At 64.3% G+C, this 54,912-nt stretch carries 56 protein-coding genes and 1 pseudogene (1 of these 57 cut by a window edge); 33 read left to right on the top strand and 24 right to left on the bottom strand.

Going from position 1 to position 54,912, the window contains the following annotated elements:
• Window positions 1–256, bottom strand: the 5' portion of a protein-coding gene (locus tag RFN28_RS17465; protein ID WP_320288542.1) for an elongation factor G. It extends 1,796 nt beyond the left edge of the window; the window shows 256 of its 2,052 coding nt (coding positions 1–256); it begins with the start codon at window positions 254–256; the stop codon falls past the left edge of the window.
• Between the two features lie 169 nt (window positions 257–425).
• Window positions 426–1,955, bottom strand: a complete 1,530-nt coding sequence (locus RFN28_RS17460; RefSeq protein ID WP_320288541.1) for a putative bifunctional diguanylate cyclase/phosphodiesterase — start codon at window positions 1,953–1,955, stop codon at window positions 426–428.
• A 309-nt stretch (window positions 1,956–2,264) separates the two neighbouring features.
• Between RFN28_RS17460 and RFN28_RS17455 the strand changes: the two genes are divergently transcribed.
• Window positions 2,265–2,660 carry a (R)-mandelonitrile lyase gene (locus RFN28_RS17455; RefSeq protein ID WP_320288540.1) on the top strand — a complete coding sequence of 132 codons (396 nt, stop codon included), beginning with the start codon at window positions 2,265–2,267 and terminating at the stop codon, window positions 2,658–2,660.
• A gap of 66 nt (window positions 2,661–2,726) precedes the next feature.
• Here RFN28_RS17455 and RFN28_RS17450 read toward each other — a convergent pair whose 3' ends face one another.
• Complete coding sequence (locus RFN28_RS17450; protein ID WP_320288539.1) at window positions 2,727–3,929, bottom strand: pyridoxal phosphate-dependent aminotransferase; 1,203 nt, start codon at window positions 3,927–3,929, stop codon at window positions 2,727–2,729.
• Window positions 3,930–4,134: 205 nt separating this feature from the next.
• Between RFN28_RS17450 and RFN28_RS17445 the strand changes: the two genes are divergently transcribed.
• The 3 genes from RFN28_RS17445 (at window position 4,135) to RFN28_RS17435 (ending at window position 6,598) form a co-directional block, all read left to right on the top strand.
• A complete protein-coding gene (locus RFN28_RS17445) occupies window positions 4,135–5,034 on the top strand; it encodes an EAL domain-containing protein (protein ID WP_320288538.1) in 900 nt (299 codons plus the stop codon).
• A complete protein-coding gene (locus tag RFN28_RS17440; RefSeq protein WP_320288537.1) occupies window positions 5,031–5,906 on the top strand; it encodes an EAL domain-containing protein in 876 nt (291 codons plus the stop codon). The genes RFN28_RS17445 and RFN28_RS17440 overlap by 4 nt, the downstream gene beginning before the upstream one ends.
• An 83-nt stretch (window positions 5,907–5,989) precedes the next feature.
• Window positions 5,990–6,598, top strand: coding sequence for a glutathione S-transferase family protein (locus RFN28_RS17435; RefSeq protein WP_320288536.1), 609 nt, complete (start codon window positions 5,990–5,992; stop codon window positions 6,596–6,598).
• A gap of 301 nt (window positions 6,599–6,899) precedes the next feature.
• Here the strand turns inward: RFN28_RS17435 and RFN28_RS17430 are convergent, their stop codons facing one another.
• Both RFN28_RS17430 and RFN28_RS17425 read right to left on the bottom strand, forming a co-directional pair.
• Window positions 6,900–7,100: a hypothetical protein gene (locus RFN28_RS17430; protein WP_320288535.1), complete on the bottom strand. Its 201-nt coding sequence runs from the start codon at window positions 7,098–7,100 to the stop codon at window positions 6,900–6,902.
• 338 nt (window positions 7,101–7,438) lie between these two features.
• On the bottom strand, window positions 7,439–7,651 hold the full coding sequence (locus RFN28_RS17425; protein WP_040970890.1) for a cold-shock protein: 213 nt from the start codon (window positions 7,649–7,651) through the stop codon (window positions 7,439–7,441).
• Between the two features lie 316 nt (window positions 7,652–7,967).
• Between RFN28_RS17425 and RFN28_RS17420 the strand changes: the two genes are divergently transcribed.
• Entirely contained in the window at window positions 7,968–8,297 is a 330-nt protein-coding gene (locus tag RFN28_RS17420; protein WP_320288534.1) for a hypothetical protein, read from the top strand.
• Between the two features lie 151 nt (window positions 8,298–8,448).
• Complete coding sequence (locus tag RFN28_RS17415; protein WP_320288533.1) at window positions 8,449–8,889, top strand: lipid-binding SYLF domain-containing protein; 441 nt, start codon at window positions 8,449–8,451, stop codon at window positions 8,887–8,889.
• Window positions 8,890–8,931: 42 nt separating this feature from the next.
• On the opposite strand, the gene RFN28_RS17410 is transcribed toward RFN28_RS17415, so the two are convergent.
• A complete protein-coding gene (locus RFN28_RS17410; RefSeq protein WP_320288532.1) occupies window positions 8,932–9,501 on the bottom strand; it encodes a methylated-DNA--[protein]-cysteine S-methyltransferase in 570 nt (189 codons plus the stop codon).
• 175 nt (window positions 9,502–9,676) lie between these two features.
• On the opposite strand from RFN28_RS17410, the gene RFN28_RS17405 reads away from it, so the two are divergent.
• The 7 genes from RFN28_RS17405 to RFN28_RS17375 all read left to right on the top strand — a co-directional run bounded on the left by RFN28_RS17405 (window position 9,677) and on the right by RFN28_RS17375 (window position 16,249).
• Complete coding sequence (locus tag RFN28_RS17405; protein WP_320288530.1) at window positions 9,677–10,636, top strand: transglycosylase SLT domain-containing protein; 960 nt, start codon at window positions 9,677–9,679, stop codon at window positions 10,634–10,636.
• A gap of 43 nt (window positions 10,637–10,679) precedes the next feature.
• A complete protein-coding gene (locus RFN28_RS17400) occupies window positions 10,680–11,177 on the top strand; it encodes a GNAT family N-acetyltransferase (protein ID WP_320288529.1) in 498 nt (165 codons plus the stop codon).
• A 500-nt stretch (window positions 11,178–11,677) separates the two neighbouring features.
• Window positions 11,678–12,946, top strand: coding sequence for an ABC transporter substrate-binding protein (locus tag RFN28_RS17395; protein WP_320288528.1), 1,269 nt, complete (start codon window positions 11,678–11,680; stop codon window positions 12,944–12,946).
• Window positions 12,947–13,029: 83 nt separating this feature from the next.
• The gene (locus RFN28_RS17390) at window positions 13,030–13,980 is read left to right on the top strand and encodes a carbohydrate ABC transporter permease (RefSeq protein ID WP_320288527.1); all 951 of its coding nucleotides are present in this window, start codon (window positions 13,030–13,032) and stop codon (window positions 13,978–13,980) included.
• A 1-nt stretch (window position 13,981) separates the two neighbouring features.
• Complete coding sequence (locus RFN28_RS17385; RefSeq protein ID WP_320288526.1) at window positions 13,982–14,806, top strand: carbohydrate ABC transporter permease; 825 nt, start codon at window positions 13,982–13,984, stop codon at window positions 14,804–14,806.
• A 159-nt stretch (window positions 14,807–14,965) separates the two neighbouring features.
• A complete protein-coding gene (locus RFN28_RS17380; protein WP_320288525.1) occupies window positions 14,966–15,529 on the top strand; it encodes a DUF4142 domain-containing protein in 564 nt (187 codons plus the stop codon).
• Between the two features lie 255 nt (window positions 15,530–15,784).
• On the top strand, window positions 15,785–16,249 hold the full coding sequence (locus tag RFN28_RS17375) for a cupin domain-containing protein (RefSeq protein WP_320288524.1): 465 nt from the start codon (window positions 15,785–15,787) through the stop codon (window positions 16,247–16,249).
• Window positions 16,250–16,414: 165 nt separating this feature from the next.
• On the opposite strand, the gene carB is transcribed toward RFN28_RS17375, so the two are convergent.
• From carB to RFN28_RS17355, 4 genes are all read right to left on the bottom strand, one after another.
• On the bottom strand, window positions 16,415–19,918 hold the full coding sequence (carB, locus tag RFN28_RS17370; RefSeq protein WP_320288523.1) for a carbamoyl-phosphate synthase large subunit: 3,504 nt from the start codon (window positions 19,916–19,918) through the stop codon (window positions 16,415–16,417).
• A gap of 216 nt (window positions 19,919–20,134) precedes the next feature.
• A complete protein-coding gene (locus tag RFN28_RS17365; protein ID WP_320288522.1) occupies window positions 20,135–20,944 on the bottom strand; it encodes an SH3 domain-containing protein in 810 nt (269 codons plus the stop codon).
• A 378-nt stretch (window positions 20,945–21,322) separates the two neighbouring features.
• Window positions 21,323–22,081: a metallophosphoesterase family protein gene (locus RFN28_RS17360; RefSeq protein WP_320288521.1), complete on the bottom strand. Its 759-nt coding sequence runs from the start codon at window positions 22,079–22,081 to the stop codon at window positions 21,323–21,325.
• Window positions 22,081–22,437 (bottom strand): ArsR/SmtB family transcription factor, encoded by a 357-nt coding sequence (locus tag RFN28_RS17355; RefSeq protein ID WP_320288520.1) that lies wholly within the window; start codon window positions 22,435–22,437, stop codon window positions 22,081–22,083. Before RFN28_RS17355 ends, RFN28_RS17360 begins: the two co-directional genes overlap by 1 nt.
• Before the next feature lie 203 nt (window positions 22,438–22,640).
• Here RFN28_RS17355 and RFN28_RS17350 point away from each other — a divergent pair, with 203 nt between their 5' ends.
• Window positions 22,641–23,819, top strand: coding sequence for an MFS transporter (locus RFN28_RS17350; RefSeq protein WP_320288519.1), 1,179 nt, complete (start codon window positions 22,641–22,643; stop codon window positions 23,817–23,819).
• Window positions 23,820–23,850: 31 nt separating this feature from the next.
• Here RFN28_RS17350 and RFN28_RS17345 read toward each other — a convergent pair whose 3' ends face one another.
• Window positions 23,851–24,315 (bottom strand): MarR family winged helix-turn-helix transcriptional regulator, encoded by a 465-nt coding sequence (locus RFN28_RS17345; protein ID WP_320288518.1) that lies wholly within the window; start codon window positions 24,313–24,315, stop codon window positions 23,851–23,853.
• Between the two features lie 182 nt (window positions 24,316–24,497).
• Between RFN28_RS17345 and RFN28_RS17340 the strand changes: the two genes are divergently transcribed.
• Window positions 24,498–25,292, top strand: coding sequence for an SDR family NAD(P)-dependent oxidoreductase (locus tag RFN28_RS17340; protein WP_320288517.1), 795 nt, complete (start codon window positions 24,498–24,500; stop codon window positions 25,290–25,292).
• Window positions 25,293–25,297: 5 nt separating this feature from the next.
• On the opposite strand, the gene RFN28_RS17335 is transcribed toward RFN28_RS17340, so the two are convergent.
• Window positions 25,298–25,897: a LysE family translocator gene (locus RFN28_RS17335; protein WP_320288516.1), complete on the bottom strand. Its 600-nt coding sequence runs from the start codon at window positions 25,895–25,897 to the stop codon at window positions 25,298–25,300.
• A 99-nt stretch (window positions 25,898–25,996) separates the two neighbouring features.
• Here RFN28_RS17335 and RFN28_RS17330 point away from each other — a divergent pair, with 99 nt between their 5' ends.
• Window positions 25,997–26,863, top strand: a complete 867-nt coding sequence (locus RFN28_RS17330; protein WP_320288556.1) for a LysR family transcriptional regulator — start codon at window positions 25,997–25,999, stop codon at window positions 26,861–26,863.
• A gap of 230 nt (window positions 26,864–27,093) precedes the next feature.
• Here the strand turns inward: RFN28_RS17330 and RFN28_RS17325 are convergent, their stop codons facing one another.
• From RFN28_RS17325 to RFN28_RS17315, 3 genes are all read right to left on the bottom strand, one after another.
• Complete coding sequence (locus RFN28_RS17325) at window positions 27,094–27,744, bottom strand: dihydrofolate reductase family protein (protein ID WP_320288515.1); 651 nt, start codon at window positions 27,742–27,744, stop codon at window positions 27,094–27,096.
• A gap of 95 nt (window positions 27,745–27,839) precedes the next feature.
• A complete protein-coding gene (locus RFN28_RS17320; RefSeq protein WP_430678233.1) occupies window positions 27,840–28,634 on the bottom strand; it encodes a protein-L-isoaspartate O-methyltransferase family protein in 795 nt (264 codons plus the stop codon).
• Between the two features lie 87 nt (window positions 28,635–28,721).
• Window positions 28,722–30,083 (bottom strand): Nramp family divalent metal transporter, encoded by a 1,362-nt coding sequence (locus tag RFN28_RS17315; protein WP_320288513.1) that lies wholly within the window; start codon window positions 30,081–30,083, stop codon window positions 28,722–28,724.
• A gap of 213 nt (window positions 30,084–30,296) precedes the next feature.
• Between RFN28_RS17315 and mntR the strand changes: the two genes are divergently transcribed.
• The 3 genes from mntR to RFN28_RS17300 all read left to right on the top strand — a co-directional run bounded on the left by mntR (window position 30,297) and on the right by RFN28_RS17300 (window position 33,236).
• The gene (gene mntR, locus RFN28_RS17310) at window positions 30,297–30,752 is read left to right on the top strand and encodes a manganese-binding transcriptional regulator MntR (protein WP_320288512.1); all 456 of its coding nucleotides are present in this window, start codon (window positions 30,297–30,299) and stop codon (window positions 30,750–30,752) included.
• A gap of 156 nt (window positions 30,753–30,908) precedes the next feature.
• Window positions 30,909–31,817, top strand: a complete 909-nt coding sequence (ypfJ, locus tag RFN28_RS17305; protein ID WP_320288511.1) for a KPN_02809 family neutral zinc metallopeptidase — start codon at window positions 30,909–30,911, stop codon at window positions 31,815–31,817.
• Between the two features lie 150 nt (window positions 31,818–31,967).
• On the top strand, window positions 31,968–33,236 hold the full coding sequence (locus RFN28_RS17300) for a TCR/Tet family MFS transporter (RefSeq protein WP_320288510.1): 1,269 nt from the start codon (window positions 31,968–31,970) through the stop codon (window positions 33,234–33,236).
• Between the two features lie 15 nt (window positions 33,237–33,251).
• Here RFN28_RS17300 and carA read toward each other — a convergent pair whose 3' ends face one another.
• Window positions 33,252–34,457, bottom strand: a complete 1,206-nt coding sequence (gene carA, locus RFN28_RS17295) for a glutamine-hydrolyzing carbamoyl-phosphate synthase small subunit (RefSeq protein ID WP_320288509.1) — start codon at window positions 34,455–34,457, stop codon at window positions 33,252–33,254.
• A gap of 270 nt (window positions 34,458–34,727) precedes the next feature.
• On the opposite strand from carA, the gene RFN28_RS17290 reads away from it, so the two are divergent.
• A complete protein-coding gene (locus tag RFN28_RS17290; RefSeq protein WP_320288508.1) occupies window positions 34,728–35,177 on the top strand; it encodes a GatB/YqeY domain-containing protein in 450 nt (149 codons plus the stop codon).
• Between the two features lie 58 nt (window positions 35,178–35,235).
• On the opposite strand, the gene RFN28_RS17285 is transcribed toward RFN28_RS17290, so the two are convergent.
• Window positions 35,236–36,237, bottom strand: a complete 1,002-nt coding sequence (locus RFN28_RS17285) for a hypothetical protein (RefSeq protein ID WP_320288507.1) — start codon at window positions 36,235–36,237, stop codon at window positions 35,236–35,238.
• A 205-nt stretch (window positions 36,238–36,442) separates the two neighbouring features.
• On the opposite strand from RFN28_RS17285, the gene RFN28_RS17280 reads away from it, so the two are divergent.
• Complete coding sequence (locus RFN28_RS17280; protein ID WP_320288506.1) at window positions 36,443–37,000, top strand: GNAT family N-acetyltransferase; 558 nt, start codon at window positions 36,443–36,445, stop codon at window positions 36,998–37,000.
• Window positions 37,001–37,033: 33 nt separating this feature from the next.
• Here the strand turns inward: RFN28_RS17280 and RFN28_RS17275 are convergent, their stop codons facing one another.
• Window positions 37,034–37,420 carry a DUF983 domain-containing protein gene (locus RFN28_RS17275; protein ID WP_320288505.1) on the bottom strand — a complete coding sequence of 129 codons (387 nt, stop codon included), beginning with the start codon at window positions 37,418–37,420 and terminating at the stop codon, window positions 37,034–37,036.
• Between the two features lie 112 nt (window positions 37,421–37,532).
• Between RFN28_RS17275 and RFN28_RS17270 the strand changes: the two genes are divergently transcribed.
• Window positions 37,533–38,909, top strand: a complete 1,377-nt coding sequence (locus tag RFN28_RS17270; protein WP_320288504.1) for an aminotransferase-like domain-containing protein — start codon at window positions 37,533–37,535, stop codon at window positions 38,907–38,909.
• 32 nt (window positions 38,910–38,941) lie between these two features.
• Here the strand turns inward: RFN28_RS17270 and RFN28_RS17265 are convergent, their stop codons facing one another.
• The 3 genes from RFN28_RS17265 to RFN28_RS17255 form a co-directional block, all read right to left on the bottom strand.
• A complete protein-coding gene (locus tag RFN28_RS17265; RefSeq protein ID WP_320288503.1) occupies window positions 38,942–40,123 on the bottom strand; it encodes an MFS transporter in 1,182 nt (393 codons plus the stop codon).
• A gap of 80 nt (window positions 40,124–40,203) precedes the next feature.
• Window positions 40,204–40,461 carry a DUF2061 domain-containing protein gene (locus tag RFN28_RS17260; protein ID WP_320288502.1) on the bottom strand — a complete coding sequence of 86 codons (258 nt, stop codon included), beginning with the start codon at window positions 40,459–40,461 and terminating at the stop codon, window positions 40,204–40,206.
• A 110-nt stretch (window positions 40,462–40,571) separates the two neighbouring features.
• A complete protein-coding gene (locus RFN28_RS17255) occupies window positions 40,572–42,236 on the bottom strand; it encodes a Na/Pi cotransporter family protein (RefSeq protein ID WP_320288500.1) in 1,665 nt (554 codons plus the stop codon).
• A gap of 362 nt (window positions 42,237–42,598) precedes the next feature.
• Between RFN28_RS17255 and RFN28_RS17250 the strand changes: the two genes are divergently transcribed.
• From RFN28_RS17250 to RFN28_RS17225, 6 genes are all read left to right on the top strand, one after another.
• Window positions 42,599–42,841, top strand: coding sequence for a hypothetical protein (locus tag RFN28_RS17250; RefSeq protein WP_320288499.1), 243 nt, complete (start codon window positions 42,599–42,601; stop codon window positions 42,839–42,841).
• Window positions 42,831–42,962 carry an RcnB family protein gene (locus RFN28_RS17245; RefSeq protein WP_320288498.1) on the top strand — a complete coding sequence of 44 codons (132 nt, stop codon included), beginning with the start codon at window positions 42,831–42,833 and terminating at the stop codon, window positions 42,960–42,962. Before RFN28_RS17250 ends, RFN28_RS17245 begins: the two co-directional genes overlap by 11 nt.
• A gap of 137 nt (window positions 42,963–43,099) precedes the next feature.
• Window positions 43,100–45,052 (top strand): DNA primase, encoded by a 1,953-nt coding sequence (gene dnaG, locus RFN28_RS17240; RefSeq protein WP_320288497.1) that lies wholly within the window; start codon window positions 43,100–43,102, stop codon window positions 45,050–45,052.
• Between the two features lie 369 nt (window positions 45,053–45,421).
• On the top strand, window positions 45,422–47,452 hold the full coding sequence (gene rpoD / locus RFN28_RS17235) for an RNA polymerase sigma factor RpoD (protein WP_320288496.1): 2,031 nt from the start codon (window positions 45,422–45,424) through the stop codon (window positions 47,450–47,452).
• Window positions 47,453–47,657: 205 nt separating this feature from the next.
• The gene (locus tag RFN28_RS17230; protein ID WP_320288495.1) at window positions 47,658–47,951 is read left to right on the top strand and encodes a GYD domain-containing protein; all 294 of its coding nucleotides are present in this window, start codon (window positions 47,658–47,660) and stop codon (window positions 47,949–47,951) included.
• Between the two features lie 163 nt (window positions 47,952–48,114).
• A complete protein-coding gene (locus tag RFN28_RS17225) occupies window positions 48,115–48,495 on the top strand; it encodes a thiol-disulfide oxidoreductase DCC family protein (RefSeq protein WP_320288494.1) in 381 nt (126 codons plus the stop codon).
• Window positions 48,496–48,555: 60 nt separating this feature from the next.
• Here RFN28_RS17225 and RFN28_RS17220 read toward each other — a convergent pair.
• Window positions 48,556–48,814, bottom strand: a pseudogene (locus RFN28_RS17220) (DUF2798 domain-containing protein).
• A 266-nt stretch (window positions 48,815–49,080) separates the two neighbouring features.
• Between RFN28_RS17220 and RFN28_RS17215 the strand changes: the two are divergent.
• Both RFN28_RS17215 and RFN28_RS17210 read left to right on the top strand, forming a co-directional pair.
• A complete protein-coding gene (locus tag RFN28_RS17215; RefSeq protein ID WP_320288493.1) occupies window positions 49,081–49,752 on the top strand; it encodes a PadR family transcriptional regulator in 672 nt (223 codons plus the stop codon).
• A 204-nt stretch (window positions 49,753–49,956) separates the two neighbouring features.
• Window positions 49,957–50,250: an HlyU family transcriptional regulator gene (locus RFN28_RS17210; RefSeq protein ID WP_320288492.1), complete on the top strand. Its 294-nt coding sequence runs from the start codon at window positions 49,957–49,959 to the stop codon at window positions 50,248–50,250.
• 84 nt (window positions 50,251–50,334) lie between these two features.
• Here the strand turns inward: RFN28_RS17210 and RFN28_RS17205 are convergent, their stop codons facing one another.
• On the bottom strand, window positions 50,335–50,979 hold the full coding sequence (locus RFN28_RS17205) for an FMN-dependent NADH-azoreductase (RefSeq protein ID WP_320288491.1): 645 nt from the start codon (window positions 50,977–50,979) through the stop codon (window positions 50,335–50,337).
• A gap of 111 nt (window positions 50,980–51,090) precedes the next feature.
• On the opposite strand from RFN28_RS17205, the gene RFN28_RS17200 reads away from it, so the two are divergent.
• The gene (locus RFN28_RS17200; protein ID WP_320288490.1) at window positions 51,091–52,038 is read left to right on the top strand and encodes a LysR family transcriptional regulator; all 948 of its coding nucleotides are present in this window, start codon (window positions 51,091–51,093) and stop codon (window positions 52,036–52,038) included.
• Between the two features lie 118 nt (window positions 52,039–52,156).
• Here RFN28_RS17200 and RFN28_RS17195 read toward each other — a convergent pair whose 3' ends face one another.
• Window positions 52,157–53,101: a S1C family serine protease gene (locus RFN28_RS17195; protein ID WP_320288489.1), complete on the bottom strand. Its 945-nt coding sequence runs from the start codon at window positions 53,099–53,101 to the stop codon at window positions 52,157–52,159.
• A gap of 227 nt (window positions 53,102–53,328) precedes the next feature.
• On the opposite strand from RFN28_RS17195, the gene RFN28_RS17190 reads away from it, so the two are divergent.
• Together RFN28_RS17190 and RFN28_RS17185 are read left to right on the top strand one after the other, a co-directional pair.
• On the top strand, window positions 53,329–54,204 hold the full coding sequence (locus RFN28_RS17190; protein WP_320288488.1) for a S1C family serine protease: 876 nt from the start codon (window positions 53,329–53,331) through the stop codon (window positions 54,202–54,204).
• 8 nt (window positions 54,205–54,212) lie between these two features.
• Window positions 54,213–54,860, top strand: coding sequence for a helix-turn-helix transcriptional regulator (locus RFN28_RS17185; protein ID WP_320288487.1), 648 nt, complete (start codon window positions 54,213–54,215; stop codon window positions 54,858–54,860).
• Window positions 54,861–54,912 lie beyond the last annotated feature (52 nt).

The following is a 54,912-nucleotide window of genomic DNA, read 5'->3' as shown; positions in this document are numbered from 1 at the left end:
CGGGGCAATCGACGAAGGTGAGCTGCTCGCCCATGAACTCCGTGGTGGCAAAGGTCGCCTCGACGCTCATGGCGTGGGCACGGGCTTCTGGTGAATAATCGGAAACTGTGTTGCCCGATGAGACGGGATTCTGGCGGGGAATGGCGCCCGTGCGGGCGAGGATTGCTTCGAGAAGTGTCGTCTTACCGCTTGCGAAGGGACCGACTATGGCAATGCATTTCGGTCCCGTGCGTCGTCCTCCGGCGCGATTACCCATGGCTGACCTCCACTCAGGCGTTTCCCTGGGAGCGGCGGCCGGCCTGTTCGACCGTCGCGGGCGGGGTTGTTGCTCACCACCTGCCCAAGGCCATCGTCACACGGGTTCGCGGAGAGGGCAAGGAAAATAGGAAATGCGCCGGCTTCGGTTTCGTCGGGCGCCCGATCCGTCAGGCGATGAGCGCGAGCTGCCGGCTGTCGGTAGCGCAAAGCGTGCTCGCCTTGTCGCGCGGCGCGGGCTTGCCGAAGAAATAGCCCTGGAAGCGGCTGCAGCCGGCCGTGTGGGCAAGGGTGAACTCCTCTGCCGTTTCCACGCCTTCGGCGACGATCGTGATATCCTGGATGCGCGCGATCTGGGCGAGCGCGGACACAAAGATCTGCGCCACCTGGTCGTGAGCGAGGCTGCGTATGTAGGAGCGATCGATCTTGACGCTGTCGATGGGCAAGGTCTTGAGATAGTTGAAACCGCAATGGCCGGTGCCGAAATCGTCGAGCGCGATGTGGAAGCCAAGACCGCGCAACGCTTCCAGGCGCCTGAGGATTTCCGGCGTCGCCGCGGTTGCGACCGTCTCGGTGATCTCAATGATGAACTCGGACGCCGACCTGCCGGTTTCGCGCAAGACGCGCTCGCACATCGTCACGATCTCGTCGCGCTTCAACTGCTCGCCGGAGACGTTGATCGAGATGCGCCGCCCCGGAAAATGCCCGATATCGGCGCAGGCACGCTTGAAGACCCACTCGCCGATCATGTCGATGAGGGTCGAGCGCTCGGCGATCGGGATGAACTCGGCAGGCGATATCAGGCCGCGAACGGGATGCCGCCAGCGGATCAATCCCTCGAGCGCGCCGATGGAACCCTCGGCATTGACGATCGGCTGATAGTGGAGCTCCAGCTCGCCAAGATAGACGGCGGCGCGCAGCTCGCGTTCCACGAGCCGGCGATAGCGTTTGTCCGACTGCATCTCCTCGTCGAAGACAGTGACACGGCCCCGGCCTGCCGCCTTGCTTTCATAGAGCGCGAGGTCGGCAAGCAACATCAGCTCTGTCGGGCTGGAGGCGTGCAGCGGCGCAAGCGCAACCCCTACCGAGATAGACAGCGGGATGATCTTGCCTTCATGGCGCTTTCCGGCCCGCATCGCCTCGAGCAGCTGGCGAACATCCTTGTTGATCGCAGCCGCATCGCCATGCGGGACGATGACGCCGAACTCGTCGCCGCCCAGCCGTCCGATGATGCCGTCGGCAAAGATGCGCTCCGCCTCCTTGACCAGATAAGCCAGGGCGCGGTCGCCGAACTGGTGGCCGAAGGTGTCGTTGAGCTGCTTGAAATGATCGAGGTCGATCAAAAGCAGGCACGCCTGCCGCCGGTTGCGCAAGGTGCCCAGCCTGTCGCTCAACGCTTCGAGGAAATAGCGCCGGGTCATTGCGCCGGTCATTGCGTCGACGCTGAGAAAACGGTGCTTCTCAGCTTCGGCGGCCGCCGCCGACTGCAGGCGCTGGACGACGCTCGAGCGCATATACATCAGCACCAGCAGCGCCAGGCTGGTCGCTGCGACCGACATGGCGAGAGCCGTGGCGCGGGAGGAGTCCTCGGTCAGGCCAAAGGCGGCAATTGCCGTGGCGGCGATGCTCGCGACAAGCAGCGCCTGGATGCCGCGGTAGATCCTGCCGCTATGGTCCTTGATTGTCGCCAAGATGCTCATGTCCGCGCCCCCACAGCACAGGCTATGGCTAGAGCCGAGCCGTTAAAAAGACATTGAGCATGATGGCTGCCTTGCCCAATTCTCCGATGTCTGACTGAGCGCCTCATTTTATGGTTAAAAAGCAACAATTTATGACAGTATTTTAATTGGCTAATAAAATGATCTGCGGCAGCACATGAAGCATGTTCGGCGCCGTCACCGTCGGCAATTGGAAGATCGATTGCACCGGCCCCACGCAAGGATGAAACTAGGCCGCGAGATGCCGCGCTCGCGGCTCGCCGGTTCGTCAGCGAATTGAGGATTTGAACGATGAAGATCATTGCGTGCGGCAGCGTGCCGACGATCACCGCACCGGAGAAGTATTTCACGGGCAAGGTGCTGCAGACGCCGATCATCGAGAAGGAGGCACCGGCGCGGCTCAGGGCGACGCTGGTCAGCTTCGAACCCGGCGCCCGCACCCACTGGCATACGCACCCGCTCGGCCAGACGCTCTATGTCACCTCGGGCGCCGGGCTTGCGCAGACATGGGGCGGGCCGATCGAGGTGATCAGGGCCGGCGACGTCATCTCCTTCGCGCCGGGCGAAAAGCACTGGCACGGCGCTGGGCCGAAAACCGCGATGGCGCATGTCGCCATGCAGGAGGCGCTCGACGGCATCCATGCCGAGTGGCTTGAAGCAGTCTCCGACGAGCAGTATGGCGGCTGATCGCCGCCCAGCAAAAAACCCGGCCTCATCAAGCCGGGTTTTCTTACCGCGCGGCCGCGTCGTCGATCAGGTCAGCGACGCCGTAAAACGCTGGATGCGGGTACAGGCTTCCTCCAGCAGCGCGTCCGATGTCGCGTAAGAGATGCGGAAGTTCGGGCCGAGGCCGAAGGCCGAGCCGAACACCACGGCAACGCCCTCGGCGTCGAGCAACTCCGAGCAGAAGGCCTCGTCGCTGTCGATGACCTTGCCGGCCTTCGTCTTCTTGCCGATCAACTGGGCACAGGAGGGATAGACATAGAAGGCGCCTTCTGGCGACGGACAAGTGATGCCGCGCGCCTGGTTGAGCATCGAGACGACGAGGTCGCGCCGCCCCTGGAAGATCGCCTTGTTCTTCGCGATGAAGTCCTGCGGGCCGTTGAGCGCCTCGACCGAAGCCCATTGCGCGATGGTGCAAGCGCCCGAGGTCTGCTGGCCCTGGATCATGTCCATCGCCTTGATCAGCGGCACAGGGCCGCCGGCGTAGCCGATGCGCCAGCCGGTCATGGCATAGGCTTTCGAAACGCCGTTCATGGTCAGCGTGCGCTCGTAGAGGTTCGGCTCGACCTCGGCGATGGTCTTGAAGACGAAGTCACCATAGGTCAGGTGCTCGTACATGTCGTCGGTCAGCGTCCAGACATGCGGGTGCTTGAGCAAGACGTCGGCGAGCGCCCGAAGCTCGGCTTGCGTGTAGGCGGCGCCCGACGGGTTTGACGGCGAGTTCATCAGCAGCCATTTCGTCTTCGGCGTGATCGCCTTTTCCAGCACCTCCGGCGTCAGCTTGAAGCCGTTGTCGATCGAGGTGTCAGCAAAGACGGAGGTGCCGCCGCAGATCGCCACCATTTCCGGATAGCTCACCCAATACGGGCGGGGAATGATGACCTCGTCGCCGGGGTTCAGGGTCGCCATGAAAGCGTTGAAAAGGATCTGCTTGCCGCCGGTGCCGACGATGGTCTGCTCCGGCCGGTAGTCGAGATTGTTCTCGCGCTTGAACTTTTTCGCGATCGCCTCGCGCAGCGGCGCGATGCCGGAAACCGGCGGATACTTGGTCTCGCCGCGGCGGATCGCCTCGATGGCTGCGTTCTTGATGTTGTCGGGCGTGTCGAAATCCGGTTCGCCGGCGCCGAGGCCGATGACGTCACGGCCGGCATTTTTCAGCTCGCGCGCTTTCTGCGTCACCGCGATGGTCGCGGAAGGCTTCACGCGGGAAAGGGCGTCGGCAAGAAAGGCCATGACAGATCATCTCCAACAGAATGGCACGGCCAGGAGCGGCCGCGGCGCCTCTCATGTCGCATCAATTCGGCAAGCGCAAGCATTGTCGGATGAGCCAGAGGTCAAGCCGGCGTGAGCGGCAACTCAAAATTCATCAACGAGCGGTAAACCCTTGGCTGGCAGGATCGCAGATTGAATTCCGCTTGCTTGGCGGAGCGAGGGACCTTTGTCGCGCAGCATCGGGCTTGCCCATATCATCCGTCATGATGACGGCACCTCCAGCGGTGTCTGGGGCATCTATACGCTGCAGAGCGCCTTCCAGCCGATCTTCGCCTTCAACGAAGGCAAGCTTTCGGCCGTCGCCTTCGAGGGGCTGATCCGGCCGTTCCGCGACGGCGAGCCGCAGTCGCCGATGAGCTTCTTCGGCACCTGCCCGGCGGGCGACCGGCTGCATATCGAGGGGCTGACAAGGACGCTGCATCTGCTCAACGCCGGCGCTTGTCTGCCGCAAGAGGCTTCCATCTTCATAAATTTCGATCCGTCGGTGTTCACCGACCGCTCGATTGCCGACATGGCGCTGCGCGACATGCGCCTGGTGCTGCATGAAGCCGGCATCGATCCGCGCCGAATCGTTTGCGAGGTCACCGAGCAGAAATCGGCCTCGCAGGAGACGCTCTACAGCTTCGTCGAAGCGCTGAGATCCAACGGCTTCCGCATCGCCGTCGACGATTACGGCGCCGACGATTCCGACATCAACCGCATCAAAGAATTGAAACCGGACATCGTCAAGTTCGACGCCCACTGGATCACGCAGCTCATGGAGTCCGGGGCCGGCTTCGCGCTGCTGACCGCGATGGTGACGAGTTTCGAAAGCCAGGGCATCCGCACGGTTTTCGAGGGCATCGAGGAAGGCTGGCAGCTCGAGCTTGCCGAAAAATCCGGAGCCTCGATGGTGCAAGGCTACGTGCTCGCCAGGCCGGAAATCGCCTCGACCAGTTTTCGCGCCTTCGGCAGGAGCATGGAGATGCCTGCGGCTGAGGAGCGCAAGGCCACAGCCGCCACCGGTCCCGCCCCGGTGCCGTCGGCGCGGCCGGTCAAGGCGTTTGGGCGCAAGGTGAAACCATGAATACCCGGCCCGACAGGCGGCGCCCCGAAAGGCGGCGAAATATCGCCGAGGCGATCTTCGCCGACGAGATCGGCCTCCAGTTCGGCGTCTACGGCGAGTTCCGGCTGTGGAGCGCCTATCAGCCGATCTTCGCGCCGCAGGGCAGGATGCTGAAACCTGTCGCCGTCGAAGCGCTGATCGAGCCGCGCCGCGTCGCAAACCCCGTCGCGCCGCAGGTTTTCTTCGACAGCGTTGCGGCATCGGACCGGCTGTTCGTCGAGACGATGTGCCGGATGCTGCATCTCGGCAACTACCGCAACATCGGCATCGACGGGCTTGCGCTGTTCTTCAACTACGATCCGCTGATCAACGATCATCTCGGGCGGGCGCTGGCCGAGATCCGCCTTATGACCCGGCATCTCGGCGATTTCGGCCTCGATCCGGCCATGCTGGTCTGCGAGATCACCGAACAGGCGGCCGACGATCAGGTGCTCGCCAGCCTCGTGCGTGAGATGAGACGTGACGGCATCCGCATCGCCGTCGACGATTTCGGCACCGGGCATTCGACCGAAGAGCGGATCGGCCTGCTGTCGCCCGATATCGTCAAGATCGACGGCGGCTGGTTCGCCGAGTTCTGCCGCCATGCCGCCGCCGAACGCTTCTTCCGGCCGCTGGTCTCGATGCTGCATGACCGCGGCGCCAAGGTGCTGGTCGAAGGAATCGAGCAGGCCACGCATTTGCGCGTCGCACTCGACGGCGGCGTCGACCTCCTGCAAGGATACCGTCTTGCCCGCCCGGCGCTCGCCGGCACGATCTTCAACGAAGAGCCGCTGTCGATCGATGCGCTGCTTGAGCTGGACAATAAGGTCGTGCCTTTGCATCAACGCCGCTGATGCTTTCTGTTAAAAACAAATCACTGGATGAGATCGGCACCGGCGCGCTAGAGCCTTCCCGGTCTACGCGCGCATGAGGACCCATGATACTTTACGACATGATCGACAGCGGCAATTGCTACAAGCCGCGTCTGTTGATGGCAAAGCTCGGCATTCCCTTCACCCGCATCGAGGTGAGCTCGCATGCCGGCGAGACGCGCAAGCCTGACTTTGTCGCCAAGAATCCGAACGCGATGGTGCCGCTGCTCGAGCTCGACGACGGCCGGCGCATCGCCGAATCCAACGCTATCCTGCTCTATCTCGCCGAGGGCACGCGCTTCCTGCCCACCGACAAATACGAGCGGGCGCTGGCCTATCAGTGGCTGTTCTTCGAACAGTACAGCCACGAGCCCTATATCGCGGTGCGCAAGGCGCTGCTCACCTTTCCCGAGCGTGCCAAGGATGCCACGCCGGAACGGCTCGCACAGACGCTGGAACGCGGCAACAAGGCGCTCGGCGTGATGAACAAGCACCTGGAGCAGAACGTCTTCTTCGCCGGCAGCACCTACAGCGTCGCCGACATCGCGCTTTATGCCTACACCCACACCGCCGGGAAGGGCGGCTTCCAGCTCGACGCCTATCCGGCCGTGGTGGAGTGGCTGAAGCGGGTGGAAGCGGATAAGGGGCACGTGCCGCTGGAGTGGCAGCCCTAGCTCTGCTCCACGCCGTCGCCGCTTAGGTTACGGCTGCGATCATGTCACGATCGTTGCAGGCTACTTGAAAAGCCGATCATATTCGGAGTGGGTGCCGACCACATCGTCTTGATCACGGATCGCGACGGCCCGGTAGTTGCGGTCAACTCGCGCCGACCAGTAACGTCCAACCTGTGCTTAAAGTGCACCGATGAATGAAAGGGATCAGCACGCAGTTTGGCAAAGCTGCTGTCCGCCTTCATCCTGATTGCTTCGCGTAATTTGCTGTAAGCCTCCCAGAAAGAAGGGACGGCAAAATGATTCACAGCGGCCGGGTCCGGCCTGCGCGATGGTCGGTCAGAGCCTGCTCTGCAAGCTTGTCCAGCCGACCCGCTTTTGCGTCGGCTTCGATTTGTTTATCCCACAAATCCGCTTGAAGCTCCTCGAACCAGGCGGCAAACGCCTTCAGTTCTTCAGGGCTCAGTTCGGCGACGGATTTTTCGATCTGTTCGAGCTTGGTCATCAATAACTGGTACCACAATTGGGTTAAAAGTACCAAAAGTGGGCCACAGTGGAACCATAGGCCCAGGCAGTGGCCCGCTGCTCCAGGCAACAAAAAAGGCGGGACAATGCCCGCCTTCCTATGCCGGTAGCCTGACCGGGAGCATTGGGGGCCGGGCCGGCAGCAATCTGCTGCTTCGGCTTGTCGGGTCCTTCCGCTCCGGCACGCTTATCGCGCGACCGTCAGTACATCCGTGACTTGCCGCGCGCCCCAGGCTCTCGCCCAGTGCGCGTCGCTAACTAGCCGCATTTGTGCAACGCCAGGCGATTACGCCTTGGCTGCAAAATGCTAGCGCCAAATCAGGCTGCCTTGCTCAGAGATCCAGCAGCGGACTTGCCGGTGCGGCGGTCCTGCTCGATCTCGAAGTTGATCTTCTGGCCTTCAACGAGGGTGGTCATGCCAGCGCGCTCGACGGCGGAGATGTGGACGAAAACGTCCGCGCCGCCGTTGTCGGGCTGGATGAAGCCGTAGCCCTTGGTGGCGTTGAACCACTTGACCGTACCAGTTGCCATGTAAAATGCCCTTCACATTTGCTTCGTTTGACCGGACCAAAAGCCCGGCCGGTGGCATCGAAATTTTGGAGATAGACGTCAGCAAACGCGAAGATCGCGAGGCCCGATCGATCGGCCAAATTCAATCACGCCGATATAGGGTGGTTTGCGGAAGAAAACAAGATGGCACGGCGGGAAGGCGCCGGGGCCGCCAAACGGCCGCCCCAATCGCATGGAAGCTTCGAGGCCAGGCGCACGTTGTGGGGGAGACGGCACGCGCGCCGTCGCGGTTTTGGCGCGTCGCGGTTTTGGCGCCGTCGCGGTTTGGGAGAGGACCATGAAGAGAATTCTGCTTGCCGCCTGCCTGACGCTTGTGGCCGCCGAGGCGCAGGCCGTCTCGCGCTACGACCCGACGCGCATGAGCTGTGGCAGGGTGCAGGCAACGATCGCCAGCCAGGGCGCGGTCATCCTGCGCTATCAGTCGACACGCGTGCCGGGACTGCCGCTCTATGACCGCTATGTGCGCGACGAGCGTTTTTGCGACATGGGTGAGGTGAGGGCGCGGGCCTATGTGCCGAGCGCCGACACCAGGTCCTGCCCGGTCTTCATCTGCAAGCGGCCAGAGTTCGATCGGCATTTTCGACGTCGCCTCTTCCCGCACCGCTAGAGTCGCCATCGGCCTCGTTTCGTGGCGGTCTTCTCGCAACCGATTCAGGCCGCGTGCTTGGAACCAATAACCGGCGAGACTGTTCAGCTATGACTTTGATATTGACGTGCCCCGCCAGCTGGGTAAGCGGCGACCTTTAGGAGTTCTCATCATGAAAATTTCGTCCGGATTTCGTTCGGTCGCGGTTGCGGTTATTGCCGCCGCGGGAGTCAGCCTTGCCAGCGCCGCGCATGCCGACAGCGGCTCGATCCGCTTCGCCGTCTACAAGGCGGCCTTTTTTATCGGTGGTGCCGGAGGCGAGGGCACGCTGACCTTCCATGGTCGCCGCTATCCCATCTCGGTCGGCGGCATCTCGGGCGGCCTCGCCTTCGGTGCCTCCAAGACCTATTTCCAAGGCACCGTGCGCCACATACGCCGCGCCCGGGATGTGACGGGGGTATACGGCGCGGCGGGCGGTGGCGGCGCGCTCGGCAGAGGGGCCCAGGTCATCGTGATGACCAATGACAAGGGCGCCCAACTCCAACTCACAGGCAGGCAGGTAGGCCTGCAAGTCAACGCCGATCTCAGCGGCATGAGCATCGCGCTGAGGTAAGGGCCGTCACTCCCTTGGAATTGCTCTGAGACTTGGCCTTAGTCAGAACGCGAATGAAGCCTGCGCGTCCGGCGGCGGGCCGACGCGCACGCCTTCCATGGCCAGCATCCTCTCCTTGGTGGCCGAGCCGCCGGGCGCCGAGAAGCCGCCGATCTTGCCGCCCGCGGCAAGGATGCGGTGGCAGGGGATGACCAGCGGTACCGGGTTGGCGCCGAGCGCCGCACCCGTTTCGCGGGCAAGCCCGGCATGGCCGGCGCGCTTGGCCAACTCGCCATAGGTGGTGGTCTCGCCGAAGCCGAGCTTGCGCGCTTCGTCATAGATGGCGAGACGGAAATCGTCGACGCCATCGAGGTCGACCGGCACGCCGGAGAAATCGACATCCTCTCCGGCCGCATAAGCCTTGATCGACGCGATCAATTCGACCACCCATTGCGGCTGCTCGGTGGAGCTCGAGACGCCAGCATGGCGAAACAGCCTGCGCTCGACGGCCTCGCGGCTGCGCTCGGGCAGGCAGAGCCGGATCAGGCCCTTTTCGCTCCAGGCAATGCCCATGAAGCCGATCACTGTTTCTAACACTGCGTGGCCGGCCGTGATCGGTGATGCGGTTTTCATGGTGCTCTCCTTTCCGCAAACTGCGAAAAATGGGTACATCTCCAGTACAGATAGGGAACAATATCGCAGCTTGCTCCGAGCCTCGCCACCCGAAAACCGCCTGGTGGCCCTGATTGCCCACGAGGAATCGCTGGTGTAAGGACTCCTTAACAACCGACAACCGGACCTGCAGGGCTTGGCAGCGAAAATCATTCTCACCGCGATCGGCGTGATCGTTGCTGCCGCCGGCCTCAGCGGCTGTACCTCGACCTCGCAGATGAAGGCCACGCCGGCGCTTGCGGCGGCTTCGACGCCGGCCGTCGAGGACGACACACCGACGGTCGCACTGCCCGAAACGGTGGCCGTGCTGCCAGAATCTTCCGGCCTGGTTCCCGTGCAAACTGCTGCGTTGACGGGCGATGCCGCCACGCCAGCCGCCGGAGCTCCGGTGCAGCCCGGCGCGGCACTGCCCCCACCCGCGCAGCCCGGCGCGCAATTGCCTCCGCCGGCACAGCCTGTCGCGTTTGCGGGATCCACACCCCTCGCCGGCAAGTTCCCGCCACCGCCGGTGCTGATGGCCGGCGCCTCGCCGACCGGCCCCGGTTCGCTCAAGGTGGCTGCCGCCTACGCCAGAGCCGGTGTTGCCATGCCCGTCACCGGCCAGTCGGCGAAGGTCGCTCCCATGCCCGGCGTCCAGCAGGCCGCCTATGTGGTGCCGCAGAACCCGGCGCTGCTTGCTCAGCCGGACCAGCCCGAGCAGCACGCAAGCGGCCCGCGTGCCGAGATCGAGCGCCTGATCGAGAAATATTCGGCGATCTATGAGGTGCCGGTCGATCTGGTGCGCCATGTCGTCAACCGCGAGAGCACCTTCAACCCGAAAGCCTACAATCACGGCCATTGGGGACTGATGCAGATCAAGCACGCGACGGCGCGCGGCATGGGCTATTATGGGCCGGCGAGCGGCCTGTTCGACGCCGAGACCAATCTCAAATACGCGGTCAAATATCTGCGCGGCGCCTGGCTGGTCTCCGGCGGCAACGCCAAGCGCGCCGACGTGCTTTACCAAACCGGTTATTACTACGACGCCAAACGCAAGGGCCTGCTAGAGCAAACGGGCCTCGGCGTCGACCGCGCCCGCCTGCAGCCAGGCGCCTGAGCGCTAGCGGCTGACGCACGTCCCATCCGTTTGGGGCAGTTGCATGCATGAGAATAAAAGCCGCGGGCCAGCCGCCCCGAACGACATCCGCCTTCGCAAGATTCTGGACGAGGGGCTAACCGCGCCGCTTTGGCCGGAAGGCTTCATCATGCGGCCGTTCGAGCATAGGGATGCGCACGCCCTGCACGCGCTTCTGGAAGAGGCGCTCGACGACGGCGCCGAAGGTCCGTTCGAGGACTGGTGGCAGCGCATCTCCGGCGATGCCGAGTTCGATCCCGACCTCTGCTTCCTGGTCATCGACGCCAAGGGCCTGCTGGCAGCCGCGGCACTCTGCTGGACCTCAGCCTTCGTCAAGGACCTCGCCGTCCATCCGGGCTCCAGAAGGCAGGGCATCGGCGAAGCGCTGATGCGGCATGCCTTCCTGACCTTCCGGGACAGGGGTGCTGCCCATGTCGACCTCAAGACCGACACGGTGAAGAACGCTCCGGCCTTCAGGCTTTACGAACGGCTCGGCATGATCCCGGTCGCCTGGGAAGGCTAAAGCATGTCTCCCGAAAGTGGGAACCGGTTTCGGGATAAAGACATGCGTAAAATCAAAAACCTAAAGCGCATGGAGCGAATCTGAAAGATCGCGACGTGCTTTAGTGCTTCTCAGTATCCGTCCGCGGTAACCGAATGCGCGGCGGCATTGTGAACCGCTTCACACAGGCTGACGTTAGGACATGCTAATGCGTCGTGGTGCCGGGCGGCCGATCGGCGGATCGACGCTGGCAAGGCGTCGGAGAGGGCTGTGCCGGCATGCGTCAGCCACTCCAAGGCGGGCTCCGGGGCGGCGGGTTTCGGAGCCCGCCCGCTTTCGTTTGAAATCCGCCCACCCATCCAGCCAGATTGCACCGCGGCTCGGTCAGCGACCGATACTCCGCTGATTCATGCCGAATGGCTCATGTTGGAACCCAAAGCGGGGCTCCGCATTCAAGTGCTGGGTGGGCATCTGCAGGCTGTCGGCGCGCCGTCGGTAGCTCCAAAGGGAGGTCCACCGCCATGAAGCTTCTTCACGCATTTCTTGCGTTTGCAGTGGGCGCCATGATGACGGTCGCGCCGGCCCGCGCGGTCGACCTGTCGATCGTGTCGGGCGACACCGGCAACGGCATCAAGGTGCTCCGCGAGATACTCGACCGCTACGAGAAGCAGAGCGGCAACAAGGTCAGCATCGTCCAGATGCCGCCGTCGACGACCGACCAGTTCGGCCAGTACAAGCTGTGGCTCGCGGCCGGAAACACCGACATCGACGTCTACCAGACCGACGTTATCTGGGCGCCGCAGCTCGCCGCGCAACTCGTCGACCTGACCGAGGCGACCAAGGATGTCGTGGGCGCGCATTTCCCGTCGATCATCCAGTCGCAGACCGTCAACGGCAAGCTGGTGGCGCTGCCGATCTTCACCGACGCGCCGGCGCTCTACTACCGCAAGGACCTCCTCGACAAATACGGCGCCAAGGTGCCGACCACCTGGAAGGAACTGGCCGACACCGCCAAGCTCGTCATGGACAAGGAGCGGGCCACCGGCAACAAGGATATCTGGGGCTTCGTCTTCCAGGGCAACGCTTACGAGGGCCTGACCTGCGACGCGCTCGAATGGGTGATGTCGAATGGCGGCGGTGAGATCATCGAGCCGGACGGCACGATCTCGATCAACAATCCGAAAGCCGCGGCCGCGCTCGACATGGTCAAGGGATGGATCGGCACCATCTCGCCGCCGGGCGTGCTCGCCTACCAGGAAGAGGAATCGCGCGGCGTCTGGCAGACCGGCAACGCCGTCTTCATGCGCAACTGGCCCTATGCCTATGCGCTGGGCAATGGCGCGGACGCGCCGATCAAGGGCAAGTTCGACGTGGCGCCGCTGCCGGCAGGCTCGGGCGAAGGCGCGCGGCCGGTCGCGACGCTCGGCGGCTGGAACCTCGCGGTCTCCAAATATTCGAAGCATCAGGACGCGGCGATCGAGCTGGTCAAGTTCATCGCCTCGCCCGAGATGCAGAAATACCGGACGCTGAGGACATCCAACCTGCCGACCATCCAGGCGCTCTATGACGATGCCGACATCGCCAAGGAGCAGCCGATCATCCCGCGCTGGAAAGAAGTCTTCCTCAATGCGGCGCCGCGCCCCTCGGCGACGGTCAAGATCAAGTACAACGAGGCGTCGAGCCAGTTCTGGACCGCCGTGCACAAGACCTTGTCCGGTGAAGGCAGCGCCGCCGACAACCTCGGCGATCTCGAAGTGACGCTGACCAAGCTGAAGGGCAGCGCCTGGTGAGCGCAGCGCCGGCAGGGGCCGGCTCAACCGCCAGTGCCGGCAGAGCGGGCGCAGGCGAGTCTTCCGCGGCAAAAGCGGGATCGATGTCCGGGACGGCCAGGCGCCCACGCTCGCGGCTGATGCGCCAGCGCGTGCGCTCGGCCTTGCTGTTTCTCACGCCGATGCTTCTGGTGCTTGCCGCCGTTGCCGGCTGGCCGCTCATCCGCACCGTCTATTTCAGCTTCACCGACGCCTCGCTTTCCGACCTCGACGCCCGCCAATGGGTGGGCTTTGCCAACTATTTCTCTATGCTCAGCATGCCGAGCGGCCGAACGATCTATGACGGGCTGCTCGTCGATCCGGTGTGGTGGCGGGCCGTGTGGAACACGGTGCTCTTCACCGCGGCCTCGGTGACCTGCGAGACGATCCTCGGCATGATCGTGGCGCTCGTGCTCAACGCCGAGTTCCCCGGCCGCGGCATCGTCAGGGCGGCGATCCTCATTCCCTGGGCGATCCCGACCATTGTCTCGGCCAAGATGTGGCAATGGATGCTCAACGACCAGTTCGGCATCATCAACGTCGTGCTGCTCAACCTCGGTCTGATCAGCAGTAAGATCGCCTGGACCGCCAGCGCCGACACGGCGATGGTCGCGGTGCTGATCGTCGACATCTGGAAGACGACGCCGTTCATGACGCTGCTGATCCTTGCCGCGCTGCAGATGCTGCCGCGCGAGATCATCGAGGTGGCAAAACTCGACGGCGCCAGTCCGTGGCAGGTCTTCTGGTGGGTGACCTTGCCGCTCATCCGCCCGGCGGTGATGGTGGCCGTCATCTTCCGCGCGCTCGACGCGCTGCGCATCTTCGACCTGATCTATGTGCTGACGCCCAACAATGTGCACACCAAGTCGATGTCGGTGTTTGCGCGCGAAAACCTGTTCGAGTTCGACAAGTTCGCCTATGGGTCGGCCGCCTCGACGCTGCTGTTCCTCATCCTCGCGCTGCTTACCATTTCCTACATCCGCATCGCGCGGATAAGCCTGGAAGGAGGCCGCTGACATGTGGATCGCCAGGCGCGCGGCCTTCTACCTGCTGGTGGGGGGAATCGTCTTCGTCGCCGTCTTCCCGTTCTATTACGCCATCGTCACCAGCCTGAAATCGGGAACCGAGCTCTTCGAGGCGAGCCTGTGGCCGAAGTCGCTCAGCCTTGCCAATTACACCAACGTGCTGACCCAAGGCACCTTCGTGCGCAACCTCGTGAACTCGCTGGTCGTCTCGGGCGCGGTCGTGCTGATCTCGCTGCTGCTCGGCGTCACCGCCGCCTATTCGCTGGCGCGCATCCGCTTCCGCGGCCGCTCGGCGCTGATGCTCGGCATCCTGTCGGTTTCGATGTTCCCGCAGGTGGCGGTGCTGGCCGGCCTGTTCGAGATGATCCGCTGGGCCGGCCTCTACAATTCGCTCCTGGCGCTGATCTTTTCCTACATGATCTTCACTCTGCCGTTCACCGTCTGGGTGCTCACCACCTTCGTTCGCGACCTGCCGGTCGAGATCGAGGAAGCGGCGATCCTCGATGGCGCGACGCCCTGGATCATCATCACCCGCGTCTTCCTGCCGCTGATGTGGCCGGCATTGGCGACGACGGGGCTGCTCGCCTTCATCGGCGCCTGGAACGAGTTCCTCTTTGCGTTGACCTTCACCTCCAACGATGCGCAGCGCACCGTGCCGGTGGCGATCGCGCTGCTTTCCGGTTCCTCGCAGTTCGAGATCCCCTGGGGCAACATCATGGCGGCGTCGGTGATCGTCACAGTGCCGCTGGTGGTGCTGGTGCTGATCTTCCAGCGCAAGATCGTCTCCGGCCTCACCGCGGGCGGCGTCAAGGGCTAAGCAATTCCAGGAAAAGTGTGAGCGGTTTTCCGTCCGGAATTGCGTCAAAACAAGGAGATGGAGCGTTTCGCCGTTTCCGTGAAACGGTGAAACGCTCTAAGCGCAACCCGCAAGCCCATTCCGCGTTTGGGTATCCGAGGGGCTGATTGGAGACATCAGATGAGAACGCTTCTGCCCCTGGCCGCAGTCGCCCTGCTTGCCGGCGCGCCGGCCGCTTTTGCCCAGTCGAACGATACCAGCCCGGACGCGGTCGGCCCCATGGTGACCGAGGACAAGGTCGACACGCAGACCTTCGTCGCCACCGTGCCCAACGCCAACGAATTCGAGATCCAGTCGAGCAAGCTGGCGCAGGAGAAATCGTCGTCCGCCGACGTCAAGGCCTTCGCCGCCAAGATGATTGCCGACCACACCAAGATCGGCGAGGATTTCAAGGCGGCGCTGAGCCAGGGCCAGACCACCTCGTCGATCAAGCCCTCCGATGCCGCGCTGCAGCCCAGGGAGCAGCAGATGCTCGGCGAATTGAAGAGCGCGAGCGGCAAGGACTTCGACCAGAAATACATCAAGATGCAGACCGACGCGCACAAAGACGCTGTCGCGCTGTTCAGCACCTATGCGAAATCGGGCGACGACCCGGCGGTCAAGGAATTCGCCAAGAAGGAGCTGCCGGTGCTGAAGATGCACGAGAAGCATGCGAAGGATCTGGCGGTGGCGCATCAGGGGTGAGGCAGTCCTTACCTTCTCCCCTTGTGGGAGAAGGTGGATCGGCGCGCAGCGCCGAGACGGATGAGGGGTGTTGGAAGAAATGAGGCGGCGGGGATTGCGTAGCTTTTCTGCGCTGATGAAACTTGTTGTGAGTGGCCTATCGCCAAGCTGGAACACCCCTCATCCGACCGAGCTTCGCTCGGCCACCTTCTCCCACAAGGGGAGAAGGGGGAGCGCGCATTCGCAATGCCGGCATAGAACTAACGGGAGGAAGCCATGCCCAAGATCGACCTATCCGCCGTGCCCGTCCGCAAAGGCTCCGGCTACCCTCCACCCTTCGACCAGCCCTGCGCCGAACGCACCCGCCGCCGCCTCGGCGATGCCGGCGGCCTGAAGGATTTCGGCGTCAACCTGATGACCTTGCCGCCCGGCGGCTGGTCGAGCCAGCGCCACTGGCACAGCCACGAGGACGAGTTCGTCTATGTGCTTGAGGGGGAACTGACGCTGGTCGAGGACGGCGGCGAAACGCTGCTCAGGGCCGGCGACTGCGCGACCTTCGCCAAGAACAGCGGCAACGGCCACCACATGATCAACCGCTCGTCAGTGACGGCGCGCTACCTGGAAGTCGGCTCGCGCAACCCGGACGATGTCATCACCTGCTCCGACATCGACATGATGAGCCCGAGTTCGGATGGACGGTTTTTGCACAAGGGTGGGATGCCGTATCCGGGGCAGGGGTGAGATAAGCTCCCCCTTCTCCCCTTGTGGGAGAAGGTGTCGCCGAAGGCGACGGATGAGGGGTGCTGGACGGAATGAGACGTTGAGTTTCTTCCAACACCCCTCATCCGTCTCGGCGCTGCGCGCCGATCCACCTTCTCCCACAACAAGGGGAGAACGTAAGGCGCCTCACCCAAAATACTCCTGCAGCGGCCGAACCTCCAAATTCCCCGCCCGCAGCGCCGCAATTGCCTCGGCCACTGCCGCAGCACCAGACAGCGTTGTGTAATACGGCACCTTCTGCATCAGCGTGGCGCGGCGGAGCGATTTCGAGTCCGACACCGCCTTTTGGCCGTCGGTGGTGTTGAAGACGATCTGGACCTGGCGGTTGCGGATGGCGTCCTCGATGTGGGGGCGGCCTTCGAGCACCTTGTTGATCTTTTCCGCCACCACGCCGTTCTCGGCGAGGAAGCGGGCGGTGCCGGAGGTGGCGAGTACCTTGAAACCCTGGCCGGCGAGGCGCTTCACGGCGGGCAGGATGCCCTTCTTGTCCTCGTCGCGCACCGAGACGAACAGCGTGCCGGAGCGCGGCAGGTCGACATTGGCGCCGAGCTGGCTCTTGGCGAAGGCTAAAGCGAAATCGCGGTCGAGGCCCATCACCTCGCCGGTCGAGCGCATTTCCGGCCCGAGCAGGATGTCGACGCCGGGGAAGCGGGCGAAGGGGAAGACGGCTTCCTTGACGGCGATGTGCCCCGGACTGCGCGGATCGGGCATCGCGCCGTAATGGGCGAAGGCGTTCTCCAGCGTCTCGCCGGCCATGATGCGGGCCGCGATTTTTGCGATCGGCCGCCCGATGGTCTTGGCGACGAAGGGCACGGTGCGTGAGGCGCGCGGGTTCACTTCCAGCACATAGACCGTGCCGTCCTTGATCGCGTATTGCACGTTCATCAGGCCGCCGACATTGAGCGCGCGGGCAAGCGCGGCAGTCTGGCGCTCCAGCTCGTCGACGATATCGGGGTGCAGCGAATGCACCGGCAGCGAGCAGGCGCTATCGCCCGAATGGATGCCGGCCTCCTCGATATGCTCCAGGATGCCGGAGACGAACGTCTCCTTGCCGTCGCACAGGCAGTCGACATCGACCTCGGTGGCGCCGGTGAGATAGGTGTCGAACAAGAGCGGGTTCTTGCCGAGCAGCGTGTTGATCTGGCCGGTCTTGTCGGCGGGGTATTTCTGCTTGATGTCCTCCGGCACCAGGCCGGGCACGGTGTCGAGCAGGTAGGTCTGCAGCATGCCTTCGTTGTAGATGATCTGCATGGCGCGGCCGCCGAGCACGTAGGACGGGCGCACCACCAGGGGGAAGCCGAGCTCGGCGGCGACGAGGCGCGCCTGCTCGACCGAATAGGCGATGCCGTTCTTCGGCTGGGTGAGGCCGAGCTTGTGCAAGAGCTTCTGGAAGCGGTCGCGGTCTTCCGCGAGGTCGATCATGTCGGGTGAGGTGCCGAGGATCGGGATGCCGGCCTTCTCCAGCGCATCCGCGAGCTTCAGCGGCGTCTGGCCGCCGAACTGGACGATGACGCCGACCAACTCGCCGGACGCCTGCTCGGCGCGCAGGATCTCCAGCACGTCCTCCGGCGTCAGCGGATCGAAATAGAGGCGGTCGGAGGTGTCGTAGTCGGTCGAGACGGTCTCCGGGTTGCAGTTGACCATGATCGCCTCGAAGCCGGCGTCGCGCAGCGCGAAGGCCGCGTGGCAGCAGCAATAGTCGAACTCGATGCCCTGGCCGATGCGGTTCGGGCCGCCGCCGAGGATGACGACCTTCTTGCGTGACGACACCCGCGCCTCGTTGGCGAGCGCTCCGGCGAAGGGCGTCTCATAGGTCGAGTACATATAGGCGGTCGGCGAGGCGAACTCGGCCGCGCAGGTATCGATGCGCTTGTAGACCGGATGAACGTCGAGCTTTTCTCTGACCTTCTGGACCGCTTCCGCGTCGGTCTTCGTCAGCGACGCGAGGCGGGCGTCGGAAAAACCCATCGCCTTCAGCATGCGCAGATTGGCGGCGTCCTCCGGCAGGCCATGCTCGCGGATGCGCTCTTCCATCGAGATGATGCCGGCGATCTGTTCCAAGAACCACGGGTCGATCTTGCACATGGTGTGCACGTCTTCGAGCGAGGTGCCCATGCGGATAGCCTGCGCCACCATGCGCAGCCGGTCGGGCGTCGGCGTGCCGAGCGCGGCACGGATGGCGTTGCGGTCGTCGACGTGATTGGCGGCGGTAGGCCCGTGGCCGATGTCGGGAATCTCGATCTCGTCGAGGCCCGTCAGGCCGGTTTCCAGTCCGCGCAGCGCCTTCTGCAGCGACTCCTGGAAGGTGCGGCCGATGGCCATCACTTCGCCCACCGACTTCATGGCGGTGGTCAGCATCGGCTCGGCGCCTGGGAATTTTTCGAAGGCAAAACGCGGGATCTTCGTCACGACATAGTCGATCGTCGGCTCGAACGAAGCCGGGGTCGCGCCGCCGGTGATGTCGTTCTCCAGCTCGTCCAGCGTGTAGCCGATGGCGAGTTTCGCCGCGACCTTGGCGATCGGGAAGCCCGTGGCCTTGGAGGCGAGCGCGGAGGAGCGCGAGACGCGCGGGTTCATCTCGATCACCACCAGGCGGCCGTCGGCCGGATTGACGGCGAACTGCACGTTGGAGCCGCCGGTCTCGACGCCGATCTCGCGCAGCACCGCGATCGAGGCGTTACGCATCATCTGATATTCTTTGTCGGTGAGCGTCAGCGCAGGGGCGACGGTGATGGAATCGCCGGTGTGCACGCCCATCGGGTCGACGTTCTCAATCGAGCAGATGATGATGCAGTTGTCCGCCTTGTCGCGGACGACCTCCATCTCATACTCCTTCCAGCCGAGCACGCTCTCCTCGATCAGCACCTCGGTGGTGGGCGAGGCGTCGAGGCCCGACTGGACGATATCGTAGAACTCGGCGCGGTTGTAGGCGATGCCGCCGCCCGTGCCGCCCATAGTGAAGGAGGGGCGGATGATGGCCGGCAGGCCGACATGGTCGAGCGCCTCCGCGGCGATCGCCATGGCGTGGCTGATGTAGCGCTGCTTGCGGTCGCCCTCGCCGAGGTTCCAGCGTGTCTCCAGCGCATCGAGCGCCGCATTGAGGTTTTCGGGGTTCTCGGCCTTCAGCGCGGCGCGCTCGGCCTCGTGCGTCTTGCGGTCGGCGTTCTTGACGTCGGTGGCGTTGGCCAGCATCGAGCGCGGCGTCTCCAGGCCGATCTTGCTCATCGCCTGGCGAAACAGCGCGCGGTCCTCGGCCTTGTCGATGGCATGCGCGTCGGCACCGATCATCTCGACATTGTAACGGTCGAGCACGCCCATGCGGCGCAGCGACAGCGCCGTGTTGAGCGCGGTCTGGCCGCCCATGGTGGGCAAGAGCGCATCCGGCCGCTCCTTGGCGATAATCTTGGCCACCACTTCGGGCGTGATCGGCTCGATATAGGTGGCGTCGGCCAGCTCCGGATCGGTCATGATGGTGGCCGGATTGGAGTTGACCAGGATGACGCGAAAGCCCTCTTCCTTCAGCGCCTTGCAGGCCTGGGTGCCGGAATAGTCGAACTCGCATGCCTGGCCGATAACGATGGGGCCGGCCCCGATGATCAGGATCGACTGGATGTCGGTGCGTCTTGGCATGTCTTTTGAGTTCCGTTCGGCGAGCGGCTTGCACGAAAAACCGGGCGCGGGAGGACCCGGCCGGTTGTGCTTGCGATTCTGGTATCAGGCTAGGAGGGCCTTATAGGGAAGAGTTTTGGCGGATGTAACCCCGAAAATGCGAGGTAAGGGAGTAAGGGAGTAAGCTTCGAGCGCGCCGGGAAACCTACTGCCGTATTCCCCTACTCCCTTACTCCCCTATTGCTTGTCGCCCAGCGCAAGCTGATCCGTAATCTCGAAGCGCTCCGAGACGCCGATGCGGATCATGTTCAAGCTGCCCTCGCGGGTGAAGCGGAACTCGTCGGATGAGTCCGAGCCGGCGGGCTTGCCATCGCGGAAGGTGATGACGCGTGTGCCGCCGTCCGGCCAGGTCACCGTCACGACGCTGTCGCCGCCTTCATGCGCGACGCTGATGTCGCAACGGGTCATCGGCTGGCCGACATGGCGGGCGCAGGGGATGCCGCCGGCGGCATCGGGGGCAGGGGTGACGGATTGAGCGTTTGCCGAGGCCGCGAAGGCGAGGCCATAGGCATCCTGCATGGCGATCGCGCTGATATCGGCCGCGGATGGCGGATCGGCCGGCTGACCGCTGCCCAGGCGCGCGGCGATGTCCGGCGGCAGCTCTTCGGAGGTCTGAGGCGCAACCGCCGCCTCGGCCGCCGGGACGGCGGCATCCTCGGGCGCCGGCGCCGGGTTGTTTGGACTGAGGTAGCGGGCGGGCGCCCATCCGGTGATATGCGCGTCCTGCGTATCCTCGACCTTGCACCAGGGATAGTTGTTGACGACCTTGCAGCCGTAATTCTTGACGGCCGCGCCGTTCGGCAGGCGCGCCGCGATCTTTCCGCCTGGCGAAGCGGTGGCGCGGATGTTGAGGAGATCGTCCGGCGCAAGGCCGCCGATAATCGAAATGATCGTGCCCGGCGCTTCCTCGGCCAAGGCCGGCAAGGCGGCCAGCAGCAAAGGAGCGGCGATCAGCAATGTCGATCGGAGCGTGACTTTGCGCTTCATCCCTCGGCCATGGGCAATGCACTGCAATTTTCAGGCGCGGCCAGAATCAGCGCGCCCACTTCAAGCCACGGCGTTTGTATGGGAGGTTGCCGTCGCATGTCATCTCCAAAATGGACGCTTCAGCCTGGCTATGCTTGCCTTGGCAGGGCGCATGCCTTGGCGATTGGCCGAAATGCCCATTCCGTCGTCATCCTCGGGCGGAGCGGGAAGCGAAGCGTACCGCGTAGACCCGTGGATCCATGCCGTGACTTCAGAGCGCTGCTGCGATGCAGAATTCTGCTCCGCTTGCACCCGTCGATCAAGGTAACGGCATGGATCCCAGGGTCTCCGCGACGGAGCTTCGCTCCTGCTTCGCCCTGGGATGACGAGGTTGAGAGGCTAACCCTTAATGAAACCGGTGCGCAGCGCGTGCGCCCATTCCGGCCGGCCCGCTTGTTCGGCCTGCTTTGCGGCGGCTTCATGGTCGTAGTCCACGGCGATCGCCTCGAAGCGGTCGGGGCGGTAAGCCGCATCCAACTCGACGATGCCATAGCGCGCGTGCGGGGTGCCTTGCTCCGAGACATGCGCCGGAGGCGTGTCATCCTCATAGGCAGGGCAGCCGACGCTGCCGGGGTTGAAGATGACCGGCCCGCCCGGAATGCGGATGAGCTCGCTTCGATGGCTGTGGCCGCACAACGCTAGGCGGCAGGCCGGGTCGAGCGACTTCAGCCGGCGCCGGATGGCGCCGAGCGGCGCGCGCACCAGCTGGCCGTCGACGATCGCATCGGCGAGGTACTTTTCGTCGTGATCTGGCCGGGCATGGAAAGCGACGACGCCGGGCGCGATCTCCAGAGTCAAAGGCAGAGCGAACAGCGCCCCGAGTTGGACGGCAGTCAGCCGCTCCTGCGCATAGCGATCGGATGGCCACATTTCCTCGTCGGCCGGATCCTGGGCGACGCGCCGGTCATGGTTGCCCCGCACCGTCGGCAAGCCGAGCGCCTCCAGCCGCTCAATCGTCTCGCGCGGGCAGAGCGGGCCGGAGACGCAATCGCCGAGATTGACGATGAGGTCGGCGCCGCCGCGCCGCTCGAGATCGTGGAGCACGGCATCCAGGGCCAGCACGTTGCCATGAATGTCGGCGAGGACGGCAATGCGCATCAGGCGTCGATTTCGGTGTCGGCGGAGCCGACCATGGGCAGCGCCTTGTCCTCGCCGGCGGCCGCGATCACGCTGTCGAGCAGGCCGGGGAAGCGCTTGTCGAGGTCGTCGCGGCGCAGCGTGATCAGCCGGCTAGTGCCGACCGCCTCAGTGCGGGTCACGCCTGCCTCACGCAGCTTGGCGAGGTGGTAGCTGAGGTTGGTCTTGGAGGCGAGGTCGAGGAATTTGCCGCAGTTCATCGGCACGCCTTCCTTGCTGGCCAGATAGCGCACGATGGCGAGCCTGGTCGGGTCGCCGAGCACGGCAAGCACGATCGGCAGGTTGATCTGGTCAGCGGTTGGATGGGGCAAGGTCATGGCCGAGAATTAAGCACAAACTGAACCAACTTCAACGCGTCTCCTCCACTCGCGGGTTACGCGGCTTCTTCGTTTCCATTCTTCATTGCGGCCCGTCCTGACACAGGGCTGTCAGGAGGGTTCAGATATTTTGCCCAGGCTCCGTTGACATCATGCTCCGTTATGTCCAATTGTTCAATAACTTTTGAACTAAGGACCTCCCCATGGACAAGCGGATCTTCTGGCTTGCGCTCGGATCGTTTGCGATCTCGACCGAGGGCTTCGTCATCTCAAGCCTCCTTCCCGATATCGCCGCGGATGCCGGCATCTCGGTGCCGCTCGCCGGCTCGCTGATCACCGCCTTCGCGCTCGCTTATGCGATCGGCGCGCCGATCCTGGCGACGCTGACCGGCGAATGGGACCGGCGGCGCGTCATCCTGTGGACGCTGGTCTTCTTCGTGATCGGCAATCTGGTCGCGGCGGTGAGCTCGTCCTTCGAACTGCTGCTGATCGCGCGCATCGTCATGGCGCTTTCGTCCGGCCTGTTCGCGGCAACCGCCCAAGGCACCGCCGTGGCGCTGGTCGACGACCATCACCGGGCCCGCGCCATTGCCGTCGTCGTCGGCGGCACCACGGTGGCGGTTGCGGTCGGCGCGCCGCTCGGCGCCCTGGTCGCGGCCATTACCGGCTGGCGCGGCACATTCTTCGCCATTGCTGGGCTCGGCGCGCTTGCCGGCGCGATCTTGTGGTGGCGCCTGCCGCGCGGCATTATCGGCACGAGGCTGCCGCTCAGGGCGCGGCTGGCGGCTTCGGTCCGTCCCGGCGTGATGCCGATTCTGGTGACCACAGTGCTCGCCCTGGTCGGCGCCTTCACCGTCTTTGCCTTCATCGCGCCTCTCGCCATCGAGGGTGGCGGTCTCAGCCCGCTTGCACTGCCCGGCATGCTGCTTGCCTTCGGCATCGGTGCCGTCATTGGCAACATCGCCGGCGGCCAGGCCGCCGACCGTTTCGGCGCGTCGCGCACCGTCTGCTGGTCGCTGGCGCTCTCCGCGGCGATGCTCGTCACCTTCTCGCTGATCCCGACCTTCCTGCCGCATTCGATCGCCGGGCCGGCGCTGATGGGCATGATGGTGCCGTGGGGCATCGTCGGCTGGGCCTTCCCGCCGGCGCAGGCGAGCCGCATCCTCCGAATAGCGCCCGATGCCGCCCCGATCGTGCTCTCGCTCAATGCCTCGGCGCTCTATTTCGGCGTCGCGCTCGGCGCCGTGGTCGGCGGCGCTGTGCTGCGCTTCGGCGCGCCGGCCGATCTCGGCCTGATCGCGGCGGTATTCCCGATCGTGGGGCTGGGTGTGGTTCTCGCCGGCCGCGCGTTTGCTCGCCCGGTCGCCATGCCGGCGGAGTAGACAGCCGCAGACCTGAACGACGGCCGCTTCTTCAGCTGGAAGGAGCGGCCCCCGCTATTTCCAAATCCAGATCAGCCACCGCGTCCAGCGCCGCGCGCAGATGCGCGGCCTGCTCCGCGCCGACCTTATCCTCGAATTGCCGCTGGGCGGCGCTCCACAGCTTGATCGCCTCGTCGAGCTTGGCCTGGCCTTGCGGCGTCAGCCGTATGCGCTTGATACGGCGGTCGTCCTTGTCGGCAAAAGTCTCGACATAACCGTCGCGGATCAGCGGTTTCAGCGTGTGGCCGAGCGCCGACAGATCCATGATCAGCGCGTCGGCGATGGCGCCCATCGCCGGCTCGCCGCCGACATGGATCTGAAAGAGCAGGCCAAACTGCGTTCCCTTCAGCCCTGAAGGCGCCAGCGCGTCATCGTAGAAGCGGCCGAGCCTGCGCGCGGCGCGCCGCAAGGTGGCGTTGTTGCAACGGCTGAATCCCGGCTGCTGAGCTTCGGTCATATTCACTCCTTGCCGGCGAAAACGCGCGCCAGCCTGCGACAGAAATAGTTTTCGCAGCCTCCGTTGACAAGATAGTGGCATATACCTACTTCCGAAAGATGGCATATGCCACTAATTGGAAATTGGACATAAGCTTGGTGGCCGACGTGTCGACGCCGAACAGGACGAAAAGGAACAGGACAATGAGCACGAACGAAAACAAGGGCACGGCCGTGATCACCGGCGCTTCCTCGGGCATTGGCGCGGTCTATGCCGACCGGCTGGCCAGTCAGGGCTACGATCTGGTGCTGGTGGCACGGCGCGCCGACCGGCTGCAGGAGGTGGCGGACCGGCTGGCTTACGCCTATGGCCGCAAGGTCGAGACGATTGTCGCCGATCTTTCCGTGGATGCCGACCTGCGCCGGGTCGAGCAGGCGATCAGCGCGGACGAGAGCGTGACGCTGCTGGTCAACAATGCCGGCATGGGCGGCCTCGAGACAGTGGCGACAGCCGACGCCGATGCGGCCGAGCGCATGATCAAGGTCAATGTCGTCGCCTTGACGCGTCTGACCCGGGTGGTGCTGCCGGGTCTGCTTGCGCGCAACCGCGGCGCCATCATCAACATCGCCTCGGTCGTCGCCTACGGCATCGCCGTCGGCGGCATCTACAGCGGCACCAAGGCCTATGTCGTCAACTTCACCGAAGCGCTGCAGAAGGAGGTCGCTGGCACCAAGGTGAGGGCGCAGGTCGTGCTGCCCGGGCCGATCCGCACCGAATTCTGGGACGCCTCCGGAATCAGCCTCGACAGGATCAATCAGGATTGGGTGATGAGCGCCGACGATCTGGTTGATGCGGCACTTGCCGGGTTCGCCCAGGGCGAGACCGTCACCGCTCCGGGGCTGGCCGATCCAGCCGGGTTGGATACCTATCTCGGCGCGAGGGACCGCTTCTACGGCAGCCTGTTCGCCGGCAAGCCGGCGGCGCGCTACGCCGTATAGTCTTTTCAGGCTGGCCGCCACATCTGCAGGATCGAGGCGGCCAGCAGCATGCCAAGCACGATGTTGAGCGTGCGCCATTGCCGCTCTGTTTTGAGCAGGCGGGCAAGCAGTGTGCCGGCTACGCACCAGAGCGACAGCGAGAAAGCGGCGGCAAGGCCGAACACGGCGCCCAACAGAAGCGCGAGCCGCAAGGGGCCGTCTGCGAGCGCTGCGAACGAGGCGGCCGCGCCCAACCCCATCGCCCAGCCCTTGGGGTTCATCCACTGGATGCCGGCGCCGCCGAAGAAGCTGTTTGGTTTGGCCATGGTCACGTCGAGGTTGGGCGGGCCGCTGCGGCCGATCTTCACCGCCAGCCAGATCAGATAGAGCGAGCCTGCGATCTTCATGGCGAGCTGCAGGGACGGGACGGCGGCCAGCAGTCCGGCGAGGCCCGCCGCGCCTGCCGCCGCCACCGAGGCCAGTCCGGCGGCGCTGCCAGCCATCAGCGGCACCGAGCGGCGAAAGCCGAACTGCGCGCCGGAAGCCGTCGACAGCGTCGTGGCGATGCCCGGCGTCGAGGTGGAGATCAGCGCGAACAGGATAAGAGGGATGATGGTCTCGGACATGCGGGCTTCCCAATCGAGGAGCCGGCATGATTAGGCGCCTCACGACATCAGTAAATGCAATGTTTGATATGGTTTGCATTAGAGATTATAATGCCAACCATGATCCGCGACCTCGACACGACTCTCGTCCGCACCTTTGTAACGACGGCCGACAAGGCCAGCATGACGGCGGCCGCCAACGTGCTTCATCTGACGCAAGGTGCCGTCAGCCAGCAGATCAAGCGGCTTGAGGAGCTTATGGAGCAAAGTCTGTTCGAGCGCGACCGCCGCGGGTTGAGATTGACACGATCCGGCGAGCGGCTGCTCGACAAGGCCAGGCGACTGCTGCAGCTCAACGACGAGATCCTCACCGAGATCAAGGGCAGGGTGGTTGCCGGACAGGTGCGGATCGGCGTGCCTTACGATCTCGTCGGTACGCTGCTCGCGCCGGTGCTTAAAGCTTACGCCGAGGCCTATCCGCAGGTGGAGATATCATTGGTCTGCACCTCCTCGCCCGAACTCTCGGCGGCCCTGGCGGCGGGCACCATCGACCTTGCCGTCATCGAGGAACGCGTCGGCAGGTCCGCCGGCGAATGTCTTCTCGTCGACCGACTGGTCTGGGTCGGCGCCAGAGGCGGCTCGGCACGCCTGAAGCGGCCGCTGCCGGTCTCGATCGTTGCCGACACCTGCGCCTTCCGGCCGGCCGTGTTGGCCGCACTCGGGGAGCATGGACTCGACTGGCGGACGGTGTTCGAGAACGGCAACATCGATGCCACGACCGCGACGGTGCGCTCGGACCTTGCTGTCACCACCTGGCTTGCCTCGACGGTGCCGGCCGATCTCGACATCCTGTCTGATGCCGGCCTTCCGGCCCTGCCGAATTTCTCCGTCAACCTGCATCTGCCCAAACACGCCACCGTGCCAGCCGCGCAGGCGTTCGCGGCTCATATCCGCGAGGGTCTGGCGCGCTACCGCCAGGCAGCGTGAGGTAGGAATCTCGCTGGAGCACCCCTCATCCGTCTCGGCGCTGCGCGCCGATCCACCTTCTCCCACAAGGGGAGAAGCCAAGATCGTGCCGGCGTTCTAGCCAATCGTCGACGCTGGACATTTGCTGAGCCGTACGTGCCAAGCTCTCCCTTCTCCCCTTGTGGGAGAAGGTGGCCGAGCGAAGCTCGGTCAGATGAGGGGTGCTCCAGCTTGGTGAATGCCTTGGAACGCTACTTCCAGTTCTTGCGCCGCTCGAGTTCAGCCTCGGAAGGCTCCTGCTGAGCAAACGAACCTGTGCGGACCTCGCCGGCTCGCTCGTAAGTCGCCATGATGACGCCGGTGCTGGACGTCTGCGACTTGATGAGCTTGAAGGCGGCGGGCATCGCGTCGTCGCCGAACAGCCGCTTGCCCTTGCCCAGCAACAGCGGGAAGATCATCAGCCGGATCTCATCGATCAGGCCGTTGGCGAGCAGGGTCTGGATCAGATTGCCCGATCCCTGGATGAGCAGGTCAGGTCCGTCTTCCTGCTTGAGCTGCCTGAGCCTCGCAACGACATCTGGCCCAAGCGACTGGGTGTTCTGCCAGGTCAGGGAATCCGGGCGGTGGGTCGCCACATATTTGGTGGCAGGGTTGAAGACATCTGCGATCGGATCTTTCTGATACGGCCAGTAGGCGGCGAAGATGTCATAGGTTCTGCGGCCGAGCAGCAGGGCGAAGGGCTTGGAGAACATTTCATCCATTGCCGCACCCGCCACCTCGTCAAAGTAATGGAACGTCCAGCCACCGAATTGAAAGCCGCCGACCGGATCCTCCTCCGGCCCGCCGGGCGCCTGCATAACGCCATCGAGGCTGACGAATGTGGCGGCGATGATCTTTCGCATCTGTCTCTCCCTTTTTCTCGATCCGCGCCGTCACGGGCGGATTTCAGCCCAAGGACGAACGACGCGGTTGCTCTCCGACACGAGCCTGTAAATTTCTAGCGCCTGGCACGGATAGGGCGGGACGAAAACCAGACATCGCCGAAGACGGCGGTGGCGGTGCGATCGGGCGCCTTGTCTTCAGTCAGCCAGATCGAGCGCGTGCGGAGCGCGCGCTCGCGGGTCGGCACTCTTGCCTCGGGGCCGGCGACGGAGGCGCCGACGCAAGGGATGAACCAGGAGCCCATGAAGGGCAGGCAGGCGAACCCCCCCTCCACGCGCATGACCAGCATGGCGAGGCCGACGCGTTCTGCCGGACGCCAGGGAAAGACCATGCGGCCGCCAGGTTTGAGCGCCCTCAACCACGCCGGAGGAGGAGCAATCACGGCGGCATTGACATAGATGACGTCGGAGGGCGGAAGCGCGCTGGTCACGGCGTTGCCATGGACGACCTCGACATTGCCATAAGCCGCGAGATTGAGCTCGGCTTGCGCAGCAAGATCCCCTTCGATCTCGAAGGCGGCCACGCTGCCGCCCGGTTCGACCAACTTGGCCAGAAGCGCGGTGTAATAACCGGTGCCGGCGCCGATATGGGTGACGGTTTCGCCGGGCTTCGGCTCGACCTTGCCGATCCACATGGCGTGCAGGAGCGGCTCGCCGTTGTTGATGCCCCTGTCGGCATCGAGCACCACGAGCACGTTCTGATAGAGGTAGCTCGGATCGGCGCTCGGCGTTTCGAACCTGCCGTCACCGGCAAAAACGGTCCAGGGGCCGGGGCCGAGAAACGCTTCGCGCGGCACCGAGGCGAACACCTCCTCAATGCGCGGATCGGCCGAGCGCGCATTCGCAGCCATCAATTTGGCGTAGAATTTGCGGGCTTCATCCGGCTCGGCCATATCCAGGAAGGTAGCGCGGCCGGCGCGAAAAGTCGCGGTTCGGCCTCAGCCTGCGACGGTGTCGTAGAGCAGCTTGAAGTTGAGCACCAGGATGATGGCCGCGACCACCCAGGCGAGTATCGTGACGCTGCGCGGGATGGCGAAATTGCCCATCTTCTTCTTGTCCGACACGAACTGCACCAGCGGCACCACGGCGAAGGGCAACTGCATCGACAGGATGACCTGACTGAAGACCAGCAGCTGGGCCGTGCCCTTTTCACCGTAGAGGGCGGTGACGACAATCACCGGGACAATGGCGACGCCGCGCGTCAGGAGGCGGCGCGCCCATTGCGGAAAGCGCAGGCGCAAAAAACCTTCCATCACGATCTGTCCGGCGAGCGTCGCGGTGACCGTCGAATTGAGGCCGGAGGCGAGCAGCGCGACTGCGAACAGGATCGAAGCGATACCCAGGCCCAGCAGCGGCGACAGCAATTCAAACGCCTGCCCGATCTCGGCGACATCCTGGTGTCCGGTGCCGTGGAAGGCCACGGCCGAGACGATCAGGATCGAGGCGTTGACGAACAGCGCCAGGATCAGCGCAATGGTCGAATCCGTGGTTGCCCACCTGATGGCGTCCCGCTTTCCGGCATCGGTGCGTTCATAGGCGCGGGTCTGCACGATCGAGGAGTGCAGGTAAAGATTGTGCGGCATCACGGTGGCGCCGATGATGCCGATCGCGATGTAGAGCATCGCCGGGTTGGTGACGATCTCGGACGACGGCACGAACATCGAATGCAGGATCGTGCCGGCCGGCGGCGCGGCGACGAAGATCTGGACGGCAAAGCAGCCGAAGATGACGATCAGCAGGGCGACGACGAAAGCCTCGAGATAGCGGAAGCCCCTGTTCATCAACAGCAGCACCAGGAAGGCGTCGAGCGCGGTGATAAGGGCGCCGCCGATCAGCGGGATGCCGAACAAAAGCTGCAGCGCGATCGCCGTGCCGATCACCTCGGCGAGGTCGCAGGCGATGATTGCAAGCTCGCAGGCGAACCAGAGCAGAAGATTGACCGGGCGCGGATAGTAGGCGCGGCAGGCCTGCGCGAGGTCGCGGCCGGTGGCGATACCGAGCCGGGCGGCCAGCGCCTGCAAAAGGATCGCCATCAGGTTCGACAGCATGATGACGAAGAGCAGCGTGTAACCGAACTGGGCGCCCCCGGCGAGGTCGGTCGCCCAGTTGCCCGGGTCCATATAGCCAACCGAGACCATGTAGCCGGGACCCATGAAGGCGAACAGGCGGCGAAGCCACAGCCCGGTTTGCGGAACCGCGATCGAAGCGTTGACCTCGCGCAGGCTTGGCTGCTCGCCTGCCTCGGTCCGGGCAAATTGCCACGCGGATCGGGATAGGGCAGCTACTTCAGCGTCGGACATGGAGGATTCCGCAAGAATGGATCGGATATGCCCTGTATCTATGCCATGGCTCAACATTATGCAATAGGCTATATTTCATTGTTTGTGCTTTTTGCCGGGCGGCGCGGTCGCCGGTTGCACGTGAGCGGGAATGCAAATAAACGGCCAGACCATTCGGGTCCGTGTTATGAATACGGGCCGATTCAAGCTTCGGCAGCGAAGGAGGAGCGCATATTGGCGCTGAGGAACAGGCCGGTTCGACGTGAAAAGCCGCTTCCCGATGCCGAGATCCATTCGGAAGGATTCCGGCAGACGCGCGAGGCGCGCCGCAGCGCGCTTGTGGAGGACTATGTCGAGCTGATCGCCGATCTGATCGAGGACGGCAACGAGGCACGCCAGGTCGACATAGCGGCCAGGCTCGGCGTCGCGCAGCCAACAGTCGCGAAAATGCTGACCAGGCTCTGCGCCGACGGGCTGGTGTCCAGAAAACCCTATCGCGGCGTGTTCCTCACCGACGCCGGTCGCAAGGTCGCCGAAGAAAGCCGCATCCGCCACCAAACGGTGGAAGCCTTCCTGCGCTCGCTGGGCGTCAGCGCCGAAACAGCGCGGATCGATGCCGAGGGCATCGAGCACCATGTCAGCGCCGAGACGCTGGACGCTTTTCGCAGAGCGATGACCTCGCCCCGCTGAGTTCCCCCCGAGATGCGACCGGGGATCGGATCGCCGAACCGGTGAGCCTGCGGCATCCCAAAAATGCTGTGACTTGGCACAACCGTTGCGATAATTGTTTGTGGGGGCGGTCGGCGGGCCGATCCTTCCAGGACATCTGCATTGCGAGGAGTTGCCATGCTTTGGAGAGGCCGTCGTCAGAGCGACAACATCGAGGACGAGCGCAGCGACAGCGGCGGCGGGTTTGGCGGGGGATTGGGCGACAGTCCGGGCCAGTTCCGCGTTCCGATCGGTGGCCGCGCCGGCGGCGGCTCGAGCATCATCCTGGTCATCCTGGTCGTTCTTGCCGGGTGGTATTTCGGCTTCGATCCGTCGCAGATCTTGGGCGACGGCGGCGGCCAGATCACGGACAACAGCGGTGCGCAGGACAGCACCGGCGCGCCGGCTTCCGACGAGATGAAGCAGTTCGTGGCAACGGTGCTGGCCGACACCGAGGACACCTGGACCGGCATCTTCAAGGCCAACGGCCTTACTTATGAAGACCCCAAGCTGGTGCTGTTCAGCAGCCAGATCCGCTCGGCCTGCGGCTTCGCCTCCTCGGCGGCGGGACCGTTCTATTGCCCCGGCGACCACAAGGTCTATCTCGACATGACCTTCTTCCAGCAGCTCGACCAGCAGTTCGGCGCTTCCGGCGAATTCGCGCGCGCCTATGTGGTCGCGCATGAGGTCGGCCACCATGTGCAGAACCTCACCGGCATCATGTCCAAGTTCAACCAGATGCGGCAAGGCATGAGCGAAGCGCAAGCCAACCAGATGTCGGTGCGCGTCGAGCTCCAGGCCGACTGCTTCGCCGGCGTCTGGGCGCACTACACGGCGCAGAAGGGCATATTGGAGCAGGGCGACATGGAAAGTGCGCTGAATGCCGCCAAGCAGATCGGCGACGATACGCTGCAGAAGAAAATGCAGGGCTATGTCGTGCCGGAAAGCTTCAACCACGGCACTTCCGCGCAGCGGCAGACCTGGCTGACGCGCGGCTACAAGAGCGGCAAGCTTTCGGACTGCGATACGTTCAACAATCCGGTCTGAGGCGGCGATACAGGCTGCAGCGGCGCGACGCGTGCAGCCGATGTCAGGATGAGGCAGTGACTGTCGTTCGCTTATTGTTCCGGGTGGCAAGCTCGCCTATAACGTGTCGCCAACCTATGCCCCAGGGCGGCCGAGGAGCTTGACACCATCATGATCGACCCCAAGACCGCCAAGCGGGGCCTTGCGCTCGTTTTCACCACGCTGCTGCTCGATGTCATCGGCTTCGGCATCATCATGCCGGTGCTGCCGGCCTATCTGCAGGAACTGAGCGGCGTCGGCATCAGCGAGGCGGCGATCGAGGGCGGGTGGCTGTTCTTCGTCTATGCGGCGATGCAGTTCTTCTTCGCGCCGGTCATCGGCGGATTGAGCGATCGCTTCGGAAGGCGGCCGATCCTGCTTGCCTCGGTGCTGACCTTTTCGATCGACAACCTGATCTGCGCCATTGCCTGGTCCTATCCGATGCTGTTCATCGGCCGGGTGCTCGCCGGCATTTCCGGCGCCAGCTATTCCACGACATCCGCCTTCATCGCCGACATCTCGACCGACGAGAACAGAGCGAAGAATTTCGGGCTGCTCGGCATCGCCTTCGGCGTCGGCTTCGTCATCGGCCCGGTGCTCGGCGGGCTGCTCGGCACGTTCGGGCCGCGCGTGCCGTTCTATTTCGCCGCCGGGCTTGCCCTGGTGAACTTCCTGATCGCGCTGTTCTTCCTGCCGGAAACGCTGGGCGACCAGCATCGCCGCCGCTTCGAATGGAAGCGGGCGAACCCGGTCGGCACGCTCATCCAGATGCGCAACTATCCGGGCATCGGCTGGATCGGACTCGTGTTCTTCCTGATGACGCTCGGCCACATGATGTATCCGGCGGTCTGGTCCTTCGTCTCCAACTACCGCTACGGTTGGAACCAGCAGCAGATCGGCTTCTCGCTCGGCGTCTTCGGCTTGTGCGGCGCGATCGTCATGGCGACGGTGCTGCCGCGGGTCATCCCCAAGCTCGGCGAATGGAGGACTGCGGCGATCGGCCTGACCTTCACCGCGCTCAGCGCCTTCGGCTACGCGTTCGCGACGCAGGGCTGGATGATCTATGCGGTGATTGTGGCCGGCTGCCTGGAAGCGCTCGCCGATCCGCCGCTCAGAAGCCTCGCCGCCGCCAAGGTGCCGCCTTCGGCGCAGGGTGAATTGCAGGGCGCGATGACCTCGATCTTCTCGATCACCTCGATCGTCACGCCGCTGCTCTATACGGCGATCTTCTCCTGGTTCACCGGACCGAGCGCGCCGGTCGCGTTCGGCGGCGCGCCCTATGTGCTTGGCGCGGTATTCCTGACGCTGGCGGCTATCGTCTTCGTGACGAAGGTGGCCAAGCCGACACCGAAGGAAGTCGAGCGCATGCACGCGCAGGAGGCAGTGACCGACACGGCCTGAGCCGCGTCGTCCTGGTCAGGCGCGCTCGGCCAGCGCCGGCTCGCCGCGCCGCTCGCGGATGAGATTGACGAAGCGGCGGAAGAGGTAGTGCGAATCCTGCGGGCCGGGCGAGGCTTCGGGATGGTGCTGGACCGAGAACACCGGCCGGCCGGTCAGCGCGATGCCGCAATTCGAACCGTCGAACAACGAGACATGCGTCTCCTCGACGCCTTCGGGCAGCGAGTCGGGGTCGACGGCGAAACCGTGGTTCATCGAGACGATCTCGACCTTGCCGGTGGTGTGGTCCTTCACCGGATGGTTGGCGCCGTGGTGGCCCTGATGCATCTTCGAGGTCTTGCCGCCGAGCGCCAGCGCCAGCATCTGGTGGCCGAGGCAGATGCCGAACACCGGAATATCGGTCTTCAAAAGGTCCTGGATGACCGGCACGGCATATTCGCCGGTCGCTTCCGGATCGCCCGGACCGTTGGACAGGAAGATGCCGTCCGGCTGCATGGCCAAAATTTCCTCCGCGCCAGTCTTGGCCGGCACGACGGTGACCTTGGCGCCGAGACCCGCAAGCAGGCGCAGGATGTTGCGCTTGACGCCGTAGTCGATGGCCACGACGTGCATCGATGGCTCAACCTGCTCGCCGAAACCCCTGTTCCAGGCCCACGGCGTCTCGCGCCAGACCGAGGACTGGCCAGAGGTGACCTCCTTGGCGAGGTCCAGCCCGATGAGGCCCGACCAGGCGGCGGCCTGCCACTTCAACTCGTCGAGGTCGAAGACACCGTCGGGCGCATGGGCGATGACGGCATTGGGCATGCCTTTCTCGCGGATCAGCACCGTCAAAGCGCGGGTGTCGATGCCCGATAACGCGACGATGCCGCGCTTCTTCAGCCACTGGTCGAGATGCCCGGCTGCCCGGTAATTGGACGGGTCCGTGACATTCGCCTTGAAGACGGCGCCGACAGCTCCAGCACGCGCCGCCGGGTTGAGGTCTTCGATGTCCTCGTTGTTGGTGCCGACATTGCCGATATGCGGGAAGGTGAAGGTGACGATCTGGCCGGCATAGGAGGGATCGGTGAGGATCTCTTCATAGCCGGTCAGCGCGGTGTTGAAGCACACTTCCGCGACGGCCGATCCGACGGCGCCGAGGCCGCGGCCCTCGATCACCGTGCCGTCGGCAAGCACCAGAAGGGCGGTCGGCTTTTCGGTGGCCCAGGGGGCGGTGGTCGTGGCCATGGCGGCACTCCTAGAGGCTGCTTCCGGATCATCCCGTTTGCGGGACGATCCGCGCAGCAAACGACGCGCGGCGGCGAGTTCGCGAGCCTGCGCGCAACCAAAGTTTCAGTTCATGCGAGGCTCAGTACATAGGGGAAGGCGCCAAAGCGGTCAATGACGCTTCCTCCGGGCGAAATCGATTTATTTCGTCAAGCAATATCAACAGCTTGCCGGGATTTGCCTTGGGCGTCCGGCAAAGCTATTGTCCGCCGCGATCGAAGGAGAAGCACGATGCGCGAGAAAATCGCCGAATCCATGAAGAGCGCGATGAAGGCGCAGGACAAGCACCGCCTGCCGACGCTGCGGCTGATCCAGGCCGCCATCCACGACCGCGATATCGCCAATCGCGGCGCCGGCAAGGCGGCGGCGAGCGAGGAGGAGATACTGCAGATCCTCGCCAAGATGGTGAAGCAGCGCGAGGAATCGGCCAGGGCTTTCGAGGACGGCAGGCGGCCGGAACTGGCGGCGCAGGAGCGCGGCGAGATGGAGATCATCCGCGAGTTCCTGCCGAAGCAACTCGACGATGCGGCGATCACCGCGGCCGCGCGGGAAGCGATTGCCGCCACGGGCGCGGCCAACCAGAAGGACATGGGTAAGGTCATCGGCGCGCTGAAGCAGAAATATGCCGGCCAGATGGACGTCGCCAAGGCGAGCGCCATCGTCAAGGGGCTGCTGCAGTAGCTATCACTGCCGTCATCGCCGAGCCGATGGCGTCGCCATCGCGCCGCCAGAAACCCTTTTACGGGTTCTTGCAGATCGGCACCGGTTGCGGCGGCGGCAATGGGTGATCCTTCTTGTACTGCGCGATGATCGGCTCCAGGGTCTTCTTCGGCCAGAATTTCGGAGAGCCGATCTCCTTCAGGCAGGATGCGTTCCAATAAGCGCCCGCCAGCGATTGCCTGGATGCCGCTTTCTGCGCGATCGCCGCGATGTCCCGGGACTCGGGGTAGATGTAAAGCGTCGTCGGATTGTCCTTCACCATCGGGATGATCTGCTCGGCATCCGCAGGCGACCAGCTGGTGCAGCCATTGCTGCGGCCGCCGGCGTAGTTCACCAGCTTGCCAAAGGGCACATAGCCGTCGTGGTCGGCGTATGAGCTGTTCGGACTTTTGCGAAGGCACATTCCCCGCAACAACGCTGCGGGGTGTCCGCCGATCACACGCTGCCTGGCGTTCGCCGTCTCGCCTTCGCCGTCGAACTGAATGAACGTGCGCATGAAAACCGCGTTCTGCTTTGCGCCGATCCGATAGTAACCCTTGAACGACGTTTTGGCCTCGGCGGTCATATAGGCGCCGCCGGCTGTCAGTTCGGAATCCATCGCATTGCCGAAGTTCTTCGCGCAGCGCCTGCCGTTGCTGAAATCCGCGACGCCCTTCAGGTTGCGGCCGCCGCCATGGCCCGCCGAAACCGCGCGGAACGACTGCTCGGCCTCGCAGATGACGTAGTAACGGCGCCCCAGCACGCCATTGCCCAAATCGCCTGGACGCGTCGCGTCCATGGCGAAGTAGCAGGGATTTTTCACGGAACCTTCGCTCACCTTTTTCAGGTAGAGCGCGCGCGCCCGATCCAGGACAACTTGCGCGATCTGACCGTCGCCCTCGCCGACATGGGCCTGCAGCCAGACCGGAATGCTCGAGGATCGCAGCGCCGCGAAGGATCGGGCCGACATGGTCAGGGCCAAAGCCAGAACAAGGAGGCCGAAGGCGCCCATGATGCCGAACGGAACAGATCTCAACCGCACCAGCTTAATTCCCCTCTCGAAGCGGTATCGTGAATCACCCTGATGCGATCATAAAAGGTCTCGCGCCGATCGGCGAAACACTTCTCGTTTAGCGTGAGCTGCTGAAACTTTTCAGCGCGCGCTTCCTGAACAAGGGCGAAATCCGCTTTCAAGCGACGGCGGCTTGAGGCAAGTCCTTTCTCGACCCCGTCGCCGGAGTATTCGGATGATCGAAATCGTCAAGCCCGCGCTCGAACACCTGCCGTCCTACAAAGCTGCGCTGGAGCGCGGCTGGTCGCCGGACAATGTGCGCCTGATGGAGGCGACGCGCGAGCAGCTCGCGGCCATCGAGGAGGACCCCATCGCCTTTCTCGCCAGCCTTGACGATCCCGAGGCGAAGGGGCCGCCCATTGCCTTGCCCGACGGCACCAAGGTGCCGCGCCTGCCTGGCTTCCGGCGCTGGATCTGGGACGGCGAGGCCGCAGGCTCGATCGGCCTTCGCTGGCAGAAAGGCACGTCGGCGCTGCCCCCGCACGTGCTCGGCCATATCGGCTACGCGGTTGTGCCCTGGAAGCGAGGCCGCGGTTACGCGAGCGAAGCGCTGCGGCTGATGCTGGAAGAGGCGAGGGCGGTGGGTCTCGACTATGTCGAGATCACCACGGATATCGACAATCCACCCTCGCAGAAGGTGATCCTGGCCAATGGCGGCACGCTGGTCGAGCGATTCTTCAAGGTTGCCGCCTATGGCGGCGCTGAAAGCCTGAGGTTCCGGATCGATCTGTAGCGGCCATCTGTCCCGGCGAGGAGCGCCTGCGCGCTATTCGCCGGGCTTGGCCAGTCTTCCTTCCTCGGCCTTGTAGTAGAACTGGCTTGCCACAAGCCAGCCCTTGAGCGGCCGGAGCGGCGGAATGCAGGTCGCCAGAATTACGGGAACCGAAACGAAGGCGTGGAACCATATGGACGGCTCGAAGGTCACTTGCGCCCAGACGGCGAACAGGACGGACGGCACGCAGGCAAAGCAGATGACGAAGAAGGCGGGGCCGTCGGCCGGGTCGGCGAAGGAATAGTCGAGGCCGCAAACATCGCATTTAGGTGCCAGCTTCAGAAATCCGTCGAACAGCCGACCCTCTCCGCAGCGCGGGCAGCGGCCTCGGATACCAACCCGCCAGGGTTCGAGATCGGGATAGTGCGCGTGATCTTGCATCGTTGTCACTCCAGGGACCTCGCACGGCATTCGATCGGCCTTGAGGCTACACATACACACTAGTATCATGAATGTATGCATACAATGCGACAAAATGTATGGATCAGGCAGCATGAACGGTGAGAGCGACCTCAACTGGCTTTCTCCCTTGGAGGAAGGGCCTCGGCCGATCTATCTCAGAATTGTCGATGCACTTTCGGATGCCCGTTCGAGCGGCCGGCTGCAGCCGGGCGACAGGCTGCCGCCGCAGCGGGAACTCGCCCGTATGCTGGGGGTCGACCTGACCACCGTCACCAGGGCATTCACCGAAGCCCGGCGCAGGAACCTGATCGATGCAACTGCCGGCCGAGGCACCTTCATCACGCCCGGCGAGCCGGAAGAGCCGATCCTCGATTTGAGCATGAACATTCCGCCGGCGCCCGCCGGCCTCAGCCTGCCGGCCTTGATCCGCACCGGCATCGACGGGCTGCTTAGACGCTCCAGCGCGGAAGCGCTGCTTTCCTATCACCCGGGTCCTGGCTCACCCGCCGAACGCGCCGCCGGCTCGGCATGGCTTTCCGCAACCGGCGACAGGCTGCCGGTCGACCGGGTGGCCGTCGGTTCGGGCGCGCAGGCGCTGCTTGCGGCCGTTCTCCTGTCGCAGACCCGCGAGGGCGACACCATCGTCACCGACGCGCTGACCTATCCGGGCCTGATTGCACTGGCCCGGGCAACAGGGCGTAAGCTCGCCGGCGTCAAATCTGATGACAAAGGCATGCTGCCGGACGATCTTGAGGAGGTGGCGCGCCGCTATGACGCGCGCGTGCTATATCTCAACCCGACGCTCCACAATCCCACCGCGCTCATCATCCCGGAGGCCCGGCGCCGGGACCTGGCGCGGATGGCGGGCAAGCTTGGCCTGACAATCGTCGAGGACGATCCCTACAGCCCGTTGCTGACTGCTTCCCCGCCGGCCCTCCTCGCTCTCGCGCCGGAGCGGACCTTCCATGTCGCCACGATGGCGAAATGCATCTCGCCTTTCCTGCGCACTGCCTTCCTGGTGGCGCCGGACTCGGAAGCTATCGAACGGATCGCCGCGGCAATCCGAGGCACCACGATGATGGCGCCGCCACTGATGACAGGTCTCGCCTGCGAGTGGGCGAGAAGCGGCCTTGCCGGCGAGATCACCGCCGCCGTGCGTGCCGAAGCGCAAGCCAGGCAGAAGATCGCGCGCGAAATCCTGCCTTCAGGTTTCGCCTCGGCGGAAACGAGCTTGCATCTGTGGTACCCGCTCGAGGGGCGTTTGCGCTCGTCGGAGCTTGTCGACGCGGCCCGGCGCCGCGGATTGGCCATCAGTCCGGCGGATGAGTTCTCCGTAGTCTCCGGCGTTGCCGATGGCTTGCGCCTGGCGCTGGGTGCGGCATCGAGCCGCGAAAGGCTGGGGGAGGGGCTTCGCAGTTTGCTGTCGATCCTTGCCGGCGGCTCGGGACACACGCCGCCGGCGGTCTGAGGCGACTGACCGGCAGCGCGCTCCGCGCCGTTCTACTCGGCCGCTGCCGGCAGCGGCGGCCTTGCGCGGCTGCGCCACTCCCAGGTCTGCGAGGCGAGTGCCACAACCGCGGCCACCAGCATGGCGAGCGCGCCGGCGACCGGCAGGCTGCGATAGCCGAGGCCGGCATTGAGCATCGCCGCACCCAGGGAGGCGGCCAGCGCGATGCCGACATTGAAACCCGACGGGATGAGCGAAGAAGCAAGGTTCGAGGCATCCGCGGTCCAGGCGAGGATGCGGGTCTGGATCGGCGCGCCGATAGCGAAGTTGAGACCACCCCAGACAACGATGGCAGCGACCATCGGCACCGGGTAGGGGCTGACTGCATAGATGACGCCCAGCATCACCGCCTGCAGGGCAAGCATGGTGATCAACGACGGCATCAGCTTCCAGTCGGCAAGCTTGCCGCCCAAAAGAACGCCGATCGTGGCGCCGACGCCGTTGAGCAACAGCACAAAGGGGATCAGGCTTTCGTCAAGGCCGGTGACCTCGATCAATGTCGGCGTGATGTAAGTGTAGAGGCCGAACTGGCCGATCATCAGCATCAGCATCAGGATGAGCGAAGTCCAGACCTGCTGGCGGCCGAGCACGCGCACCTCGTGCGCCAGGCCGGCCGGTCTGTTGGCGGCGCCTGCCGTGCGCGGCAAGAGCGCAAGCATGGCAACAAACGCGACGGTGCCCAGCGCGCACATCACCCAGAAGGTCGCGCGCCAACCCCAGAGACCGCCGATCGCGGTGCCGGCCGGCACGCCGATGACGTTGGAGACCGTCAGTCCCGAGAGGATGACCGCCACAGCTCGACCGCGCTGGTCCTCGCGCACCAGGCCGACCGCGACCACCATGGCAACGCCGAAATAGCAGCCATGCGCCACGGCGACAGCGATGCGCAGAAAAAGCATCGCTGTGAAGTCTGGCGCAAGCGCGCAAGCGGCCTGGCCGAGAGTGAAGGCGATGGTCAACCCGATGAGCAGCGCCTTTCGCGAGACCCTGCTGGTTGCAAGCGCCAGAAGCGGACCGCCGATCGCAATGCCGCAGGCATAGCCGGAGACCAGATAGCCGGCTGTGGGCACGGAAACGCCAAGGCCTTCCGCCACCTCCGGCAGCACGCCGGCGATGACGAATTCGGTGGTGCCGAAGGCGAAAGCGGCAATGAAGAGGGCAATCAGCGGCAGCATGGCGCAAAGGTTTGAACGGAATGCAGCGCGTCAAACCACGGATGCGCGCTGCCGGCAATGCAGAAATTGTCGAAGCCGCTTTAGCTTTTCTTGACCGGGTTTAGCACTGCCTCAGTCGCGGACGGCGAGGCCGACTTCTTGTTCCTGCCGTAGGGAATTTTCAGCCATGCTCGCTCATGAAGGTAAAAGAGCAGCGACTTGGTGATGACTTCGGTCCCGCCGATGGCTGCAGCGAGCTTTACGCTGCCGGTCACCACGAGCGATATGATCATCGTGTCGATCGTGCCGGTGGCGCGCCAGGAAAGCGCCTTGACGAAGCTGCGCGAATGGGTGTCCATCGACTACATCATTCTCCCAGTGGATCTCGGATGTTCCTTAGCCGACGGAGGCGAGGATGAGCAAAGCCTAATTCTTCGCTTTGGCCCCCGGGTGCCGCCCGAGCCGTCTACTAGCCGGCTTTCAGTCGCGAGTCGCCGAGCAGGCCGCGTTCCTCGAGCACGGGATAGGCCATGGAGGCGAGCAGCGAGTTGATCTGCTTGAGGTCGCGGATGGTGTCGAGATGGATGGAACTGGTCTCGACGCTTTTGGCCGTGCCGTCGCGCAGCCGCACGAAATGGCTGGCGCTGGTCTCTTTTTCGCGCTCGCGCAGCAGATCCTTCTCCAGCACCAGTTGCCGGGCGGTTTCGGGGTCGCGCGACACCAGCACGTTGAAGGCAAGCCGCGCATTGGCGAGCACCGAGGCATGGAAGGCGAAGAGCTCGCGCCAGCCCTCGGGCGTGAATTCCAGGCCGCGCTCCAGCTTCTTCCTGACATGCACCAACATGTTGCGCACGATGATATCGCCGACCTGCTCCAGCTTGACGCAGGCGCCGATCAGTTCCTGGCAGCGCAGCGCCTCGTCCTCGCTGAGCCGGTTCTTGGTGACCTTGGCGAGATAGAGCTTTATCGCCGCGTGCTTTCTGTCGACACGGTCATCAAGCGCCGCAAGCGCCTTGATCTTGTCGCCGTTGGCGCTCTCGTAGAGCTCGATGATGCGCTTCAGCATGATCTCGACCGTCTCGCAGACCCGCACTACTTCGCGGGTGGCGTTGGCCAGCGCCTGGCTCGGCGTGTCGAGCGCGCTCTCGTTCAGCGCCGACAATTCGACGACATCAAGCGCCGCCGCCGGTTCGGGCTTGGCGCCGAGCGCCACGATGCTTTCGGAGGCACGGTAGACGAGGCCGGCGAGCGGCAGGCCCGCAAGCAGGATGATCACGTTGAACAGGATATGGGCGTTGACGATCTGGTCAGGCCCGGTCGAGCCGAGAAAGCCGACCGGCGGCTTCAGCGTCATGAACAGGATGAGCATGACCAGCGAGCCCATGCCGCGCATTAGGAGGTTGCCGACCGGCACCACGCGCACGCCCGGATCGGCATTGCGGGTCAGCAACGGCGCGATGATCGAGGAGCCGAGATTGACGCCGAGCACCAGCACGATGCCGAGCTCCGGGGGGATGAAGCCGCGGCCGGCCAGCGTCACCATCAACAGCACGGCGGCGATCGAAGAATGAAACAGCCAGGTGATCAAGGCGGCCAGCAGATAGGCCGTCACCGGATCGCCGGAGAAATAGTTGACGATCATCGGCATCAGCGTGCTCTGGCGCAGCGGTTCCGAAGCCTGGCCGATCATCTCCAGCGACAAGAGAAGCAGGCCGATGCCGACGAGGATGCGGCCGAACTGACGCCAGTCGCGTCGCTCGGTGGCCATGAACATGACGGTGCCGGCGACGAGGCAGACCGGCACCAGAAGCGACAGGTCGAAGGTCAAGAGCTTGACCACCAGGGCCGAGCCGATCTCGGCGCCGCGCACGGCAAGCTGCCCGGCGGCGCCCGACACGATGCCGGCGCCGGCGAAGGAGCCGACCAGCAGCGTGACGGCGGTGGAACTCTGCAGCGCGATCGCGAGACCGCAGCCGGCCAGCACCGCCATCAACGGGTTGCGCATGGTGGAGCGCAGCCGGTGGCGCAGCACGTCGCCATAGGCGCGCTCGACGCCGGTCTTGACCATGCGGGTGGCAAACAGCATCAGCGCCACCGCACCGGCGAGGTGCAGCAGGATGACGGAGCCGCTCATGCCCGGCCTCGCAATGAGGCGGCGAAGAAGCGGAAATGGGCACGAATCGCAAGCATTTCGGGGGTCGAGACTACTCCAAACAATTTTAGCCGGATAATAAATTTTGCCCGATTCGACCGTCGTCCGGCACGCGACGGCGTGTGTCGGAAATGGATAGGAGGGCCATTGGTTGCATGACGGAAGCGGATCGGCGGCAAATATCGCGCGGGTGCCCGACCGACGGCCGATCCAGCTCATAGAAGTTGTTGAAGCGGCTTTTATAAGTATTGGAAATCATTACAGAATTGTAATCTAAGCGTTCAGTTTCGGTTCATCCGGGCCTGGCTATCTCCTTGCCTATCGACAACCAAGGAGCACCGACCATGAAGCGTCTCATACTTTCCGTCGTCACCGCCTCGATGCTGGCCGCCTCGGCCCTCTCGGGCCAAGCCGCGCCGCTCAATCAGCCGAGCGCGCCGCAGGCGAGTTACACCCAGGTCGACTGGCAGAAGCCGGGCGTCGTGAAGAAGAAGGTGGTCGTAAAGAAGACGGTGATGGTGAAGCGCAGCCATTTGGCGCAACGGCCAGAAATATGCGGCCTGGAAGCGCCATCAGGTGGTGCGTGACTGGAACCGCTACGGTCTGCGTCGTCCCGGCCCCGGCCAGGAATGGATCCGCGTCGGCAACGATTACCTTTTGGTCGGCATCGTCTCCGGCATCGTTTTCGGCGCGATCGCCGCACACTGACCCGGCAACGATCCGAACGCCAAGAAGGCGGCCGCTCGGCCGCCTTCTTTTTGTCTGTGAAAAGCGGGTACGATCGAGCTTAATGAGTCGTCGCGCCCGGGCGGCTCGATTATATGAAGGCAAACGAGCCTTTCCCGATGCGCTTTCCGCCCGCCTTCCTCGACGAGATCCGCGACCGCGTGCCGATTTCCCAGGTGATCGGCCAGCGCGTCGCGTGGGACCGGAAGAAGACGAACGCGTCACGCGGCGACTATTGGGCCTGCTGTCCGTTCCACGGCGAGAAGAGCCCGTCCTTCCACTGCGAGGACAAGAAGGGCCGCTACCACTGTTTCGGCTGCTCGGTCTCGGGCGATCATTTCAAGTTCCTGACCGAGCTCGACGGCATGAGCTTCCCCGAAGCGGTTGAAAAGATCGCCGAGATGGCCGGCGTGCCGATGCCGGTGCGCGACGCCACCGAGGAACGGCGCGAGAAGGAGCGCGCCAGCCTGACCGACGTGATGGAGATGGCGACCGTCTTCTTCCAGGAACGGCTGCAGGGGCCGGAGGGCGCGAAAGCCCGTGCCTATCTGCGCGACCGCGGCCTGACGCCGGCGACGCAGCAGTCCTTTCGGCTCGGTTATGCGCCGGACAGCCGCAACGCGCTGAAGGAGTATCTTGCCGCCAGGGGCGTGCCGAAGGCCGATATCGAGGCCTGCGGCCTGGTGCGGCATGGCGACGACATCCCGGTCTCCTACGACTGGTTCCGCGACCGCATCATGTTCCCGATTCCGGATTCGCGTGGGCGGATCATCGCCTTCGGCGGACGCGCGCTGGCGCCGGACGCGCTCGCGAAATACATGAACTCGCCGGAGACCGAGCTCTTCCACAAGGGCAATGTGCTCTACAATTTCGCCCGCGCGCGCAAAGCGGTAGCGAAGGGCGGCACGGTGATCGCCGTCGAAGGCTATATGGACGTGATCGCGCTGGCGCAGGCCGGCTTCGAGAATGCGGTGGCGCCGCTCGGCACCGCGCTCACCGAAAACCAGCTCGAGCTTCTGTGGCGCATGGCCGGCGAGCCGGTGCTTTGCTTCGACGGCGACCAGGCCGGGCTGAAAGCGGCATGGCGCGCCGCCGACCTTGCGCTGCCGGCGATCCAGCCCGGACGCTCGGCGCGCTTTGCGCTGCTGCCGGAAGGCAAGGACCCGGACGATCTGGTCAAGGCCGACGGGCCGGACGCATTCCGCGCGGTGCTTTCGGAAGCACGGCCGCTTGCCGATCTGCTCTGGATGCGCGAGACGGCCGGCGGCGTCTTCGATACGCCGGAGCGGCGGGCGGAGCTCGAAAAGACGTTGCGCGAGCTTACCGGCCGCATCCGCGACGAAAGCCTGCGTTACCACTATCAACAGGAGATGCGCGAGCGCGTCCTAAGCTTCTTCGGCTCGCAGCGCGGCGCGCGGCAAGGTCAGCACGGCGGACGCCAAGACGGCCGGCCAGGCGAGCGCGGCAGGGGCTCGGCGCCAGGCGGGGCGTTCGGCCGGAGCGCTGCCGGCGCGCGCACCGCGATCACCGAAAGCCTCGGCCGCTCGGCGCTGGTCAAGCGCACGGGCGAAGCCATGTCGGTGCGCGAGGCGACGATCATCGTGGCGCTGATCAACCACCCGGCGCTGATCGACGAGAATTTCGCACATGTCGAATTCCTCGACCTCGCCAATTCGGATCTCAGGCGGCTGCACGTCGCCATTCTCGACGCGATGGCGCATGACGCGGCCGACGACCGCAACGCGGTCATCGCCACGATCGAGCGCGCCGGGTGCGGCGACATCTGGGAGCGTGCGGTCTCGCTGATCAAGCGGGCGCGGCAGTGGCCGGCGCTCGAAACCGCTGGCCTTGATGATGCCCGCGACGCCTTCAACCAGGCGCTACACTTGCAGCGCAGCGCGCGCACCTTACATAGAGAGCTGAAACAGGCGCAGGCGGCGCTCGATGCAGACCCTTCGGATGAAAACTTCCGGCATCTCGTCGAGATTCAGGCGCAATTCAACGATGTACAGGCAACGGAAGCGCTGATCGAAGGGTTCGGCGTTTCATCGGGCAGGGCTGGACGCGTTTAGGTCCGGACCGGCCTAAAAATGAAGTGGAATGCGCAGGCGCGTCGAATCGACGCCTCTAAGTCGGGTAATTGATTCGCTTTTTTCATGCGAATCATGCCAGAGGCGCTTGACCTTCTGGCAGATTGGCGGAATCAGGACGATTCGAAACGTTAACCGTGCCCCGGCGTCGGCGGGAAATTTTGAGCGATGTGAGGTGCTGGTCACTGGACAGGCGAAAGGCCTGCCACAGATACCAGGGTTAATCTGGACTTAACGAGAGATGCGGCTACTGGTTCCCCGGTAAGAAGCGTTCTGGTGCGAGCGCATCCGGTATGACCGGCCCGGCAGCTTACGCGGCTTCGATATTCGGCCGCTTGGAGACGACAAAGAATGGCGACAAAGGAAAAGGAAGAGGTCGAGACCGAACGTGAAGGCGCCACCGATGGCCCTTTGCTCGACCTTTCCGATGATGCTGTCAAGAAGATGATCAAGGCCGCCAAGAAGCGCGGCTACGTGACCATGGACGAACTGAACTCGGTGCTGCCTTCGGAGGAAGTGACCTCCGAGCAGATCGAGGACACTATGGCCATGCTGTCCGACATGGGCATCAACGTCGTCGAGGACGACGAGCAGGGCGAGGAGGCGGAAGCGGCCGACTCGGGCGCCGATTCCGATGAGGACGCCAACGAGCTTGCCGAGCAGACCGGTACTGCGGTCGCCACCACGACCGCCAAGAAAGAGCCGACCGACCGCACCGATGATCCGGTGAGGATGTACCTGCGCGAGATGGGTTCGGTTGAGCTTCTGTCGCGCGAGGGCGAAATCGCGATCGCCAAGCGCATCGAGGCTGGCCGCGAAACGATGATCGCGGGCCTGTGCGAAAGCCCGCTCACCTTCCAGGCCATCATCATCTGGCGCGACGAGCTTAACGAATCGAAGATTTTGCTGCGCGAGATCATCGACCTCGAGGCGACCTATGCCGGCCCCGAGGCCAAGCAGGCGCCGGTCGTCGAACGCGTTGAGGAAACGCCCAAGCCCGAGGAAAAGCCGCGCGTCCGCGCGGCGGCGCGCGACGAAGAGGACGACATCACCAATGTCGGCGGCGACACGCGGGGGCTCGAGGAAGAGGAAGACGACGAGGACGAGGCGAGCCTGTCGCTGGCCGCTATGGAAGCGGAACTGCGCCCGCAGGTGATGGAGACGCTCGACGTCATCGCCGACACCTACAAGAAGCTCAGGAAGCTGCAGGACCAGCAGGTCGAGAACCGTCTCGCGGCTGCCGGCACGCTTTCGCCCAGCCAGGATCGCCGGCTGAAGGAGCTGAAGGACCAGCTCATCAAGGCGGTGAAGTCGCTGTCGCTCAACACCGCGCGCATCGAAGCGCTGGTCGAGCAGCTCTATGACATCAACAAGCGCCTGGTGCAGAACGAAGGCAGGCTGCTGCGCCTCGCCGAAAGCTACGGTGTGCGCCGCGAGGAATTCCTCAGGGAGTACCAGGGCTCGGAGCTCGATCCGAACTGGACTCGCTCGATCGCCAATTTGACGTCGCGCGGCTGGAAGGAGTTCACCAAGAACGAGAAGGACGCGATCAAGGATCTGCGTGCCGAAATCCAGAACCTTGCCACCGAGACGGCAATCTCGATCCAGGAATTCCGCAAGATCGTCAACCAGGTGCAGAAGGGCGAGCGCGAGGCCGCGATCGCCAAGAAGGAAATGGTCGAGGCGAACCTTCGCCTCGTCATCTCGATCGCCAAGAAATACACCAACCGCGGCCTGCAGTTCCTCGACCTGATCCAGGAAGGCAATATCGGCCTAATGAAGGCGGTCGACAAATTCGAATACCGCCGCGGCTACAAGTTCTCGACCTACGCGACGTGGTGGATCCGGCAGGCGATCACCCGCTCGATCGCCGACCAGGCGCGCACCATCCGCATTCCGGTGCACATGATCGAGACGATCAACAAGATCGTGCGCACCTCGCGCCAGATGCTGCATGAGATCGGCCGCGAACCGACGCCGGAGGAACTGGCCGAGAAGCTCGCCATGCCGCTGGAAAAGGTGCGCAAGGTGCTGAAGATCGCCAAGGAGCCGATCTCGCTCGAAACGCCGGTCGGCGACGAGGAGGATTCGCATCTCGGCGACTTCATCGAGGACAAGATGGCGATCCTGCCGATCGACGCGGCGATCCAGGCCAATCTGCGCGAGACGACGACCCGTGTGCTCGCCTCGCTCACGCCGCGCGAGGAACGTGTTCTGCGCATGCGCTTCGGCATCGGCATGAACACCGACCACACGCTGGAGGAAGTCGGCCAGCAGTTCTCGGTCACCCGCGAGCGCATCCGCCAGATCGAGGCCAAGGCGCTGCGCAAGCTCAAGCACCCCAGCCGCTCGCGCAAGCTGAGAAGCTTCCTCGACAGCTGACACGAAAATCAGACAGGCAAAATCGAAAGGGCGCCTCGTGCGCCCTTTTTCGCATCCGGCCGCCGCATTGCCGCCTTGCCGGGGCCGCCCGACAGGAGTTTAATTTCGGCGTCGGATGCATTTTGGGCGACAAACCGGATGCCCGCCCCGGCGTCAGCCGCAACGGCCAGGCGTCGCGCTCCGTGGCACCGGAGGGAGGTGTGCCATGACAACCTACATCATGCTTATCAACTGGACCGAGGCGGGTGCCAGGAATGTGCGGGAGTCGCCGAAGCGGCTCGATGCCGCCAAGAAGCTGCTGGGGGAGATGGGCGGATCGTTCAAGGCATTCTATCTGACCATGGGCGAATGCGACATGGTCGCCATTGTCGAAGCGCCGGACGATGCGGTGCTCGCCCGTTTCGCGCTGATGCTATCGTCTGGCGGCAATGTCAGGACGCGGACGATGAAGGCGTTTCCGGAATTCGCCTATCGCGAGATCATCAGTTCGCTAGGGTAGGGCGCCGCTAGAGCAGGTCAGCGTTCATGGAAGCGCAGAACCGTTCTATCTGTTCGTTTTGACGCAATTCCAGACGGAAAACCGTTTCACACTTTTCCTGGAATTGCTCCAGAGGCACGGGCGTGGTGTTGCGGAGCGTTACGGCGCGTCCGATAGTCGTGTCATGTCCGCGCCTCTGCTGACAGTCTGGTACAATACGCGCTGCCCGGTCTGCGATGCCGGCATCAGGCGCCAGAGGTGGCGGCTGATCGAAACGGTCAAAGCCGGCCGCATCGCGTTCCGCGACATCAATGTCGAGCCGGCGGCGCTTTCCGCATTCGGCGCCTCGCTGGAGGATATCCGCCGCCGGCTGCATGCGACGGATGCCGAGGGCAGGCTGCTGGTCGGTGCCGATGTGGCGATCGCGCTCTGGCGGATGACGCCTGGCGAAAGCTGGCTCGCAGCGCTCTTCGGCAACGCGATCGCGTTGCCGCTGACGCGCTTTGCCTATGACCGTTTCGCGGACCTGCTCTACGCTTGGAACCGGCACAAGGGCCGCTGGTAACAAGGTTTCGACGATCTCCATGGAGGAGGCCCGGAATGCGTTCCGGGCCTCCGGCATCGCTTATCTGGGCGCCGGCTCGCACAGCCAGCCGACGATGCGGCGCACCACAGGCAGCACCAGCAGCAGGGTCCGGAAACGCTACCAGCCAGGACAGGCCCCAGGCGGTCAGCCAGATCGCGGGCAGGTTGGGGTGAAGGCCGAGGCTCTTCAGCGTGGAGATGAACGAGACGATGAAGGTCATCAAAAGCGACAGCACCAAAGGGCTGACGACCGAGGCGTAGCGCGCAGGCAGCTTCCTGCGCCGGTTTCTTCCAGTCATTGGGATTTTCCCGAAACGTCGGTCCGTCGCATTGACATCCTCTTGCCGGTCTTCGGCAAATGCCCGGAAGGACCGGGGTGGATGCGTTGCTTCACGTCAGACGCTTACGGAGGGGTCGGCGACCGTCGCAGCCGTTCTAGCGGCTGGCCCTCGTGAAATCAATCCGGCTGGCGGCGCCTTCCGATACATCGTAAGATATATCTTGACCCCATGAGAGCTGCAGCCTAATTAAGATATATCGTAAGACATAACTCAAGGAGCAATCCATGCACAAACACGACCATTTCGGGCACAACCATTTCGGCGAGCGCATGTTCATGCATATGGCCGGTCGTTTCGGCGGCCGCGGCGGCGGCTTCGGACCGTTCGGGCACGGCATGCGCGGCGGCGGGCGCGGCGGCCCGGGCGACATGTTCCGCGCCGGTCGCATGCTGGCCGACGGCGATCTCAAGCTGATCACGCTGTCGCTTCTGGCCGAGGCGCCGAGGCACGGCTACGACATCATCAAGGCGTTGGAGGAGCGTACCAGCGGCATCTACAGCCCGAGCCCGGGCGTGGTCTATCCGACCCTGACCTTCCTCGAGGAGGCGGGCTATGCCGTCTCGTCCAGCGAGGGCAACAAGAAGGTGTACTCGATCACCGAGGCGGGCAGGGCGCATCTCGAGGAAAACCGCGAGATGATCGATCATGTGCTCGACCATCTCGAGCGTTTCGGCCGCAAGATGGCCAAGGCGCGTGACTGGTTCGGCTGGAACGACGACAGCGAGGAGGGTGGCCGGCGTGGTCGCCATGAAAAGCGCGACCGGTTCCGCGCGCTCCGCCACCGGCTGCGCGCCGCGCTCAGCGATATCGTCGATGCGCCGGAAGACAAGCAAGCCGAGGCGATCAGCATCCTTGAAGACGCCGCCGCAGCGCTCGAGGCGCTGTCGCGCCGCTAACGGGCCGGTTTCCGGCGGCTATTGCCCGCCAAGCCAATGACCGCCAAAGCGGGATGACCTTTCTTCGGAATGTCATCCCGCTTTGGCTTTTGCTTGAGCATGATCTTTTCCGAAACCGCTGCACAGTTTTCGGGATCATGCTTAGTGAAAATCGTCCTGCGGCGCGCTATGTGATGCAGGACGATTGCCGTTGGAGGATGCGCTATGTCTTTTCTGAAACGTCTTTTCGGCGGCGGTGGCGGTGAGGCAAGCGAGTCCGGATCGGCCAAGCCGGCAAAGCAGGTCGAGCACAAGGGATTCCTGATCAGCGCCACGCCCTACAAGGCGGACGGCCAGTACCAGACCTGCGGCGTTGTCTCGAAGGAAGTGGATGGCGTGATGAAGGAGCATCGCTTCATCCGCGCCGACCGTTTCGCCGGGCTGGACGATGCCGTCGACATCTCGATCAAGAAAGGCATTCAGTTGATCGACGAGCAGGGCGAGAGACTGTTCGGCTGAAGCCCAGCCAGTTTTGGAACTACCCCCAAATATGAAAGGGCAGGCGCTGGTCGGCGCCTGCCCTTTTCAGTTCCAGAGCAGGGGTTACGCCGCGATCGCGGCCCGATCGGCATTGGCGGCCGCGGCGGCGATGGCGTCAACCTTGGCGGTCGCCTTGGCGAGCGCGGTGGTGACCGCGTCAGCGCCCATGCCGACGCCTTCGACGCGGATGACCTCGACGTCGGTCATGCCCAGGAAGGCGAGCACGCTGCGCAGATAGGGAATGGCGTGGTCCATCTGGACGGCGGCGCCTTCCGAATAGATGCCGCCCGAGGCGAGCACGATATAGACCTTCTTGCCGGTGACGAGACCCTGCGGGCCGTTCGAGCCGTAGGCGAAGGTCTTGCCCGAACGCGCGACGTGGTCGATCCACGACTTCAGCGTCGAGGAGATGTTGAAGTTGATGAAGCCGGTGGCGAGGATGATGGTATCGGCCGCAAACAGCTCTTCAAGTGCTGCGTCGGACACGCCGACGACTTCGGCCTGGCGCTGGCTGCGTGCCTCGGCCGGCGTGTAGATGCCGGTCGCGTAATCGGGGTCGATATGCGGCAGTGGATTGGTGACGAGGTCGCGTACGACGAGCTTGGCCGACGGGTCGGCGGCAAGCAGCTTCTGAGCCAGATCGGTGGCGACGCGGGTCGAGTGCGAAGCAGCGCCGCGCGGGCTGGAGGTAACGAGCAGAATAGACATGGCGGTGTCCCCTTGGGGTTGGATTGAACTTTCCCCACCGATATGGGATTGCTTCTCCATCTGGAAAACTGGCATAATTTGTATGGTATCCATCTAGAATATGGATTGATCATGCAGCCGAACCCGACGCTCGACCAGCTTCAGATCCTCATTGCGGTGGCTGACACCGGCAGCTTCTCTGCCGCCGGCCGCAAGCTCAACCGGGCGCAGTCGGTGGTCAGCTACGGCATCGCCAATCTCGAAGCGCAGCTCGGCCTGAAACTGTTCGAGCGCGAAGGCGTGCGCGAGCCGCAACTGACCGATGTCGGCAAGGCGATGCTGGAGGACGCAAGGCGCATGATCGGCGTGTTGCAGCGCATCCGCTCGCGCGCCGACGGCTACCGGCAGGGGCTGGAGGCGGAAGTGGCGATATCGGTCGACGTGGCGCTGCCTTCGCCGGCGCTCGTGCGGGTGCTCAAGGCCTTCGAGGCGCAGTTTCCGGCCGTTATGCTGCGCCTCTATATCGGCTCACTCGGCCTGATCGTCGACCATGTGGTCGGCGGCCAGGTGGACCTCGGCTTCGGCGGACTGATTGGTGAAGCCGATGTCAATCTGCTGCGCATCGGCTTTACCTCGCTGGTGCCGGCTGCGGCACCAGACCACCCCTTGGCGAAACTGCCGGGTCCCATCGCCGTCGAGGATTTGCGCGAGCATATCCAGCTTGTCGTCTCCGACCAGTCGGAGCGGACGCGCGGCCGCGACTACGGCGTCTTTGCCTATCGCACCTGGCGGCTGACGGATGTGCGCACCAAGCATGCGCTGATGCGTGAGGGCCTGGGATGGGGCGGCCTGCCGCGCTGGCTGATTGCCGACGACCTCGCCAGCGGCCGGCTGGTCGAGCTCGATCTCGAGCCCTATCGTGAGGTGCGCTCGCCGCTCTATGCCATGCACCGCACCGACCGCAGCCCCAAGCCTGCCGCGTCCTGGCTGATCGACGAATTCAAGCGCCAGCTTGGCTGCTTCCACGAGACGGAGCCTGGCGTCTGGATGGAGGAGGGACCCGAGACAAGCGGTCAATGAGCGCCATCGCCGCGAACTAGAGCGGTTCACCGTTTCACGGAAACGGCGAACCACTCTATCTTATTGCTTTCACGCAATTGCGGACGGAAAACCGCTTCACACTTTTCCTGGAATTGCTTTAGCTCCGCGCCACCGGCGTCACCACCACCTGGCTGACGCCGGAGCGGCGCACGACGGTGCAAAGCGTCTCGCGGCCGATGCGCTCGGCATCGAGCATGCGCACGAGATCGTCGACGCCGGTGACCGGGCGGCCGTCGATGGCGGCGATGATGTCGCCTTCCTTGAGGCCGGCCTTCGCGGCGGGGCCGTTCTTCTCCACGCTGCGCAGGCGCACGGCCGTGTTGGTGGACACTTGCGACAGGAGTGCCGCACGGCGCGGCAGGTTGGTCGTGTCGGCCGAAACGCCAATGAAGGCGCGGCGCACGCGGCCGAAGCGGATGATCTCTGAGATGACGAAATTGGCGGTGTTGGAGGCGACCGCGAAGGCGATGCCTTGCGCGCCATGGATCATGGCGGTGTTGACGCCGATCACCTCGCCGGCCGACGACACCAGCGGCCCGCCGGAATTGCCGGGGTTGAGCGCGGCATCGGTCTGGATGACATCGTCAATCAGCCGACCGGTCGAGGCGCGCATCGAACGGCCGAGCGCCGAGACGACGCCGGCAGTGACGGTCCATTCGAAGCCGAGCGGATTGCCGATCGCGATCGCGATCTGGCCGCGGCGCAGGCGCTTGGAATCGCCGAGCGGCGCGACATCGGCAAAGGTGCCGTCGGCGCGCACCAGCGCGATGTCGGTGTCGGGATCGCGGCCAAGCACATGGCCCTCGCGCTTGGCGCCATCCGGCATCGTCACGCGCACGCCGCGCGCGTCGCCGACGACATGGAAATTGGTGACGACGAGCCCGTCCTGCGCGATCACGAAGCCGGAACCATGGCCGCCGGCGCCGATGCGCTCGATGCGACAGACGGCCGGACCGATGCGGTCGACCGCATCGGCGACCGTCGCCGAATAGGCGTCGAGCAAGGCATCATCGGATTGAAGTTTTTCGGCGGCGAAGGCCATGACTGAGGCTCCGTGTCATTCGGCAAAGCGATGCTTTTTCTTTTATGCGTGTCGTTGTCCCAAAACCGCGCGGCACTTTTGGGCGACACGCACTATATGTGCGGAGCGGTCGCAATTGCCGCGACCTGACCAGATGGCCAGTCCGGCAGCCGACTAGCCGTCAGGCGAGTACCCGCGGCGGCGCCATGGAGCGATATCTGGGTCACAGAACCCAGGAGATCATCGATATGAGCAACTTCAACCTCAGTGCCTTTTCCGACGCCATTGCCGACGTCGCGGCGGCTGCCGCGCCGGCGGTGGCAAGCTTCGCCACGCATCACCATCGCACCGCGAGCGCCTTCCACTGGCGGGACGGCTACTTTGTCGCCGCCGAGGAGGCGGTCGAGGCCGGCGAGGAAATCGAGCTGACGCTGGCTTCGGGCGAAACCGTCGAGGCCGAGCTCGTCGGCCGCGATCCTTCAACGGGCGTCGCCCTTTTGAAGCCGGCTTCCGCCGACACCGGTTTGCCGCAACTGCCTCAGGCCGCTGCCGCGCGGCCGGGCCATGTCGCTATTGCCGTCGGCAATAGCGAGGGAGCCGCCCTTGCCGTGTTCGGCACGGTCGGCGAGGTCGGGCCTGCCTGGCGCTCGATGCGCGGCGGCACGATCGACCGGCGCATCAATCTCGCTATCAACACCGGCGGTCGCTTCGAGGGTGGTCCGGTGCTCGATGCCAAGGGCGGGCTGATCGGCATGCTATTGTTCGGACCGCGCCGGCGGGCGCTGGTCATGCCTTACGAGACAATCGAGCGGGCGGTGGCGACATTGCGCGAGAAGGGCCATGTCGCGCGCGGCTATCTCGGCGCCGGGCTGCATCCGATCCGCAATGGCGACACCCACGGCGCCATGGTGATGAGCCTCGACGACAGCGGCCCGGCGAAAGCCGCCGGCCTGCATGTCGGCGACATCATCGTCGCCTGGAACGGCGAGAAGGTGCATGGGCCGCGTGAGCTGATCCGCAAGCTCGGGCCGGACAGCGCCGGCACGACCGTGACGCTCGGTATCTTGAGCGGCGGCGCCGAGCGCGACGTCTCGATCACCATCGGCGAGAAGCCGCTGAGCTGAGGGGGCCGATGGCAAACAGCGCAGTGCAGACGATCGCGAGACCGGAGCCGGCGGGCCACCGGCTGACGGTACTGATCGCGCTCGGCGACGCGGCGCGCGCCGAGCAATTGGCCGACGCGCTTGCGGCGAGCGAGGATCTGCTGCCGGCGCTCGCCGGAAGCAGAACGAGCCAAACGGCGGATGTCGCCGTGATAGATGAGACGGCATTGGAAAGCCGGGCTGTTGGCTCGACCACGCCAGCCGTTCTGCTTTCCCGGCGCGCCGGCGGCGAGCGAGTGGCCGCCAATGTCCTTGCCGTGCTGCCCGCCTCGGCCGACGGCACGCTGATTGCTGCCGCGGCACGGTTGGTTGCGTTCGGCTATCGCGTCGGCAGGGCAGGGCCGTCAGAGGCCGTCGCCCGTGGCGATTTTCACGGCGAACCGTCCGAGGACGAGACGGCCGACGACAGCCAGGTCCGCGCGGCGCTGTCGCCGCGCGAGGCGGAAGTGCTGGCGCTGCTGGCGGAAGGCGCGCCCAACAAGGTGATCGCAAGGCGGCTCAACATTTCGGTGCACACGGCAAAGTTCCACGTCGCCGCCATCCTGATCAAGCTTGGCGCTGCGAACCGCACCGATGCGATCGCCATCGCCATGCGGCAAGGGTTGGTACTGGTCTAAGCTTGGGTTCGTTTTCGGGACGACGTTGCGTAATCTCGCTCCGACGGCGTTG

The organism is Mesorhizobium album (assembly GCF_033977205.1).
GTDB lineage: Bacteria > Pseudomonadota > Alphaproteobacteria > Rhizobiales > Rhizobiaceae > Mesorhizobium > Mesorhizobium album.
The sequence above is the reverse complement of the archived record's forward strand: the minus strand, read 5'-3'. Positions and strand labels throughout refer to the sequence as shown.

Excerpts from the sequence above, each read along its gene's own strand:
- RFN28_RS17415 (WP_320288533.1), top strand. The coding sequence starts at position 8,449 with ATGAAAATTTCGTCCGGATTTCGTTCGGTCGCGGTTGCGGTTATTGCC.
- RFN28_RS17275 (WP_320288505.1), bottom strand. The coding sequence starts at position 37,420 with ATGCAAGATCACGCGCACTATCCCGATCTCGAACCCTGGCGGGTTGGT.
- RFN28_RS17400 (WP_320288529.1), top strand. The coding sequence starts at position 10,680 with ATGCATGAGAATAAAAGCCGCGGGCCAGCCGCCCCGAACGACATCCGC.
- RFN28_RS17410 (WP_320288532.1), bottom strand. The coding sequence starts at position 9,501 with ATGAAAACCGCATCACCGATCACGGCCGGCCACGCAGTGTTAGAAACA.
- RFN28_RS17360 (WP_320288521.1), bottom strand. The coding sequence starts at position 22,081 with ATGCGCATTGCCGTCCTCGCCGACATTCATGGCAACGTGCTGGCCCTG.
- RFN28_RS17325 (WP_320288515.1), bottom strand. The coding sequence starts at position 27,744 with ATGCGAAAGATCATCGCCGCCACATTCGTCAGCCTCGATGGCGTTATG.
- RFN28_RS17380 (WP_320288525.1), top strand. The coding sequence starts at position 14,966 with ATGAGAACGCTTCTGCCCCTGGCCGCAGTCGCCCTGCTTGCCGGCGCG.
- carA (WP_320288509.1), bottom strand. The coding sequence starts at position 34,457 with ATGGCCACGACCACCGCCCCCTGGGCCACCGAAAAGCCGACCGCCCTT.
- RFN28_RS17300 (WP_320288510.1), top strand. The coding sequence starts at position 31,968 with ATGATCGACCCCAAGACCGCCAAGCGGGGCCTTGCGCTCGTTTTCACC.
- RFN28_RS17355 (WP_320288520.1), bottom strand. The coding sequence starts at position 22,437 with ATGACCTTGCCCCATCCAACCGCTGACCAGATCAACCTGCCGATCGTG.
- RFN28_RS17365 (WP_320288522.1), bottom strand. The coding sequence starts at position 20,944 with ATGAAGCGCAAAGTCACGCTCCGATCGACATTGCTGATCGCCGCTCCT.
- RFN28_RS17270 (WP_320288504.1), top strand. The coding sequence starts at position 37,533 with ATGAACGGTGAGAGCGACCTCAACTGGCTTTCTCCCTTGGAGGAAGGG.
- RFN28_RS17205 (WP_320288491.1), bottom strand. The coding sequence starts at position 50,979 with ATGTCTATTCTGCTCGTTACCTCCAGCCCGCGCGGCGCTGCTTCGCAC.
- RFN28_RS17450 (WP_320288539.1), bottom strand. The coding sequence starts at position 3,929 with ATGGCCTTTCTTGCCGACGCCCTTTCCCGCGTGAAGCCTTCCGCGACC.
- RFN28_RS17255 (WP_320288500.1), bottom strand. The coding sequence starts at position 42,236 with ATGAGCGGCTCCGTCATCCTGCTGCACCTCGCCGGTGCGGTGGCGCTG.
- RFN28_RS17375 (WP_320288524.1), top strand. The coding sequence starts at position 15,785 with ATGCCCAAGATCGACCTATCCGCCGTGCCCGTCCGCAAAGGCTCCGGC.
- RFN28_RS17385 (WP_320288526.1), top strand. The coding sequence starts at position 13,982 with ATGTGGATCGCCAGGCGCGCGGCCTTCTACCTGCTGGTGGGGGGAATC.
- RFN28_RS17425 (WP_040970890.1), bottom strand. The coding sequence starts at position 7,651 with ATGGCAACTGGTACGGTCAAGTGGTTCAACGCCACCAAGGGCTACGGC.
- RFN28_RS17225 (WP_320288494.1), top strand. The coding sequence starts at position 48,115 with ATGTCCGCGCCTCTGCTGACAGTCTGGTACAATACGCGCTGCCCGGTC.
- RFN28_RS17265 (WP_320288503.1), bottom strand. The coding sequence starts at position 40,123 with ATGCTGCCGCTGATTGCCCTCTTCATTGCCGCTTTCGCCTTCGGCACC.
- RFN28_RS17395 (WP_320288528.1), top strand. The coding sequence starts at position 11,678 with ATGAAGCTTCTTCACGCATTTCTTGCGTTTGCAGTGGGCGCCATGATG.
- RFN28_RS17320 (WP_430678233.1), bottom strand. The coding sequence starts at position 28,634 with ATGGCTGCGAATGCGCGCTCGGCCGATCCGCGCATTGAGGAGGTGTTC.
- RFN28_RS17340 (WP_320288517.1), top strand. The coding sequence starts at position 24,498 with ATGAGCACGAACGAAAACAAGGGCACGGCCGTGATCACCGGCGCTTCC.
- RFN28_RS17455 (WP_320288540.1), top strand. The coding sequence starts at position 2,265 with ATGAAGATCATTGCGTGCGGCAGCGTGCCGACGATCACCGCACCGGAG.
- RFN28_RS17250 (WP_320288499.1), top strand. The coding sequence starts at position 42,599 with ATGAAGCGTCTCATACTTTCCGTCGTCACCGCCTCGATGCTGGCCGCC.
- RFN28_RS17190 (WP_320288488.1), top strand. The coding sequence starts at position 53,329 with ATGAGCAACTTCAACCTCAGTGCCTTTTCCGACGCCATTGCCGACGTC.
- RFN28_RS17280 (WP_320288506.1), top strand. The coding sequence starts at position 36,443 with ATGATCGAAATCGTCAAGCCCGCGCTCGAACACCTGCCGTCCTACAAA.
- RFN28_RS17430 (WP_320288535.1), bottom strand. The coding sequence starts at position 7,100 with ATGACCAAGCTCGAACAGATCGAAAAATCCGTCGCCGAACTGAGCCCT.
- carB (WP_320288523.1), bottom strand. The coding sequence starts at position 19,918 with ATGCCAAGACGCACCGACATCCAGTCGATCCTGATCATCGGGGCCGGC.
- RFN28_RS17195 (WP_320288489.1), bottom strand. The coding sequence starts at position 53,101 with ATGGCCTTCGCCGCCGAAAAACTTCAATCCGATGATGCCTTGCTCGAC.
- RFN28_RS17210 (WP_320288492.1), top strand. The coding sequence starts at position 49,957 with ATGTCTTTTCTGAAACGTCTTTTCGGCGGCGGTGGCGGTGAGGCAAGC.
- RFN28_RS17435 (WP_320288536.1), top strand. The coding sequence starts at position 5,990 with ATGATACTTTACGACATGATCGACAGCGGCAATTGCTACAAGCCGCGT.
- RFN28_RS17230 (WP_320288495.1), top strand. The coding sequence starts at position 47,658 with ATGACAACCTACATCATGCTTATCAACTGGACCGAGGCGGGTGCCAGG.
- RFN28_RS17460 (WP_320288541.1), bottom strand. The coding sequence starts at position 1,955 with ATGAGCATCTTGGCGACAATCAAGGACCATAGCGGCAGGATCTACCGC.
- RFN28_RS17330 (WP_320288556.1), top strand. The coding sequence starts at position 25,997 with ATGATCCGCGACCTCGACACGACTCTCGTCCGCACCTTTGTAACGACG.
- RFN28_RS17200 (WP_320288490.1), top strand. The coding sequence starts at position 51,091 with ATGCAGCCGAACCCGACGCTCGACCAGCTTCAGATCCTCATTGCGGTG.
- RFN28_RS17315 (WP_320288513.1), bottom strand. The coding sequence starts at position 30,083 with ATGTCCGACGCTGAAGTAGCTGCCCTATCCCGATCCGCGTGGCAATTT.
- RFN28_RS17290 (WP_320288508.1), top strand. The coding sequence starts at position 34,728 with ATGCGCGAGAAAATCGCCGAATCCATGAAGAGCGCGATGAAGGCGCAG.
- RFN28_RS17260 (WP_320288502.1), bottom strand. The coding sequence starts at position 40,461 with ATGGACACCCATTCGCGCAGCTTCGTCAAGGCGCTTTCCTGGCGCGCC.
- RFN28_RS17390 (WP_320288527.1), top strand. The coding sequence starts at position 13,030 with ATGTCCGGGACGGCCAGGCGCCCACGCTCGCGGCTGATGCGCCAGCGC.
- RFN28_RS17335 (WP_320288516.1), bottom strand. The coding sequence starts at position 25,897 with ATGTCCGAGACCATCATCCCTCTTATCCTGTTCGCGCTGATCTCCACC.
- RFN28_RS17420 (WP_320288534.1), top strand. The coding sequence starts at position 7,968 with ATGAAGAGAATTCTGCTTGCCGCCTGCCTGACGCTTGTGGCCGCCGAG.
- RFN28_RS17440 (WP_320288537.1), top strand. The coding sequence starts at position 5,031 with ATGAATACCCGGCCCGACAGGCGGCGCCCCGAAAGGCGGCGAAATATC.
- dnaG (WP_320288497.1), top strand. The coding sequence starts at position 43,100 with ATGCGCTTTCCGCCCGCCTTCCTCGACGAGATCCGCGACCGCGTGCCG.
- RFN28_RS17350 (WP_320288519.1), top strand. The coding sequence starts at position 22,641 with ATGGACAAGCGGATCTTCTGGCTTGCGCTCGGATCGTTTGCGATCTCG.
- ypfJ (WP_320288511.1), top strand. The coding sequence starts at position 30,909 with ATGCTTTGGAGAGGCCGTCGTCAGAGCGACAACATCGAGGACGAGCGC.
- RFN28_RS17345 (WP_320288518.1), bottom strand. The coding sequence starts at position 24,315 with ATGACCGAAGCTCAGCAGCCGGGATTCAGCCGTTGCAACAACGCCACC.
- rpoD (WP_320288496.1), top strand. The coding sequence starts at position 45,422 with ATGGCGACAAAGGAAAAGGAAGAGGTCGAGACCGAACGTGAAGGCGCC.
- RFN28_RS17215 (WP_320288493.1), top strand. The coding sequence starts at position 49,081 with ATGCACAAACACGACCATTTCGGGCACAACCATTTCGGCGAGCGCATG.
- RFN28_RS17185 (WP_320288487.1), top strand. The coding sequence starts at position 54,213 with ATGGCAAACAGCGCAGTGCAGACGATCGCGAGACCGGAGCCGGCGGGC.